The organism is Pseudomonas sp. DWP3-1-3b3, from assembly GCF_049896305.1.
GTDB classification, from domain to species: Bacteria; Pseudomonadota; Gammaproteobacteria; order Pseudomonadales; family Pseudomonadaceae; genus Aquipseudomonas; species Aquipseudomonas azotoformans_A.
In genome coordinates this window covers 282,599-337,375 of record NZ_JAFCUA010000002.1, presented here as the reverse complement: position 1 = coordinate 337,375, position 54,777 = coordinate 282,599, and the positions used below count along the sequence as shown (strand labels likewise).

Annotated in this window: 55 protein-coding genes (2 of these 55 only partly in view); 40 read left to right on the top strand and 15 right to left on the bottom strand. The window is 61.3% G+C overall.

The window, feature by feature from the left end:
- From ACP7BX_RS07930 to ACP7BX_RS07900, 7 genes are all read left to right on the top strand, one after another.
- Window positions 1-266, top strand: partial view of a peroxiredoxin gene (locus ACP7BX_RS07930; protein ID WP_426127202.1) — the 3' portion only. The gene continues 373 nt to the left of window position 1, outside the view; only the last 266 of its 639 coding nucleotides appear in the window; its start codon lies beyond the left edge, outside the window; its stop codon occupies window positions 264-266.
- 196 nt (window positions 267-462) lie between these two features.
- Window positions 463-1,056 (top strand): NADPH-dependent FMN reductase, encoded by a 594-nt coding sequence (ssuE, locus tag ACP7BX_RS07925; protein WP_015886424.1) that lies wholly within the window; start codon window positions 463-465, stop codon window positions 1,054-1,056.
- A 95-nt stretch (window positions 1,057-1,151) separates the two neighbouring features.
- Entirely contained in the window at window positions 1,152-2,120 is a 969-nt protein-coding gene (locus tag ACP7BX_RS07920) for a sulfonate ABC transporter substrate-binding protein (RefSeq protein ID WP_016978990.1), read from the top strand.
- A gap of 25 nt (window positions 2,121-2,145) precedes the next feature.
- Window positions 2,146-3,294 (top strand): FMNH2-dependent alkanesulfonate monooxygenase, encoded by a 1,149-nt coding sequence (gene ssuD / locus ACP7BX_RS07915; RefSeq protein WP_133075504.1) that lies wholly within the window; start codon window positions 2,146-2,148, stop codon window positions 3,292-3,294.
- 8 nt (window positions 3,295-3,302) lie between these two features.
- A complete protein-coding gene (ssuC, locus tag ACP7BX_RS07910) occupies window positions 3,303-4,091 on the top strand; it encodes an aliphatic sulfonate ABC transporter permease SsuC (RefSeq protein ID WP_016978992.1) in 789 nt (262 codons plus the stop codon).
- Window positions 4,088-4,894 carry an aliphatic sulfonates ABC transporter ATP-binding protein gene (gene ssuB / locus ACP7BX_RS07905; protein ID WP_016978995.1) on the top strand — a complete coding sequence of 269 codons (807 nt, stop codon included), beginning with the start codon at window positions 4,088-4,090 and terminating at the stop codon, window positions 4,892-4,894. Before ssuC ends, ssuB begins: the two co-directional genes overlap by 4 nt.
- 28 nt (window positions 4,895-4,922) lie before the next feature.
- Window positions 4,923-5,138: a TOBE domain-containing protein gene (locus tag ACP7BX_RS07900; protein WP_003213899.1), complete on the top strand. Its 216-nt coding sequence runs from the start codon at window positions 4,923-4,925 to the stop codon at window positions 5,136-5,138.
- 110 nt (window positions 5,139-5,248) lie between these two features.
- Here the strand turns inward: ACP7BX_RS07900 and ACP7BX_RS07895 are convergent, their stop codons facing one another.
- The gene (locus ACP7BX_RS07895; RefSeq protein ID WP_314529597.1) at window positions 5,249-5,878 is read right to left on the bottom strand and encodes a TetR/AcrR family transcriptional regulator; all 630 of its coding nucleotides are present in this window, start codon (window positions 5,876-5,878) and stop codon (window positions 5,249-5,251) included.
- Window positions 5,879-5,976: 98 nt separating this feature from the next.
- A complete protein-coding gene (locus ACP7BX_RS07890) occupies window positions 5,977-7,353 on the bottom strand; it encodes a glutamine synthetase family protein (RefSeq protein ID WP_003213894.1) in 1,377 nt (458 codons plus the stop codon).
- Between the two features lie 278 nt (window positions 7,354-7,631).
- Here ACP7BX_RS07890 and ACP7BX_RS07885 point away from each other — a divergent pair, with 278 nt between their 5' ends.
- From ACP7BX_RS07885 to ACP7BX_RS07850, 8 genes are all read left to right on the top strand, one after another.
- On the top strand, window positions 7,632-7,871 hold the full coding sequence (locus ACP7BX_RS07885; RefSeq protein WP_033897563.1) for a hypothetical protein: 240 nt from the start codon (window positions 7,632-7,634) through the stop codon (window positions 7,869-7,871).
- A gap of 79 nt (window positions 7,872-7,950) precedes the next feature.
- The gene (locus ACP7BX_RS07880; RefSeq protein WP_028618371.1) at window positions 7,951-9,309 is read left to right on the top strand and encodes a glutamine synthetase family protein; all 1,359 of its coding nucleotides are present in this window, start codon (window positions 7,951-7,953) and stop codon (window positions 9,307-9,309) included.
- 58 nt (window positions 9,310-9,367) lie between these two features.
- Complete coding sequence (locus ACP7BX_RS07875; protein WP_426127206.1) at window positions 9,368-10,732, top strand: aspartate aminotransferase family protein; 1,365 nt, start codon at window positions 9,368-9,370, stop codon at window positions 10,730-10,732.
- A gap of 197 nt (window positions 10,733-10,929) precedes the next feature.
- Window positions 10,930-12,024 carry a polyamine ABC transporter substrate-binding protein gene (locus tag ACP7BX_RS07870; RefSeq protein WP_033897598.1) on the top strand — a complete coding sequence of 365 codons (1,095 nt, stop codon included), beginning with the start codon at window positions 10,930-10,932 and terminating at the stop codon, window positions 12,022-12,024.
- 153 nt (window positions 12,025-12,177) lie between these two features.
- Complete coding sequence (locus ACP7BX_RS07865) at window positions 12,178-13,272, top strand: polyamine ABC transporter substrate-binding protein (RefSeq protein WP_010207338.1); 1,095 nt, start codon at window positions 12,178-12,180, stop codon at window positions 13,270-13,272.
- A gap of 71 nt (window positions 13,273-13,343) precedes the next feature.
- Window positions 13,344-14,486 (top strand): ABC transporter ATP-binding protein, encoded by a 1,143-nt coding sequence (locus ACP7BX_RS07860; RefSeq protein ID WP_033897564.1) that lies wholly within the window; start codon window positions 13,344-13,346, stop codon window positions 14,484-14,486.
- A complete protein-coding gene (locus ACP7BX_RS07855; RefSeq protein ID WP_016979002.1) occupies window positions 14,483-15,403 on the top strand; it encodes an ABC transporter permease subunit in 921 nt (306 codons plus the stop codon). The genes ACP7BX_RS07860 and ACP7BX_RS07855 overlap by 4 nt, the downstream gene beginning before the upstream one ends.
- Window positions 15,400-16,284 (top strand): ABC transporter permease subunit, encoded by an 885-nt coding sequence (locus ACP7BX_RS07850; RefSeq protein ID WP_003195236.1) that lies wholly within the window; start codon window positions 15,400-15,402, stop codon window positions 16,282-16,284. The genes ACP7BX_RS07855 and ACP7BX_RS07850 overlap by 4 nt, the downstream gene beginning before the upstream one ends.
- A 141-nt stretch (window positions 16,285-16,425) precedes the next feature.
- Here ACP7BX_RS07850 and ACP7BX_RS07845 read toward each other — a convergent pair whose 3' ends face one another.
- Entirely contained in the window at window positions 16,426-17,067 is a 642-nt protein-coding gene (locus ACP7BX_RS07845; protein WP_058426491.1) for an HD domain-containing protein, read from the bottom strand.
- A gap of 197 nt (window positions 17,068-17,264) precedes the next feature.
- Here ACP7BX_RS07845 and ACP7BX_RS07840 point away from each other — a divergent pair, with 197 nt between their 5' ends.
- Window positions 17,265-18,230, top strand: a complete 966-nt coding sequence (locus tag ACP7BX_RS07840) for a GlxA family transcriptional regulator (protein WP_426127209.1) — start codon at window positions 17,265-17,267, stop codon at window positions 18,228-18,230.
- Here ACP7BX_RS07840 and ACP7BX_RS07835 read toward each other — a convergent pair.
- Window positions 18,208-18,561, bottom strand: coding sequence for a carboxymuconolactone decarboxylase family protein (locus tag ACP7BX_RS07835; RefSeq protein ID WP_016973032.1), 354 nt, complete (start codon window positions 18,559-18,561; stop codon window positions 18,208-18,210). The two genes, ACP7BX_RS07840 and ACP7BX_RS07835, sit on opposite strands and share 23 nt — an antisense overlap.
- Before the next feature lie 103 nt (window positions 18,562-18,664).
- On the opposite strand from ACP7BX_RS07835, the gene ACP7BX_RS07830 reads away from it, so the two are divergent.
- Window positions 18,665-19,573: an AraC family transcriptional regulator gene (locus ACP7BX_RS07830; RefSeq protein ID WP_426127212.1), complete on the top strand. Its 909-nt coding sequence runs from the start codon at window positions 18,665-18,667 to the stop codon at window positions 19,571-19,573.
- Here ACP7BX_RS07830 and ACP7BX_RS07825 read toward each other — a convergent pair.
- Together ACP7BX_RS07825 and ACP7BX_RS07820 are read right to left on the bottom strand one after the other, a co-directional pair.
- Window positions 19,559-21,913 carry a penicillin acylase family protein gene (locus tag ACP7BX_RS07825; protein ID WP_426127214.1) on the bottom strand — a complete coding sequence of 785 codons (2,355 nt, stop codon included), beginning with the start codon at window positions 21,911-21,913 and terminating at the stop codon, window positions 19,559-19,561. The genes ACP7BX_RS07830 and ACP7BX_RS07825 overlap by 15 nt on opposite strands.
- 31 nt (window positions 21,914-21,944) lie before the next feature.
- Window positions 21,945-22,520 carry a DUF6436 domain-containing protein gene (locus ACP7BX_RS07820; protein WP_426127216.1) on the bottom strand — a complete coding sequence of 192 codons (576 nt, stop codon included), beginning with the start codon at window positions 22,518-22,520 and terminating at the stop codon, window positions 21,945-21,947.
- Between the two features lie 99 nt (window positions 22,521-22,619).
- Between ACP7BX_RS07820 and ACP7BX_RS07815 the strand changes: the two genes are divergently transcribed.
- A complete protein-coding gene (locus ACP7BX_RS07815; protein WP_426127218.1) occupies window positions 22,620-23,540 on the top strand; it encodes an alpha/beta hydrolase in 921 nt (306 codons plus the stop codon).
- Between the two features lie 6 nt (window positions 23,541-23,546).
- Here the strand turns inward: ACP7BX_RS07815 and ACP7BX_RS07810 are convergent, their stop codons facing one another.
- Window positions 23,547-24,299 carry a DUF2059 domain-containing protein gene (locus ACP7BX_RS07810; RefSeq protein WP_177074319.1) on the bottom strand — a complete coding sequence of 251 codons (753 nt, stop codon included), beginning with the start codon at window positions 24,297-24,299 and terminating at the stop codon, window positions 23,547-23,549.
- A 131-nt stretch (window positions 24,300-24,430) separates the two neighbouring features.
- Between ACP7BX_RS07810 and ACP7BX_RS07805 the strand changes: the two genes are divergently transcribed.
- Window positions 24,431-25,063 (top strand): 2OG-Fe(II) oxygenase, encoded by a 633-nt coding sequence (locus ACP7BX_RS07805; protein WP_033897573.1) that lies wholly within the window; start codon window positions 24,431-24,433, stop codon window positions 25,061-25,063.
- 2 nt (window positions 25,064-25,065) lie between these two features.
- Window positions 25,066-25,560, top strand: a complete 495-nt coding sequence (locus ACP7BX_RS07800; protein ID WP_426127220.1) for a DUF523 domain-containing protein — start codon at window positions 25,066-25,068, stop codon at window positions 25,558-25,560.
- Window positions 25,561-25,662: 102 nt separating this feature from the next.
- Here the strand turns inward: ACP7BX_RS07800 and ACP7BX_RS07795 are convergent, their stop codons facing one another.
- A complete protein-coding gene (locus tag ACP7BX_RS07795; protein ID WP_426127222.1) occupies window positions 25,663-26,157 on the bottom strand; it encodes a transporter substrate-binding domain-containing protein in 495 nt (164 codons plus the stop codon).
- 134 nt (window positions 26,158-26,291) lie between these two features.
- On the opposite strand from ACP7BX_RS07795, the gene ACP7BX_RS07790 reads away from it, so the two are divergent.
- Complete coding sequence (locus tag ACP7BX_RS07790; protein WP_426127224.1) at window positions 26,292-26,732, top strand: DUF4399 domain-containing protein; 441 nt, start codon at window positions 26,292-26,294, stop codon at window positions 26,730-26,732.
- 63 nt (window positions 26,733-26,795) lie between these two features.
- Here ACP7BX_RS07790 and serA read toward each other — a convergent pair whose 3' ends face one another.
- Window positions 26,796-28,025 carry a phosphoglycerate dehydrogenase gene (gene serA, locus ACP7BX_RS07785; RefSeq protein WP_003195214.1) on the bottom strand — a complete coding sequence of 410 codons (1,230 nt, stop codon included), beginning with the start codon at window positions 28,023-28,025 and terminating at the stop codon, window positions 26,796-26,798.
- A 204-nt stretch (window positions 28,026-28,229) separates the two neighbouring features.
- Here serA and ACP7BX_RS07780 point away from each other — a divergent pair, with 204 nt between their 5' ends.
- From ACP7BX_RS07780 to ACP7BX_RS07765, 4 genes are all read left to right on the top strand, one after another.
- Complete coding sequence (locus ACP7BX_RS07780) at window positions 28,230-29,624, top strand: FAD-binding oxidoreductase (protein ID WP_426127226.1); 1,395 nt, start codon at window positions 28,230-28,232, stop codon at window positions 29,622-29,624.
- 21 nt (window positions 29,625-29,645) lie between these two features.
- Complete coding sequence (locus ACP7BX_RS07775) at window positions 29,646-30,311, top strand: fumarylacetoacetate hydrolase family protein (protein ID WP_061434528.1); 666 nt, start codon at window positions 29,646-29,648, stop codon at window positions 30,309-30,311.
- A gap of 138 nt (window positions 30,312-30,449) precedes the next feature.
- Window positions 30,450-31,376, top strand: coding sequence for an SdiA-regulated domain-containing protein (locus ACP7BX_RS07770; protein ID WP_033897578.1), 927 nt, complete (start codon window positions 30,450-30,452; stop codon window positions 31,374-31,376).
- 120 nt (window positions 31,377-31,496) lie between these two features.
- Complete coding sequence (locus ACP7BX_RS07765; protein ID WP_133075492.1) at window positions 31,497-32,405, top strand: SdiA-regulated domain-containing protein; 909 nt, start codon at window positions 31,497-31,499, stop codon at window positions 32,403-32,405.
- Here ACP7BX_RS07765 and rpiA read toward each other — a convergent pair.
- A complete protein-coding gene (gene rpiA / locus ACP7BX_RS07760) occupies window positions 32,392-33,066 on the bottom strand; it encodes a ribose-5-phosphate isomerase RpiA (RefSeq protein WP_133075491.1) in 675 nt (224 codons plus the stop codon). The genes ACP7BX_RS07765 and rpiA overlap by 14 nt on opposite strands.
- Before the next feature lie 138 nt (window positions 33,067-33,204).
- Between rpiA and ilvA the strand changes: the two genes are divergently transcribed.
- The 3 genes from ilvA to ACP7BX_RS07745 are packed head-to-tail and all read left to right on the top strand — an operon-like array spanning window position 33,205 to window position 35,642.
- Entirely contained in the window at window positions 33,205-34,719 is a 1,515-nt protein-coding gene (gene ilvA, locus ACP7BX_RS07755; RefSeq protein ID WP_033897581.1) for a threonine ammonia-lyase, biosynthetic, read from the top strand.
- Between the two features lie 41 nt (window positions 34,720-34,760).
- Entirely contained in the window at window positions 34,761-35,174 is a 414-nt protein-coding gene (locus ACP7BX_RS07750) for a DUF2269 family protein (protein ID WP_016979021.1), read from the top strand.
- Window positions 35,175-35,642, top strand: coding sequence for a DUF2269 domain-containing protein (locus ACP7BX_RS07745; protein WP_314529556.1), 468 nt, complete (start codon window positions 35,175-35,177; stop codon window positions 35,640-35,642).
- A gap of 20 nt (window positions 35,643-35,662) precedes the next feature.
- Here the strand turns inward: ACP7BX_RS07745 and ACP7BX_RS07740 are convergent, their stop codons facing one another.
- Window positions 35,663-36,319, bottom strand: a complete 657-nt coding sequence (locus ACP7BX_RS07740) for an HAD family hydrolase (RefSeq protein WP_038850671.1) — start codon at window positions 36,317-36,319, stop codon at window positions 35,663-35,665.
- Between the two features lie 143 nt (window positions 36,320-36,462).
- Here ACP7BX_RS07740 and ACP7BX_RS07735 point away from each other — a divergent pair, with 143 nt between their 5' ends.
- Together ACP7BX_RS07735 and ptsP are read left to right on the top strand one after the other, a co-directional pair.
- On the top strand, window positions 36,463-36,942 hold the full coding sequence (locus ACP7BX_RS07735) for an RNA pyrophosphohydrolase (protein WP_003176750.1): 480 nt from the start codon (window positions 36,463-36,465) through the stop codon (window positions 36,940-36,942).
- Between the two features lie 22 nt (window positions 36,943-36,964).
- Window positions 36,965-39,244 carry a phosphoenolpyruvate--protein phosphotransferase gene (ptsP, locus tag ACP7BX_RS07730; RefSeq protein WP_010207299.1) on the top strand — a complete coding sequence of 760 codons (2,280 nt, stop codon included), beginning with the start codon at window positions 36,965-36,967 and terminating at the stop codon, window positions 39,242-39,244.
- Window positions 39,245-39,344: 100 nt separating this feature from the next.
- Here the strand turns inward: ptsP and ACP7BX_RS07725 are convergent, their stop codons facing one another.
- Window positions 39,345-40,091, bottom strand: a complete 747-nt coding sequence (locus tag ACP7BX_RS07725) for an NRDE family protein (RefSeq protein WP_426127231.1) — start codon at window positions 40,089-40,091, stop codon at window positions 39,345-39,347.
- A gap of 120 nt (window positions 40,092-40,211) precedes the next feature.
- On the opposite strand from ACP7BX_RS07725, the gene ACP7BX_RS07720 reads away from it, so the two are divergent.
- The 3 genes from ACP7BX_RS07720 (at window position 40,212) to ACP7BX_RS07710 (ending at window position 42,772) form a co-directional block, all read left to right on the top strand.
- Window positions 40,212-40,994, top strand: coding sequence for a sulfite exporter TauE/SafE family protein (locus tag ACP7BX_RS07720; RefSeq protein WP_038850667.1), 783 nt, complete (start codon window positions 40,212-40,214; stop codon window positions 40,992-40,994).
- 77 nt (window positions 40,995-41,071) lie between these two features.
- On the top strand, window positions 41,072-41,884 hold the full coding sequence (lgt, locus tag ACP7BX_RS07715) for a prolipoprotein diacylglyceryl transferase (protein WP_061434519.1): 813 nt from the start codon (window positions 41,072-41,074) through the stop codon (window positions 41,882-41,884).
- A 54-nt stretch (window positions 41,885-41,938) separates the two neighbouring features.
- Window positions 41,939-42,772: a thymidylate synthase gene (locus tag ACP7BX_RS07710; RefSeq protein WP_025999960.1), complete on the top strand. Its 834-nt coding sequence runs from the start codon at window positions 41,939-41,941 to the stop codon at window positions 42,770-42,772.
- Here the strand turns inward: ACP7BX_RS07710 and cadR are convergent, their stop codons facing one another.
- The gene (cadR, locus tag ACP7BX_RS07705) at window positions 42,773-43,213 is read right to left on the bottom strand and encodes a Cd(II)/Pb(II)-responsive transcriptional regulator (protein ID WP_016979028.1); all 441 of its coding nucleotides are present in this window, start codon (window positions 43,211-43,213) and stop codon (window positions 42,773-42,775) included. It abuts the gene before it with no gap.
- Between the two features lie 85 nt (window positions 43,214-43,298).
- Between cadR and ACP7BX_RS07700 the strand changes: the two genes are divergently transcribed.
- From ACP7BX_RS07700 to ACP7BX_RS07670, 7 genes are all read left to right on the top strand, one after another.
- Window positions 43,299-45,557: a heavy metal translocating P-type ATPase gene (locus ACP7BX_RS07700; protein ID WP_426127234.1), complete on the top strand. Its 2,259-nt coding sequence runs from the start codon at window positions 43,299-43,301 to the stop codon at window positions 45,555-45,557.
- A gap of 15 nt (window positions 45,558-45,572) precedes the next feature.
- Window positions 45,573-46,436 (top strand): LysR family transcriptional regulator, encoded by an 864-nt coding sequence (locus ACP7BX_RS07695; protein WP_426127236.1) that lies wholly within the window; start codon window positions 45,573-45,575, stop codon window positions 46,434-46,436.
- Between the two features lie 104 nt (window positions 46,437-46,540).
- The gene (locus ACP7BX_RS07690) at window positions 46,541-47,605 is read left to right on the top strand and encodes a putative 2-aminoethylphosphonate ABC transporter ATP-binding protein (protein ID WP_033897017.1); all 1,065 of its coding nucleotides are present in this window, start codon (window positions 46,541-46,543) and stop codon (window positions 47,603-47,605) included.
- A 1-nt stretch (window position 47,606) separates the two neighbouring features.
- The gene (locus ACP7BX_RS07685; RefSeq protein WP_426127238.1) at window positions 47,607-49,313 is read left to right on the top strand and encodes a putative 2-aminoethylphosphonate ABC transporter permease subunit; all 1,707 of its coding nucleotides are present in this window, start codon (window positions 47,607-47,609) and stop codon (window positions 49,311-49,313) included.
- A 22-nt stretch (window positions 49,314-49,335) separates the two neighbouring features.
- Window positions 49,336-50,358: a putative 2-aminoethylphosphonate ABC transporter substrate-binding protein gene (locus ACP7BX_RS07680; protein WP_177052663.1), complete on the top strand. Its 1,023-nt coding sequence runs from the start codon at window positions 49,336-49,338 to the stop codon at window positions 50,356-50,358.
- A 125-nt stretch (window positions 50,359-50,483) separates the two neighbouring features.
- Complete coding sequence (locus ACP7BX_RS07675; RefSeq protein WP_426127240.1) at window positions 50,484-51,617, top strand: TIGR03364 family FAD-dependent oxidoreductase; 1,134 nt, start codon at window positions 50,484-50,486, stop codon at window positions 51,615-51,617.
- On the top strand, window positions 51,617-52,171 hold the full coding sequence (locus tag ACP7BX_RS07670) for a phosphonate degradation HD-domain oxygenase (RefSeq protein ID WP_426127242.1): 555 nt from the start codon (window positions 51,617-51,619) through the stop codon (window positions 52,169-52,171). Before ACP7BX_RS07675 ends, ACP7BX_RS07670 begins: the two co-directional genes overlap by 1 nt.
- Here the strand turns inward: ACP7BX_RS07670 and ACP7BX_RS07665 are convergent.
- Window positions 52,168-53,535 carry a DUF3482 domain-containing protein gene (locus ACP7BX_RS07665; RefSeq protein WP_426127244.1) on the bottom strand — a complete coding sequence of 456 codons (1,368 nt, stop codon included), beginning with the start codon at window positions 53,533-53,535 and terminating at the stop codon, window positions 52,168-52,170. The genes ACP7BX_RS07670 and ACP7BX_RS07665 overlap by 4 nt on opposite strands.
- Window positions 53,528-54,777, bottom strand: partial view of a DUF2868 domain-containing protein gene (locus ACP7BX_RS07660; RefSeq protein ID WP_426127246.1) — the 3' portion only. The gene runs 121 nt beyond the window's last position; only the last 1,250 of its 1,371 coding nucleotides appear in the window; the start codon falls outside the window, past its right edge; it ends in the stop codon at window positions 53,528-53,530. Before ACP7BX_RS07660 ends, ACP7BX_RS07665 begins: the two co-directional genes overlap by 8 nt.

The following is a 54,777-nucleotide window of genomic DNA, read 5'->3' as shown; positions in this document are numbered from 1 at the left end:
TCGTGATCGACCCGAACAAGAAGATCCGCCTGACCATCACCTACCCGGCCAGCACCGGGCGCAATTTCCACGAAATCCTGCGGGTCATCCACTCGTTGCAGTTGACCGACAACCACAAGGTCGCCACGCCCGCCAACTGGCAGGACGGCGATGAAGTGGTGATCGTGCCGTCGCTCAAGGATGAGGAGGAGATCAAGAAACGCTTTCCGAAGGGGTATCGCGCGGTGAAGCCGTACCTGCGCCTCACGCCACAACCGAATCGCTGATCACATAGCAGGGGTTTTGAGGCCGTTTCGACGGCCTTTTTTTTCGCCTGCGATTTCATATCTCGTATATGCATTTAAAGAATAAACACATGAAAAAATAAGATTTAAAGATATATGAATCTGCTGATAAGGTCTGTTCCATCTTGGCGATATCGTCACACAGCGAACCGCCGACACCTGCTCAAGGAATTCCTGCATGTTGGTCGTAACACTTGGAGGCAGTCCCAGCCAGCGTTCCCGCTCCGGGGTGTTGCTGGATAAAACCCGTCAGTGGTTGCAAGACAAAGGCGTAGAAGTGGTGAGTTACCAGATACGGGACTTCCCGGCTGAAGACCTGCTGCATGCACGCTTCGACAGCCCCAAGGTCATCGACCTGTTGCAGCAAGTGGCTAACGCTGATGGCCTGGTGATCGCCACGCCGGTCTACAAGGCTTCGTTTTCCGGTGCGCTGAAAACCGTGCTGGACCTGCTGCCCGAGCGCGCCCTGGCCCACAAGATCGTGTTGCCGATGGCTACCGGTGGCAGCATCGCCCACATGCTGGCGGTGGACTACGCCCTGAAGCCAGTACTGTCGGCGTTGAAGGCCCAGGAGTTGCTCCACGGCATCTTTGCCGAAGACAGCCAGATCGCCTACGGCGAAGGCAGCGCCCAGGCGCAACTGGTGCCGGTACTTGAACACCGTTTGCACGAAGCCCTGGAAACGCTCTACGGCGCCATGGCCCGTCGCCCGAAACCGCTGGACCCCCATGTGTTGAATGAACGTTTGTTGAGTGCTCGCTGGAGCATTTAAGCCACACCGAAATGTAAAAAAACTCACCTTACTCAGCCGCCAACGGCCAAGCAGGTGCAGCCAACCCCCTGAACGCACTATTTGGAGAGAGCGCCATGCGCACTGTCATCTTGCGTCGTGGTCTGGTCGCACTGTTTGCTGCGGCTGTGTCCTTCGGCGCCATTGTTCAAGCCCAAGCCGCCGAGACCCTGCGGATCGGTTATCAGAAATACGGCACGCTGGTGCTGCTCAAGGCCAAGGGCACCTTGGAAAAACGCCTGGCTGCCCAAGGCGTGAACGTGCAGTGGACCGAGTTCCCTGGCGGCCCGCAATTGCTCGAAGGCCTGAACGTCGGCTCCATCGATTTTGGCGTGACTGGCGAAACCCCGCCCGTCTTCGCACAGGCCGCCGGTGCCGACTTGCTCTACGTCGCCTATGAACCACCCGCACCGACCAGCGAAGCGATCCTGGTGCCGAAAGATTCGCCGATCAAATCCGTGGCCGAACTCAAGGGCAAGAAAATCGTCCTGAACAAAGGCTCCAACGTGCACTACCTGCTGGTACGTGCCCTGGAAGACGCCGGCCTGAAATACACCGATGTGCAGACCGTGTTCCTGCCGCCCGCCGATGCGCGTGCGGCCTTCGAGCGCGGTAGCGTGGACGCCTGGGTGATCTGGGACCCGTACCAGGCCGCCGCCGAGAAACAACTGCAAGCCCGCACTCTGCGTGACGGCACCGGTATCGCGGACAACCACCAGTTTTACCTGGCGACCAAGCCCTACGCTGAAAAACACCCTGAAGTGGTCAAGGCGCTGATCGAAGAAGTGCGCGCCGTGGGCGAATGGTCCAAGGCCAACCCGCAGGAAGTGACTGAACAAGTCGCACCTCTGCTCGGCCTGCCAGCCGACATCACCCTGACCTCGGTGAAACGCCAAGGCTATGGCGCGCTGTTCCTGACGCCGGAAGTGGTGGCCGCCCAGCAGAAAATCGCCGACAGCTTCTACCAGCTCAAATTGATCCCCAAGCCCTTGAACATCAAGGACGTGATCTGGACACCACCCGCCGCCGTGGCCAAAGCGCCGTAATTCGACTTCTTCAGGAGACAACTCCATGAGCCTCAATATTTTCTGGTTCCTGCCTACCCACGGCGACGGCCATTACCTTGGCACCGCCGAAGGCGCCCGCGCCGTTGACCACGGTTACCTGCAGCAAGTGGCCCAGGCCGCTGACCGTCTGGGTTTCGGCGGGGTGCTGATCCCTACCGGCCGCTCCTGCGAAGACTCGTGGTTGGTGGCGGCCTCGCTGATCCCGGTGACCCAGCGTCTGAAGTTCTTGGTCGCCCTGCGCCCCGGGATCATTTCCCCGACGGTGGCCGCGCGTCAGGCCGCGACCCTGGACCGGCTGTCCGGCGGGCGTGCCTTGTTCAATCTGGTCACCGGCGGTGACCCGGAAGAATTGGCCGGCGACGGCTTGTTCCTCAGCCACGAAGAGCGCTATCAGGCCTCGGTGGAATTCACGCGCATCTGGCGCCGTGTGCTGGAAGGCGAAACCGTGGATTACGACGGTGAGCACATCAGCGTCAAAGGCGCCAAGTTGCTGTATCCGCCGATCCAGCAGCCGCGTCCGCCGCTGTATTTCGGTGGTTCTTCCGAGGCGGCCCAGGACCTGGCGGCCGAGCAAGTGGAAATGGTGTTGACCTGGGGCGAGCCGCCTGCCGCGGTTGCGGAAAAGATCGCACAGGTGCGGGCCAAGGCCGAGAACCTCGGCCGTACCCTGCGCTTCGGCATTCGCTTGCATGTGATCGTTCGTGAAACCAACGAAGAGGCGTGGAAAGCCGCCGACAAATTGATCTCCCATGTGGATGACGACACCATCGCCCGCGCCCAGGCCTCGTTGTCGCGCTTTGACTCGGTAGGCCAGCAACGCATGGCCGCGTTGCACGGCGGCAGCCGCGACAACCTGGAAGTCAGTCCCAACCTGTGGGCCGGCGTCGGCCTGGTGCGTGGCGGTGCAGGCACCGCGCTGGTGGGTGATGGCCCAACCGTGGCGGCGCGTGTGAATGAATACGCCGCGCTGGGCATCGACACGTTTATCTTCTCCGGCTATCCACACCTGGAAGAGTCCTATCGCGTCGCGGAGCTGCTGTTCCCGCACCTGGATATCGAACGTCCCGAATTGCCGAAAAGCGCCGGCTACGTCAGCCCGTTCGGTGAAATGGTCGCCAACGACATCCTTCCCAAAGCTGCGTCGGCGAGCTGAGGCAGCCCATGAACTATGAAAAATTGAGTCATCGCGTGGCGCCTTGGGTGCTGCCGATTTTGTTACTCGCGGTGTGGCAGTTGTCGGTGTCGGCGGGTTGGTTGTCGACCCGCATTCTGCCGGCGCCCAGTGCCGTGATCGCCGCCGGTGTCCACTTGGTCGCCAGCGGTGAAATCTGGACTCACCTGGCCATCAGTGGCTGGCGCGCGGGCCTGGGTTTCGTGATCGGCGGCAGCATCGGCCTGGCCCTGGGCTTTATCACGGGTCTGTCGAAGTGGGGCGAACGCCTGCTGGACAGTTCGGTGCAGATGATCCGCAACGTGCCGCATTTGGCGCTGATTCCGCTGGTGATCCTGTGGTTTGGCATTGATGAGACGGCGAAGATTTTCCTGGTCGCCCTCGGCACGCTGTTCCCGATTTACCTCAACACCTACCACGGCATCCGCAACGTCGACCCGGCGCTGGTGGAAATGTCGCGTAGCTACGGCTTGTCCGGGTTCAGCCTGTTCCGCCAGGTGATCCTGCCGGGCGCGCTGCCATCGATTTTGGTGGGCGTGCGCTTTGCCCTGGGTTTCATGTGGCTGACGCTGATCGTGGCGGAAACCATCTCCGCCAGTTCCGGTATCGGTTACCTGGCGATGAACGCCCGCGAATTCCTGCAAACCGACGTGGTGGTACTGGCCATTGTCATGTACGCGATCCTCGGCAAGCTGGCCGATCTGGCGGCGCGCGGTCTGGAGCGTGTATGGCTGCGCTGGCATCCGGCGTATCAAGTAAATAAAGGAGGTGCGGCATGACAGCTCAACAACCCCCGCGCCTGCTCAAGGGCATTCCCCTCGCGGTCCGCAAGCTGCGCAAGGCCTTTGGTGCGCGCGAAGTGCTCAAGGACATCGACCTGCACATCCCGGCCGGGCAATTCGTGGCTGTGGTCGGGCGCAGTGGTTGCGGCAAAAGTACTTTGCTGCGCCTGCTGGCTGGCCTGGATAAGGCCAGCGGCGGCGAACTGCTGGCCGGTTCCGCGCCCTTGAGCGAAGCGATTGAAGACACGCGGTTGATGTTCCAGGAGGCGCGCCTGCTGCCCTGGAAAAAGATCATCGACAACGTCGGCCTGGGCCTTAAAGGCAATTGGCGCCCCAAAGCGTTGGAAGCCCTGGAAGCGGTCGGCCTGGCCGAGCGCGCCAATGAATGGCCGGCGGCGCTGTCCGGCGGGCAGAAGCAACGCGTTGCCCTGGCCCGTGCGCTGATCCACCAGCCGCGCTTGCTGCTGCTGGATGAGCCGTTGGGTGCGCTGGATGCTTTGACCCGTATCGAGATGCAGCAACTGATCGAAAACCTCTGGCAGAAGCACGGCTTCACCGTGTTGCTGGTGACCCACGACGTCAGCGAAGCCGTGGCGATTGCCGACCGGGTGATCCTGATCGAAGACGGCGAAATCGGTTTGGACCTGATCGTCGACCTGCCACGCCCACGCGCCCGCGGCTCACATCGCCTGGCCGCACTGGAAGCTGAAGTGCTCAACCGTGTGTTGTCCCTGCCGGGCTCACCGCCGGAACCTGAACCTGTTTCACCGCTGCCTACGCAATTGCGCTGGGCTCAATAACTCACTTGTCCTACGAAGAGAGAACGACATGACTATTAAAGCGATCAACGTGCGTAACCAGTTCAAAGGCACCATCAAGGAAATCGTCGAAGGCGACGTGCTCTCGGAAATCGACGTGCAGACTGCGTCCGGTATCGTGACATCCGTGATCACTACCCGCTCGGTCAAAGAGCTGGAACTGGTGATCGGCAGTGAGGTGATTGCGTTTGTGAAATCGACTGAGGTGTCGATCGCTAAGTTGTGATCACAGGGCCGCCATCGCGGGCAAGCCCGCTCCCACATTTTGATGTGTGAATACAGTCAAATGTGGGAGCTGGCTTGCCTGCGATGAGGCCAGTCCAGCCACCAAAAAACTCAGCGCTTGGGTAGGTAAGCCGGCAAATACAGCCCCACATACGCATCAAACACCCGCATCCCTTCCTCCGCCATGCGCGGCGTGATCAACCCATGCTGATGCACCGAGCGTGCATACACGCGGTCGCTCAGCTCCAGGGCCAACGCAAACACGTCCACATCATTCGGTAGCGTCGGCACTTCAAAGTGACGGTTGAACACCGTGAGCATCAAATCGCCCAATTCCAGATCGTGCTGACGATCCGCCTGGGTCACTTCCGTCAGCCCATGCTGGGCCAGGATCAACTGGCGAGCGGCGGCATCCTGATCGTAGACCGTGAGCATGCGCTGCTCGACGATGCAGGACAGGTCGCGCCAATGCTTGAGTGAGTCATGGTCGATGGGTGCCTGGATAGCGGCCCGGAATGCGCCGTGAACGTCAGCGGTCAAGGCTTCCAACAACGCCGGCACACTGGCGAAAAAGTGATACACCGACGACGGCGGGATCTGCGCCCGCTCGGCCACGCTATAGATCGACAAACTCGCCACGCCTTCGGCGGCCAGCAAAGTGCGGGCGGCGTCGAGGATCGCGTCGATCCGGGCCTGGCTGCGGGCGCGGGGTTTGCGAGGGGCGGCGGGGCGGGTGGTCATGGAAGTCTCCTACAAGGCAGCGGGCATTGTATTAGAGAACACCACAAAAAATGCCGCAGGCCATTCAGCCTGCGGCATTCTTTTATTGCAGCCGCCGTTTAGACGGTATGCAGGTACCAGTTGTACTCAAGGTCGGAGATGGAGTGTTCGAACTCCTCCAGCTCACTTTCCTTACAGGCGACGAAGATATCGATGTATTTAGGATCGATGTACTTGGCCATCACCTCGCTGTCATCCAACTCGCGCAGGGCATCGCGCAGGTTGTTTGGCAGGCTTTGCTCGTTTTGCTCGTAGCTGTTGCCTTCCACCGGTGCGCCAGGCTCGATCTTGTTGGTCAGGCCGTGGTGCACGCCTGCCAGGACCGAAGCCATCAGCAGGTAAGGGTTGGCGTCGGCGCCGGCGACACGGTGTTCGATACGTACGGCGTCGGACGAGCCGGTCGGTACGCGAATCGCCACGGTGCGGTTATCCAGGCCCCAGCACGGCGAGTTCGGCACGTAGAACTGTGCGCCGAAACGACGGTAGGAGTTGACGTTGGGGCACAGGAACGCCATTTGGGCGGGCAGGGTCTCGAGCACACCGCCGATCGCGTGACGCAATGCGGCGTTCTGCTCGGGATCCTCGCTGGCAAAGATGTTCTTGCCGTCCTTGTCCAGAATGGAGATGTGTACGTGCAAACCGTTGCCTGCCTGGCCTGGGTAAGGCTTGGCCATGAAGGTGGTGTCCATCTCATGGTCGTAGGCGATGTTCTTGATCAGGCGCTTGAGCAGTACCGCGTAGTCGCACGCCTTGATCGGGTCGGCGACGTGGTGCAGGTTCACTTCGAACTGCGCCGGGGCACTTTCCTTGACGATGGCGTCGGCCGGGATGCCTTGCTCTTTGGCACCTTCCAGGATGTCCTGGAGGCAGTCGACGTATTCGTCGAGGTCGTCGATCAGGTAGACCTGTGTCGAGTGCGGGCGTTTGCCGGAGATCGGCGAGCGGGGCGGTTGTGGTCGGCCGTTCACGTTCTCCTGGTCGATCAGGTAGAACTCAAGCTCGAAGGCGGCGCAGATGGTCAGACCGAGGTCGTCAAATTTGCTTACAACTTGGCGGAGCACTTCGCGCGGATCGGCGAAGAAAGGTTCACCTTCAAGTTCGTGCATGGTCATCAGCAGTTGCGCGGTAGGGCGCTTTTGCCACGGCTCATTGCACAGGGTGTCGGGGATCGGATAACAGATTCGGTCAGCATCACCGATGTCCAGGCCCAGACCGGTGCTTTCCACCGTAGAGCCGTTGATATCCAGGGCAAATAAAGAGGCAGGCAGGTTAATGCCCTTCTCGTAAACCTTGTGGAGGCTGGTGCGTTCGATGCGCTTGCCGCGCACCACACCATTCATATCCGCAATTAGAAGGTCTACGTACAGAACCTCAGGATGATCCTTAAGGAACGCGTTCGCTTCGTTAAGCTGAACGGCACGCGGGGGTACCGACATGATGCAACACCTTTGTTGTTAAAAATATCAATCATTGATCTTTTCTGGTTTCAGTCAACCCGAACGGCATGCCGAAGTCAAGCGAGGCCTTTTTTGCCCTAAAAAAGCGCTGCGATGGCTTTTTTGGGGCTTTTTGGGGCGGTTTTTCGGGTTTGAGGGACTTGGGACTAGCAGGCTTGAGCGGCCCGTGTTGTATTTTTTACGGGGGTGTTGTGTAAAAAAATGAACAAGGCTAAGCTCGATTCAAACCCATAACAGCAATAATACCGGGGTGCTTCATGTTTCACCTGCCGCCCAACGGCGTCTTGGCCTGCTTCAGCCAGGCTGTGTCATCCGTACTTTCCTCCCGCGTGAATGCCCGCGCACCGGCCAATATTCTTGACGCCCGGGCCGACCTCTTTTTTGCCTCCTCATTTGCCACCGAACGGCCTGCGCCTCGCATGCTGCTCAAGATTGCGCACAACTTTGGCGTGAGGAATGCAACGCTGCAGCAAATGGCAGGTAAGCTCCTACCCTGAATGAAAAAACGACGCGGATGCTGCGTCAACCAACGCCTGGCCTTTAATGGACGCCAGGAAACCCAGCCCAGAGGCATTTATGAGTAACAACCTCGACCAGCTCACCGATTGGTTGAAAGACCACAAGATCACAGAAGTCGAATGCATGATTGGCGACCTCACCGGCATCACCCGGGGCAAGATCTCGCCGACCAACAAGTTCATCGCCGAAAAAGGCATGCGCCTGCCCGAGAGCGTTCTGTTGCAGACCGTGACCGGCGACTATGTCGAAGACGACATCTACTACGAATTGCTCGACCCGGCCGACATCGACATGATCTGCCGCCCCGACCAGAACGCGGTGTACCTGGTGCCCTGGGCCATCGAGCCTACCGCCCAGGTGATCCACGACACCTACGACAAGCAAGGCAACCCGATCGAGCTGTCGCCGCGCAACGTGCTCAAGAAAGTCCTCAAGCTCTATGCCGACCGCGGCTGGCAGCCCATCGTGGCGCCGGAGATGGAGTTCTACCTGACCAAACGCTGCGAAGACCCGGACTTCCCGCTGCAACCGCCGATTGGCCGTTCCGGTCGCCCGGAGACTGGTCGCCAGTCCTTCTCTATAGAAGCCGCCAACGAATTCGACCCGTTGTTCGAAGACGTCTATGACTGGTGCGAACTGCAGGAGCTGGACCTCGACACCCTGATCCACGAAGACGGCACCGCGCAGATGGAAATCAACTTCCGTCACGGCGATGCGCTGTCCCTGGCCGACCAGATCCTGGTGTTCAAGCGCACCATGCGTGAGGCCGCGCTCAAGCACAACGTGGCCGCCACCTTCATGGCCAAGCCTATGACCGGCGAGCCCGGCAGCGCGATGCACCTGCACCAGAGCATCATCGACATCGCCACCGGCAAGAACGTCTTTTCCAATGAAGACGGGACCATGAGCCAGCTGTTCCTCAACCACATTGGTGGCCTGCAGAAATTCATCCCTGAATTGCTGCCGCTGTTTGCCCCCAACGTGAACTCGTTCCGCCGCTTCCTGCCCGACACCTCGGCGCCGGTCAACGTGGAATGGGGCGAAGAAAACCGCACCGTCGGATTGCGTGTTCCGGATGCCGGCCCGCAGAACCGCCGTGTGGAAAACCGCCTGCCGGGCGCCGACGCCAACCCATACCTGGCGATTGCCGCCAGCTTGTTGTGCGGCTACATCGGCATGGTCGAAGGCCATAACCCGAGCGCGCCAGTGGTGGGTCGTGGTTACGAGCGACGCAACCTGCGCCTGCCGTTGACCATCGAAGACGCCCTGGAACGCATGGAAAACAGCAAGACCATCGAGAAATACCTGGGTCAAAAATTCATCACAGGCTACGTCGCGGTCAAGCGGGCCGAGCATGAAAACTTCAAGCGCGTGATCAGTTCGTGGGAGCGGGAATTCCTGCTCTTCGCCGTCTGATGCGCCGGGCGCGCCCTTTAAACGGCGCGCCCTTCACTGAAAAGTCTAGGAGATTGGTATGTCCAGCAACAACCCGCAAACCCGTGAATGGCAAGCCTTGAGCAGTGAGCACCACCTGGCGCCGTTCAGCGACTTCAAGCAATTGAAAGAGAAAGGCCCACGGATCATCACCAAAGCCCACGGCGTCTACCTGTGGGACAGCGAAGGCGACAAGATCCTCGACGGCATGGCCGGCCTGTGGTGCGTGGCGATCGGTTACGGTCGCGATGAACTGGCTGACGCCGCCGCCAAGCAGATGAAAGAACTGCCTTACTACAACCTGTTCTTCCAGACCGCTCACCCGCCGGTGCTGGAACTGGCCAAGGCCATTTCCGACATTGCGCCCGCCGGCATGAACCACGTGTTCTTCACCGGTTCCGGCTCCGAAGGCAACGACACCATGTTGCGCATGGTCCGCCACTACTGGGCGATCAAGGGCCAGCCGAACAAGAAAACCATCATCAGCCGCAAGAATGGCTACCACGGCTCCACAGTAGCCGGCGCCAGCTTGGGCGGCATGACGTATATGCATGAACAGGGCGACTTGCCGATCCCTGGCATCACCCACATCGCCCAGCCTTACTGGTTTGGCGAAGGCGGCGACATGAGCCCCGAAGAGTTCGGCGTGTGGGCCGCCAACCAGTTGGAAGAAAAGATCCTGGAACTGGGCGTGGACAACGTCGGTGCCTTTATTGCCGAGCCGATCCAGGGCGCCGGTGGCGTGATCGTACCGCCGGCCACCTACTGGCCGCGCATCAAGGAAATCCTCGCCAAGTACGACATCCTGTTCATCGCCGACGAAGTGATCTGCGGTTTCGGCCGTACCGGTGAGTGGTTCGGTAGCGACTTCTACGACCTCAAGCCGCACATGATGACCATCGCCAAGGGCCTGACCTCGGGATACATCCCCATGGGCGGCCTGATCGTGCGCGATGAGGTGGTGGACGTCCTTAATGAAGGCGGTGATTTCAACCACGGTTTCACCTATTCCGGTCACCCGGTTGCCGCCGCGGTGGCGCTGGAAAACATCCGCATCATGCGCGATGAAAAAATCGTTAACCGTGTCCACGACGAAACGGCACCGTATTTGCAGAAACGTCTGAGGGAATTGGCGGATCATCCGCTGGTGGGCGAAGTGCGTGGCGTGGGTATGCTCGGTGCCATTGAACTGGTGCAGGACAAAGCCACCCGCAAGCGTTACGAAGGCAAGGGCGTCGGCATGATCTGCCGTACGTTCTGCTTCGAAAATGGCCTGATCATGCGCGCCGTGGGCGACACCATGATCATTTCGCCACCGCTGGTGATCAGCAAGGCAGAAATCGACGAGCTGGTGACCAAGGCTCGCCACTGCCTGGACCTGACTTTGGCGGCATTGCAGGGCTAAGTGCTAGGCTCAGAACGCAGCGGCTTCGGGCGCTGCGTCTGAGTGGTTATAAAAATGGGGGCATTGGTTGAAAGCCGGCCCTCGAACTTGCCAGACTGTCGCCCTGTTTTGTTGCCCTTTGGCTGGGCCTCGAAACATATGAAGCTTGTGGCCCAAAAAAGAAAAAATTGGAGCATCACCAAATGAAGGCATTAGGTTTGAAGAACGCTGGCAAGACCCTCCTCGCCTTGTCCCTGATGGGCGCAATGGCGGGCGCGGCCCAGGCTGACGATAAAGTGCTGCACGTCTACAACTGGTCCGACTACATTGCACCGGACACCATCGCCAACTTTGAAAAAGAGTCCGGCATCAAGGTGGTGTACGACGTTTTCGACAGCAACGAAACCCTGGAAGCCAAGTTGCTGGCAGGCAAGTCCGGTTACGACATCGTCGTACCGTCGAACAACTTCCTCGCCAAGCAGATCAAGGCCGGTGTCTACCAGGAACTGGACAAGTCCAAGCTGTCCAACTATGACAACCTGAACAAATCCCTGCTTAAAGCCGTGTCGGTCAGCGACCCGGACAACAAGCACGCCTTCCCGTACATGTGGGGCTCGATCGGCATCGGCTACAACCCGGAGAAGGTCAAGGCCGCGCTGGGCGTGGACAAGATCGATTCGTGGGACGTGCTGCTCAAGCCAGAGAACATCGCCAAGCTGAAAAGCTGCGGCGTGAGCTTCCTCGATTCGCCAACCGAAATGCTGCCGGTGGCGCTGCATTACCTGGGCCTGCCGACCGACACCCAGAAGAAGGCCGACCTGAAGCAGGCTGAAGACCTGTTCCTGAAAATCCGTCCTTCGATCGGCTACTTCCACTCGTCCAAGTACATCTCCGACCTGGCCAACGGCAACATCTGCGTGGCCGTGGGTTACTCGGGTGACATCGAACAGGCCAAGTCCCGCGCGGCTGAAGCCGGTGGCAAGGTCAAGGTGGCCTACGACATTCCGAAAGAAGGCGCTGGCAGCTTCTTCGACATGGTCGCCATCCCTAAAGATGCCGAGAACGTCGACGCCGCGTACAAGTTCATGAACTACCTGCTCAAACCGGAAGTCATGGCGGCGATCACCAACAGCGTGCACTTCCCGAACGGTAACGAGAAGGCCACCGCACTGGTCGACAAAGAAATCACCAGCGACCCGGGCATCTACCCGCCAGCGGACGTACAGGCCAAGCTCTATGCCATTGCTGACCTGCCGGCTGCCACCCAGCGTGAAATGACACGCAGCTGGACCAAGATCAAGTCCGGGAAATAACCGGTCTTTGTTAACCACCGTGCATGGCGCGGTGGTTATCGAAACAATTAAATGACAGAAAGTTTTGCCGGATCGGTTTATCGAGGGTAAGTTGCGCGCCGGTTTTGTTGCCGGGCAACAACTTTGGGCCCAACTATTTAAGAGGACCTCCACTTGCCAATTTCTTTATTTCGCAAAGCCATGCTGGTGGGTGCAGGTATCACGCTGACGTTGAGCGTGCAGGCCGCACCGACAGTGCATATTTATAACTGGTCGGATTACATCGGCACCGACACCCTGGCCAACTTTGAAAAGGCCAGCGGCATCAAGCCCGTGTATGACGTGTTTGATTCCAACGAAACCCTGGAAGGCAAGCTGCTGGCCGGGCGTACCGGCTACGACGTGGTGGTGCCGTCCAACCACTTCCTGGGCAAGCAGATCAAGGCCGGGGCGTTCCAGAAGCTCGACAAGTCATTGCTGACCAATTACGCCAACCTCGACCCGGCGCTGCTCAAGCGCCTGGAAAAGAATGACCCCGGCAACCAGTACGCCGTGCCGTACCTGTGGGGCACCAATGGCATCGGCTACAACGTCGATAAGGTGAAGGAAGTGCTGGGCGTCGACCATATCGATTCCTGGGCGGTGCTGTTCGAGCCGGAGAACATGAAGAAGCTGGCGACCTGCGGCGTGTCGTTCATGGACTCGGCGGATGAAATGCTGCCGGCGGTGCTCAACTACATGGGCCTGAACCCCAACAGTACGAACCCGGATGACTACAAGAAGGCCGAAGAGAAGCTGCTGAAAGTGCGGCCGTACGTGACCTACTTCCATTCTTCCAAATACATCTCGGACCTGGCCAACGGCAACATCTGCGTGGCGGCGGGTTTCTCCGGTGATGTGTTCCAGGCCAAGGCCCGTGCGGCCGAGGCTGGCAAGGGCGTGAACATCGCCTACACGATTCCCAAAGAAGGCGGCAACCTGTGGTTCGACGTGCTGGCCATCCCCAAGGATGCCACCAACGTCAAAGAGGCCCATGCCTTCATCAACTATTTGCTGCAACCTGAGGTGATCGCCCAGGTCAGTGATTACGTCGGTTATGCCAACCCTAACCCAGGGGCGGACAAACTGATGGAGCAATCGATACGCACGGACGAAGCGGTTTACCCACCGCAGGCGGTACTCGACAGGACCTTTGTCAACTTCGAGCTACCCCCGAAAGTGCAACGTTTGATGACCCGTAGCTGGACCAAGGTCAAGACGGGCAAATAAAGCTTTAACGCTCAAACTATCCTGGGTTCGCCTGCATCGGGCGAACAGCAATTTTGTTGGGAGTTTCGTAAATGGCAGTTGCCTCCGGCGCCTATAAGAAAGCCCTCGAAGGGGACCAGACACCGAAGAAGGTGCTGGTCAAAATCGACCGGGTCACGAAGAAGTTCGACGAGACGATTGCCGTGGACGATGTGTCCCTGGAAATCAAGAAAGGCGAGATCTTCGCCTTGCTCGGCGGTTCGGGTTCGGGCAAGTCCACCTTGCTGCGCATGCTCGCAGGTTTCGAGCGTCCGACTGAAGGGCGTATCTACCTCGACGGCGAAGACATCACTGACATGCCGCCCTACGAGCGGCCGATCAACATGATGTTCCAGTCCTACGCCTTGTTCCCGCACATGACCGTGGCGCAGAACATCGCCTTCGGCCTGCAACAGGACAAGATCCCCAAGGCTGAGGTCGACGCCCGCGTGGCCGAGATGCTCAAGCTGGTGCAGATGAGCCAGTACGCCAAACGCAAACCGCACCAGTTGTCCGGTGGTCAGCGTCAGCGTGTGGCCTTGGCCCGTTCCCTGGCCAAGCGCCCGAAACTGCTGCTGCTCGATGAGCCCATGGGCGCCCTCGACAAGAAACTGCGTTCGCAGATGCAGCTGGAACTGGTGGAAATCATCGAGCGCGTCGGCGTGACCTGCGTGATGGTGACCCACGACCAGGAAGAGGCCATGACCATGGCCGAGCGCATCGCGATCATGCACCTGGGCTGGATCGCCCAGATCGGCAGCCCGATCGACATCTACGAAACGCCTACCAGCCGCCTGGTGTGCGAGTTCATCGGCAACGTCAACATCTTCGATACCCAGGTGGTAGACGATGCCGAAGGCCATGCGGTGCTCAAGTGCGCCGACCTGGACCGCGACATCTACGTGGGCTACGGCATCGCCACGTCGGTGGAAGACAAGTCGGTGACCTACGCGATTCGCCCGGAAAAACTGCTGGTCACCACCGAAATGCCGACCTGCGAACACAACTGGTCCAGCGGCAAGGTGCACGACATCGCCTACCTGGGCGGCCACTCGGTGTTCTACGTGGAGCTGCCGAGCGGCAAGCTGGTGCAGTCCTTCGTCGCCAACGCCGAACGCCGTGGCCAGCGGCCAACCTGGGGTGACCAGGTCTACGTGTGGTGGGAAGACGACAGCGGCGTGGTACTTCGCTCATGAACATGAAGAAGCTCAAGCGCCGCCTGCAACGAATAACGCCCAGTGGCCGTCATGCGGTCATTGGCATTCCCTTCCTGTGGCTGTTCCTGTTCTTCATGCTGCCGTTCTTCATCGTCCTGAAGATCAGTTTTGCCGAAGCCGACGTTGCGATCCCGCCGTACACCGAGATCTACACCTTCGTTGAGCAGAAACTGCAGTTGGTGCTCAACCTGGGCAACTACGCGATGCTCGGCGACGACGAGTTGTACATCGCCGCGTACCTGGGCTCGCTGAAAATGGCGTTCTTCAGCACGCTGTTGTGCCTGCTGATCGGCTATCCGATGGCCTACGCCATCGCCAGCGCGCGCAAAGAGATGCAGACCGTGCTGGTGCTGCTGATCATGATGCCGACCTGGACTGCGATCCTGATCCGCGTGTATGCGTGGATGGGCATTCTCAGCAACAACGGCTTGCTCAACGGCTTCCTGATGTCCATCGGGTTGATCAACGAGCCGCTGCAGATCCTCAACACCAACATCGCGGTGTATATCGGCGTGGTCTATTCGTACCTGCCATTCATGATCCTGCCGCTGTACGCCAACCTGGTGAAACACGACCAGAGCCTGCTGGAAGCCGCATCCGACCTGGGTTCGAGCACCTTCAACAGCTTCTGGAAGATCACTGTACCGCTGTCCAAGAACGGCATCATCGCCGGCTGCATGCTGGTGTTCATCCCCGTGGTGGGCGAGTTCGTGATCCCGGAACTGCTGGGCGGCCCGGAAACCCTGATGATCGGTAAAGTGTTGTGGCAAGAATTCTTCAACAACCGTGACTGGCCGGTGGCGTCTGCCCTGGCGGTGGTGATGCTGGCGATCCTGATCGTGCCGATCATCCTGTTCAACCGCAGCCAAGCCAAAGAGATGGAGGGCAAGATATGAAGCGCTTCAGATTCTCCAGCTTTATGCTGGTGGCGGGGTTGTTGTTCATCTACCTGCCGATGTTGATCCTGGTGATCTACTCGTTCAACGAATCCAAACTGGTGACGGTATGGGGCGGTTGGTCGATCAAGTGGTACGTGGGCCTGCTGGACAACACCCAGTTGATGGGCTCGGTGGCACGCTCCCTGGAAATCGCCTGCTACACGGCGGTGGCCGCGGTGGCGTTGGGTACGCTCGCGGCCTTCGTGCTGACGCGCATCAGCCAGTTCAAGGGTCGCACGCTGTTCGGCGGCCTGGTGACTGCGCCGTTGGTGATGCCGGAAGTGATCACCGGTCTGTCGCTGTTGCTGCTGTTTGTGGCCATGGCGCAGATGATCGGCTGGCCCCAGGAGCGTGGCATCGTCACCATCTGGATCGCCCACACCACGTTCTGTGCGGCGTACGTGGCGGTGGTGGTGTCGGCGCGCTTGCGTGAGCTGGACCTGTCGATCGAAGAAGCGGCAATGGATTTGGGTGCGCGGCCGTGGAAGGTGTTCTTCCTGATCACCATCCCGATGATCGCGCCGTCGTTGGCGGCGGGCGGCATGATGTCGTTCGCGCTGTCGCTGGATGACCTGGTATTGGCCAGCTTCGTGTCGGGGCCGGGTTCCACCACCTTGCCGATGGAAGTGTTCTCGGCAGTGCGCCTTGGGGTTAAACCCGAGATCAACGCCGTGGCCAGCCTGATCCTGTTGGCGGTGTCGCTGGTGACCTTCCTGGTGTGGTTCTTCAGCCGTCGAGCTGAAGAGCACCGCAAGAAAGCTATCCAGCAAGCCATCGAAGAAGCGGCGGCGGATGGTTGGCAGCAGCCGGACAAGCGTCGCGCGCCTGCACCGGTCTAACGGGCGCAACGCGGTAAAAAATGTGGGAGCTGGCTTGCCTGCGATAGCGGTGTATCAGTCGACAGATGAGTCGACTGACACGGCCTCATCGCAGGCAAGCCAGCTCCCACAGTGGTTTTGTGGTGTTTATAGGGTTGTGTTTCAGGCAACCCAAGGGGATTTACGAATCACCTCCACAAAATTCATCGGCTTGAACCCCGGCTCCTGATCCACCAACACATCCGTCTTCACGTTGCCAAACGTGGTCTGCGGACGATGGCGCAAGCCGTCGGCAAACGCGCAGATAATGCACTCCTTGAACCCTTCGCCGCGTGGATGCGCATGCACCACGGCTTCGCGCTGCACGCTGGAAAACGCGGCGTAGTCCATGCCCAGCACGTCCATTTCTACACCGGCCGTCACCAGCGCCACGGTCGGACGCAGATGCTGCGGCACGCCCGGTGTGGTGTGCAGGGCGATGGACAGCCACACTTGTTCGATGTCGTCATCGCTCAGCCCGTAAGGCTTGAGGAAGGCCGCCGCCGCGTTGGCGCCGTCGACTTCGAAACGCTCGTTGTCACTGCGGTGGCCTTCCACCAGGCCCAGGTCATGGAACATCGCGCCGACGTAGAGCAGCTCCGGGTTGTAGGCGAGCTGCTTGCGTTCGCCGCTCAACGCGCCGAACAGGAAGACCCGGCGGGAGTGGTGGTAGAGCAGGTCGGATTCGACGTCGCGGATGTATTCGGTGGTGGCCTTGGCCAAGGCGCTGTCCGGGATCTGGATGCCGGCGATGGTGGTGCTCATGGTCGTTCTCCTCAACAAAGCGCCGGGGGTGGCGCCGATGAGACCAGTCTGGTCGCGTGCCCGCGAAGGGGCTATGGCGGCGAGGATGCGATCCCGGCCAATGTGCCGCTACATCGTGCCAAGTGGCATGTTGGTGGGTGATTCGCTAGGGTGAAGCGGTCGTCTACCGTCGATTCATCACAAGGTTATTTCCGACCATGGGCAAAACCGTCGCCATCCTGATCTTCCCCGGCGTCCAATCACTGGACGTGACCGGCCCCATGGACGTGTTCTGCGAAGCCAACCGCTTTCTACCGTCGCAAGACCATTACCAACTGGACGTGATCGGCTTCGGCCACGGCAGCATGGCCGCCTCCAACGGCCTCGCGTTGCAGGCCCACCGGCATTACAGCGAAGCGCTTGAGCCCTACGACCTGCTGCTGGTCGCTGGCGGCCCGCAGTTACCCTTCGAAGACTTCGGCGCCGAGTTCGATGACTGGCTGCGCGGCGCCACTGCCCGTGCGCAACGCTTCGGCTCGATCTGTAATGGCGCCTTCATGCTGGCGCGCGCCGGGCTGTTGGATGGAAAAACCGTCACCACCCACTGGAATGACGCAGCGGACCTGGCGCGCTTGTGCCCCACGGCTCAGGTCGACGCTGACCGCCTCTACGTACAGGACGGCAACCTCTACACCTCGGCCGGGGTCACGGCGGGCATCGATCTATCGCTGTATTTGCTGGCCCAGGATCACGGCCCGGAAGTCGCGTTGAGTGTGGCCAAGCGCCTGGTCGTGTTCACCCAGCGCTCGGGCGGGCAATCGCAGTTCAGCCCGTTCCTGACACCTCATGCCGAAACCACCTCGGCGGTGGCGCTGGTGCAGTTGTACGTGTTGGCGAACCTGACGGGGGATTTGACCATTGCCGACCTGGCCAAGGCGGCCAATATGAGCGCGCGCAATTTCTCCCGGGTGTTCGCCCGCGAGGCGCGGATCACACCCGCGGAGTTTGTCGAGCGGGCGCGCGTAGACGCGGCGCGGGTCATGCTTGAAAGCAGCCCCGCACCGCTCAAGACGGTCGCCTATCAATGCGGCTTTCGCGACGCCCAGCACATGCGCAGTGTGTTCAACCGCCGGCTGGGCGTGACGCCGCAACAATTCCGGCTTAACTTTGCGGCGCCGGTTTGAGGGTGTCGTAGGCTTCCAGCGCGCGCAGCGAGTAGATGTACGCCGCGCCCGCATTCAGTGAGATGGCGGTGGCCAGGGTTGCCGCGACTTCTTCGCGGGTGGCGCCGGCCTTGATCGCCGCGTCGGCATGCACGCCGATGCAGCCATCGCAGCGCGTGGTGATGGCCACGGCGATGGAGATCAGTTCACGGGTCTTGGCGTCGAGCACGTTGTTTTCTTCGGCGGCTTCGCCCAGCGCCATGTAGGCTTTGACCATCTTCGGGTTGCTCTTGCCCAGCGCGCCAAAGGCTTTCTTCACGGTAGGCAGCAAGTCGGACCAGTTATTGAACATTGCGGTAACTCCTGAACAGGTGTGGTGGGTGTGAAGCCAGTCTCTTCCGTTCGGGGGTGGCGTTATTGTTCAATCCGCTCATCTTTTTGACCGATGCTCGCAAATGAATTCGATCGACACGCTCATCGCGCTGGCCAACCTGCGCGGCAGTCTGGATCTACGCTGTCAATTCCAGGGGGACTGGGCCCTGGACCACGCGCCGGAGAGCCTCGGCGTGGCGCCTTACCACATCGTGCTCAGCGGCAACTGCCGTGCCGAGTTGTCGGGCGGGCAGCAGGTGACGCTGGAGGAGGGCGATATTCTGCTGATGCCCGGCGGCGCTACCCATTTATTACGCAGCCAGGGCGCGCGCATCCGGCCGATGCAGCCCACGGTGATCGAGGGTGGCCTGCTCCCGGTGCATCGCCTGGGCGGCGACCGGCCGGAGCTCGACATGCTTTGCGGCAGCTTCCACTACAACCGCCAGTCGTTGCTGCTCGGCGCGTTGCCGGAGTACCTGGTGGTGTCCAGTCGCGAGTGGCAGGGCGACGGCCAACTGGCAGCGTTGATTGCTCTGCTGCGCAGTGAAGCGGACAGCCAGCAACTGGGCGCGCGCTCCTTTATCGATGCGTTGTCGTCGGCGCTGTTCACCCTGATCCTGCGCACCTGGCTGGCGCGCCAGGCGCCCGTGGCCGGTACCTTCGCGCTGCTTGCCGATAAGCGCCTGAGCAAGGCCTGGCAGGCGATGCTGGCCGATCCGGGGCATGAGTGGACCATCGACAGCCTGGCGGCGACTGCGATGATGTCACGCGCCACCTTCATGCGTGCGTTCGTGAAAGTCGCGGGCGTTTCGCCGTGGGTGCTGCTGACCCAGTTGCGCATGGAGCTGGCCTTCAACCTGTTGCGCCAGTCGCACCTGAGCCTGCTGGATATCGCCGCCCAGGTGGGTTACCAGTCCCAGGCGGCATTCAGCAAGAAGTTCAAGGAAACCTATGGCGAGGCGCCGGGGCGCCTGCGGTCATCGGGCGGGTAGCAGCTTGAGGGTGCCACGGGTGTTGGCGGTGACTTCCTCGTCGGTGAAGTGCGCCTGTTCGTAGCCGCCTTCGATGTAGGTTTCTGCCTGGTCGCCGTAATGCCGGTCAAACGGCACCCCGCTTTGGCCGACCGGGTTGATGGTCAGCGCGTGAGCCGCGTCGGCGAAATCGATCAGACGGCGGGTCGAAGGCCCGTAGGTCACGGGCCAGGGTGCCGGGCCGATGTTGGCTGACTGGTTGTTCGGCACTTCGTGGGTGCCCGGCGCCGGGAACGGGCCGACATTGACGATCAGGTCCAAGGGTTTCTGCGAGCCCAGCGGGTGACCGTGGGTCAGGGTATGGGCCTTGCCCCATTGCCATTGGCTTGGGTCATCGCCGAAGGTGGCCTTGAGGTGTGCGAGGCTGTTGTCCCAGGCGAGCTTGACGATGTCGGCGCGCTTGCCGTCCCACCACGGCGAATCCGGCGCGGCGGCCAGGCGTGGCAGGGCGGCGTCGATCACGCGGGTGCCGAGCAGGGTCTTGAACATGCCGTCGCCGAGTTTCGGATGGAAGGCGGCGTCGGCCAGGTTGAACAGGAACTGGTTGAACAGCGTGGCGCTGGTCGAGTCCAGCGGATAGTCACCCTTCCAGCTTGCAAGCTGCTCCACCAGTTTCAACTGCGCCGGGTCCTTGACCACCTCACGCAGCACCGGCAACAGCGGCGCCAGCAGGCGCGGGCCGAAGGCGGTGGTGGTGCCGAGCTGCAAGGCCTGGCTGTTGTTCACATCCCACTTCACGCTCTTGTCGCTCAACTGCGCGTTCAACTGTTGGCCGCGATCGGCCAGGTTGTAGTAACCGGGAATCTCCATGCCGGTCGGCGAGACCGGCTGGGCATTGGCTGACACCACGTAGCCGCGCGCCGGGTTTTCTTCCTGGGGGTTGGCGCTGAAGGGATAAAAGCCCAGCTTGTCGGCCTGGGCGGTACTGCCGTCAAGGATAAACCCGGCGTTGACCCCGGCTGGCCGGATTGGCAACTGCGCCGCCGCCCACCAGCCGATATCGCCCTTGGCATTCGCCCATACAATGTTCAGCCCCGGCGCCGACACCTTGGCCGCCGCCGCACGGGCCTTCACCAGCGTGTCGGCGCGGTTGAGCTGGTAGAAGCCCTCAAGGATCGGGTTCTGGGTATCGAGGAAGGCCCACCACATGGCAATCGGCGTCTTGCCGGCGTTTTCGCCCAGCACATCATTGATGATCGGGCCGTGGGGCGATTGGCGCAGGGTCAGCGTCACCGGCGCCTGGCCCTTCACTGCGATCTGTTGCTCGGTGCTGCTCATGTCGACCCACTGGTCGTGATACCAGACCTGGTTGGGGTTGTCCGGGTTGACCTTCTCGGCGATGAGGTCGAGGTCATCGTTCTGGAACATGGTCAGGCTCCAGCCGAAATCCAGGTTGTGCCCCAGGAACGCCACCGGCACCAGTGCATTGTGATAGCCATACAGCTCGAAACCCGGCGCCGACAACTGCGCCTCGTACCACACCGACGGCACTGAGAAACGGATGTGCGGGTCGCCGGCCAGTAACGGTTTGCCGCTTTTGGTGCGGTTGCCGCTGATGGCCCAGGCGTTGCTGCCTTCGAACTGCGGCAGGCCGTTGTCGGCCAGGGCCTGTTCGCTCAGGGAGGCGAGGGCGCCGAGGGCCTGCCAATCGCTGGTGGCGAGGTTGAGGGCGCCTTTGGGTTGCCAGTCCAGGTCAAAGACTTTCAGGTAGTCGCTGCCCAGTTGGTCGCGGATGTAGGTCAGCACGGGCTCGGTACGAAACGCGGCGGCAAAGCTGTAGGCCATGTACCCGGCGACGCTGATGGTGTCCTCGGCGGTAAACGGCCGCTTGGGGATGCCCAGCACGTCGAACTCCATCGGGCTGGCGTGGCTGTCCTGATACTGGTTGATTCCGTCCAGGTAGGCTTGCAGCGCCTTCCAGTGCGCCGACTCGTGGTCGAGTTGCGCCACATAGGTGGCCGCACGGTCGCGAATGCGCAGGCTGCGGAACAGCTTGTCGGTCTCCAGCACCTTGGGCCCCAGCACCTCGGCCAGTTCGCCTCGGGCCAGGCGCCGCATGATCTCCATCTGGAACAGGCGGTCCTGGGCGTGCACGTAGCCCAGGGCGCGGTACAGGTCGGTTTCGTTCTCGGCTTGGATGTGCGGCACGCCACGGTCGTCGTAACGCACCGTGACCGTGCCTTGCAGGTTGGCCAGTGTGACCGTGCCCTGACGGGTGGGCTGCTTGCTGTACAGGTACCAACCGGCGCCGAGGGCGACCAGCACGACAAGAACCGCGAAAACCCGCAAGACGCGCTTCATGAACATTCCTTACCAAGAGTGGGGTGGCGAGCTACGAGCCTTTTGGCCACGAACAATAGCAGCCCACCGCCAGGGTGTGCGTGGCATTTACCTCACGTCCTGTTTCAAGGGCCTTCAAGATCGGCTCAATAAAACTGTTGCTGGAATTGCACGTGAGGCCTTCGCTGTAGGGCCCGAAGTACGCGAGCTTGCCGCTGCGATCCCAGATACCCACGGCCGGGCTGGCCGGCACCTGCTCGGCGCCGGGCAGGGCAGTGAGGGTTTTCATGCTGCGCAGGTTGTCGGGCAGTTGGCCGTGGCTGCCGGTTTTTTGCAGCGCGTAGAACTCGACGCCTTGGGGCGCGTACTGCTCGATCAATTCGCCCAGGTGCTGCTGGTTGCCGACGTTGCACGGGCAGGCCGGGTCCCAGAAATGCACCAGGCGGATCGGGCCGGGGCCGGCGAGGTCGGCAGGCAGCTTCAACGGGTCGCCGGAAAACACCGCCGTGTGCTCGCTGAAGGCGCGCAGGTAGCGGCCCTGGAACCAGTCATACGCCGCCCACAGCACGCCAGCGCAGATCACCAGGATCAGGCTCGCGAACAAGGCGGTGCGGTAGGGCTGTCGCATTCAGATGTATCCTCGAAGGTCGCGTAGCTTGCCATGCTTGTCCTGACAGATGAATATCGCAGCTCGATATTCATCTTTGCCGCAAGTCTGGAAGCCTTTATGCCCGTTACCTTTGACCCTGATCATCTGCGCGAAAGCTTGCGGCCCCTGGTGGACGCGCAACCGCTTTCAGCCGAGGCGCGGGTCTACCAGCGTTTCTACGGGCTGGACCAGGCCGCGAGTCGCCTGGGGCGTTTCGAGGTGGAGGGGTTTGAGGTGGTGGCCCAGGTGTGGTGGCCGCAATCGCCGGTGGCGACGATGTTCATGTTCCACGGCTTCTACGACCACATGGGGCTGTACCGTCATGTGGTGAAGTGGGCGCTGGAGCAGGGCTTCGTGGTGATCGCCTGCGATTTGCCGGGGCATGGCCTGTCCAGCGGTGCGCGCGCCAGCATCGATGATTTTGCGGTGTATCAACAGGTGGTGAAGGCGCTGTTTGCCCAGGCGCAAGCACTGCAACTGCCGCAACCCTGGCACCTGTTCGGGCAAAGCACCGGCGGCGCGGTGGTGGTGGATCACCTGCTCAATCATGGCGACGACAGCCCGGCCCAGGGCAAGACTTTTCTGTTGTCACCGCTGGTGCGGCCGCGTGCCTGGGGATGGTCGCAGGTCAGCTACTACCTGCTGCGCCCGTTCGTCAAAGGCATCGCACGGCGATTCAGCGAAAACACCCACGACCCGGCATTCAAGCCGTTCCTGGAAGCCGACCCGCTGCAACCGCGCCAACTGCCGACTGCCTGGGTGGGCGCTTTGGCGCGCTGGATCAAACGCATCGAAGCCGCACCGCGCAGCACCCGGCGGCCGGTGATCGTTCAAGGCGAGGAAGACATGACGGTGGACTGGCAGCACAACCTGCAGGTGTTGCGCGGCAAGTTCGACCAGCCCGAGGTGTTGATGCTGCCGCGTGGCAGGCATCATCTGGCCAATGAGATTCCGGAGATTCGCGAGGTGTATTTCAAGTACCTCACCGACCGTGTGTGATGGCGATCAGGGCGCCAGGCTGGAGGTGCTCTGGCCGACTGCCAGTCCGGCGCGAATGGCAGCGAGAGCCGCCTGGTAATACGCCTTACCCTCCGGTGACTCGGCAAACGTCGCGAATTCTTCCAGCTCCGGGTCGGACAAATCCCGATAGACGTACAGCAGCGTGTTGTTCAGATCCTTGTCGATCTGCTGCATCAACCGCTCACGCTGGCCGTTCAACATGCCTTGGGCCTGCCCACCGCCCAGCAGGCCGGGAATCATCTGGCTCAAGCTATCGGCCGCGACTCCGGCAATCGCCAGGCTGACTTCCGCACCGGCTTCTCGGGCCGGCAGGGCCTGGGCCAGGTGGCCGATGATCAGGCTGCGAGTCGCGTCGGCGTCGATTTTCGGCAGGCCCTGGGCGTTTTTCGCCAGTTGATCACGGCGCGTGGCGAGCAACTCGGCGGCGACAATCTTGCGGCCCAGGGGCGATTGGAAAAACGCCAGGGCCGGTTTGGGATCCGCCAGGTTCTTGCGCAATTGCGCTTCGGCACGCTGGTCCACAGCCTGGGCGGCGAAGCGTTTATTGCTGTTGTCCACCAGCGCCTGGTACACCGCCGGTGGCAAGCTGTTGCGGTAACGCTGCTGGGCGGCACTGAGGGCATCATTGAAATGCGCACGTTGTTCGGCCCAGCCGGCGACCTTGTACAACTGGTCATGGCCGTCTGCCCAGGCGGGCAAAACGCAGAACATCAGCAAGGAAAAAAACAAACGACGCATATGGACTCCTGTCAGTCGGCCACTATTGTCCGTGTCGGGCGTAGGATTTGTCGAGAAGTCCTATCAGTCACCTGACTAAAGTGCAGTCAGACGCTCGGCGGCTCTGTCGGATTCACAGGCGTATGGATACTATGCGCGCCATGCAAATACCCCTCGATCACCCCTTGCTGCAACGTATTGTCGACGACCTGGCCGAAAAGGGCTGGTCCCGGCAGGACGGCTTCCTGCCCCAGGCTCTGACCCTGGAACTGGCGGCTGAGTGCCGTAAACGTGCGGCCGAGGGTGAACTGGCCCCGGCGGCGGTGGGGCGCGGCCCGGCCCAGGAGATTCGCGAAGGCATTCGCGGTGACCATATCCAGTGGTTGGAGGACGGCGACGCGGCGGTCTGCGACACCTACATGGCGCTGATGGACAGCCTGCGTTTGGCGATGAACCGTGGTCTGTTCCTCGGCCTGGAAGATTTCGAAAGCCATTTCGCGATGTACCCACCGGGAGCGTTCTACCTCAAGCACCTGGACCGTTTCCGCGACGATGACCGGCGCATGGTCTCGGCGGTGATCTACTTGAACGATGCCTGGCTGCCCGAGCATGGCGGTCAGTTGCGCATGTACCTCAAGGACGACGTCGAATACGATGTGGTACCCACCGGCGGTTGCCTGGTGGTGTTCCTGTCGGGCGAAGTGCCCCACGAAGTCATGCCCGCCACGCGCGAACGCCTGTCCCTCACCGGCTGGTTTCGTCGGCGGGGCAACGAGCCGTTCTGAATATGGAAAAAATACTGATCAGCCGCTGCCTGCTGGGGCACAAGGTGCGCTATGACGGTGGGGCGAGCGGGCCGTTTGACCAACTGGCGGTGTGGCAAGCCGAAGGGCGTGTGGTTGCCATCTGCCCGGAAGTGTCGGGTGGTTTGCCCACGCCACGACCCGCTGCCGAAATTCCAGGCGGGCAAGGCGTGGATGTCTGGGAGGGCCGCGCCCAGGTGCTCACCGCCGAGGGCGAAGACTTCAGCGCGGCGTTCCTTGAGGGCGCGCGCCAGGCCCTGGCGCTGGTGCAGCGCCACAACATCCGCATCGCCGTACTCAAGGCCAATAGCCCGTCGTGCGGCAACCTGCTCACCTATGACGGCACGTTTTCGGGTGTGAAAGTGAGTGGCGAAGGTGTGACGGCGGCGCTGCTGAGGCAGCATGGCGTTCAGGTGTTCAGTGAGCTGGAGTTGCCCGAGGCGACGCAAGCCCTGGCCAAGTTCTCAGATCTGACTTAGATCAAAGTGTGGGAGCGGGCTTGCTCGCGAATGCAGGGGGTCAGTTACTGCATGGGGTTCTGACCCACCGCCTTCGCGAGCAAGCCCGCTCCCACATTTGTTTTACTGTGCCTGTGCTACCGGCGTTTCACCTTCCAACCACTTCTGCGCCAACGCCTTCAACCGGCCATCCGCCTTCACGCGCTGCAAGGCCTTGTCCAGGCTCGCCTTGAACGCTGGATTTCCTTTCTGAAAGGGAATCGCCAGCGCTGGCTTCTCGCTGTAAAGCTCACTGAAATCGAACCGATCCTGCAGCGCGGCAGTCATAGCGATATGGTTGATGGCCACGTCGTATTTGCCGGTTTCCACGCCTGGGAGCAGGTCGGCGTCATCGGTGGTGATGAACGAGGGGCGCACGTCCATTTCCTTGGCCAGTTGCTCGCCCAGTTCCACTTCGAAGCCGGTGAGTTTTTCGCCTTCCTTGAAGTTGTACGGTGGGGTGTTGGCTTCAAGGGCGATGCGCAGTTCGCCACGGTCGAACACATCATCAACCAGTTCGGCATGAGCCAAAGGGCTCAGAAGGGGCAGCAACAGTAACAGGCCAGGCGAAAAGCGCATGGTCACTCCTAGAGATTTTTAATGTGCGAGGCGCCGTTCAGCATCGCTTTGCTATGGTGTTGAGTGCCTTGGACAGCAATTTGTCGCGAAGTTGTCATAACCCTACAGATTTCACAGAAAAACTGGAGAAGCGAATGAAAGCCCTTTTGTCCCGTGCAAGCCTTGCCAGCCTGTTGCTGGGTGCCTCGATGTTGGCGAATGCCGCTGATGTGCCTCGTACGCCTGCTCCCAAAGGCGCCGAGGTGTTTATCGTCTCGCCCAAAGACGGCGCAACCGTCGACAAAACCTTCACCGTCAAATTCGGCGTCAAGGGCCTGGACCTGGAACCGATCGACAAGCAAGTACCGGGCGCCGGCCATCACCACCTGCTGGTCGACCAGGACGTGACGTCGCTCAAGGCCGACGAAGCCATTCCAGCCACCGCCACGTCGATTCACTTCGGCAAGGCGCAAACCGAGACCGAGCTGACCCTCGCACCTGGCAAGCACACCTTGCAGCTGGTGGCGGGCGATAACGTGCACCGCCAGTTCGAGCCCACTGTAGTCTCGAAAGTGATCACGGTTAACGTTAAGTAAGATTTGTTCAGATGCAAAAAAGGGAGCCCCGAGGGGCTCCCTTTTTCATGTTGCGGCGAAACCTTAGAACAACACGCGGCTACGAATCGTGCCGTTGATGTGCTGCAGCTTCTCTTGCGCCAGGTCCGAGTACTCGGCGTCGACGTCGATCACCACGTAGCCGACCTTCTCGTTGGTCTGCAGGAACTGACCGGAGATGTTGATGCCGTTTTCTGCGAAGACCTTGTTGATCTCCATCATCACGCCAGGGATGTTCTGGTGGATGTGCAGCAGACGGTGCTTGCCAGGGTGGGCCGGCAGGGCCACTTCCGGGAAGTTCACGGACGACACCGACGTACCGTTGTCGCTGTACTTGACCAGCTTCTCCGACACTTCCAGGCCGATGTTGGCTTGGGCTTCGGCAGTGGAGCCGCCGATGTGCGGGGTCAGGATCACGTTGTCCAGGCCACGCAGCGGGCTCTCGAAGATGTCGTCGTTGGAGCGTGGCTCCACCGGGAACACGTCGATGGCAGCGCCGATCAGGTGCTTGTCCTTGATCGCGTCGGCCAGGGCGTCCAACTCGACCACGGTGCCACGGGCAGCGTTGATCAGGATGCCGCCTTTCTTGATGGCGCGGATTTCCTTCTCGCCGATCATCCACTGGGTCTCAGCGGTTTCCGGAACGTGCAGGGTCACGATGTCGGACATGCCCAACAGCTCGGTCAGGCTGGCCACTTGCGTGGCGTTGCCCAATGGCAGCTTGGTCAGGGTGTCGTAGAAGAACACCTGCATGCCGAGGCCTTCGGCCAGGACCGACAACTGAGTACCGATCGAGCCGTAACCGACGATACCCAGCTTCTTGCCACGGATTTCGAAGGAGTTGGCTGCGCTCTTGATCCAGCCGCCACGGTGGCAGGACGCGTTCTTCTCAGGAATGCCGCGCAACAACAGGATGGCCTCGGCCAGCACCAGCTCCGCAACGGAACGGGTGTTGGAGTACGGTGCGTTGAACACCGCGATGCCGCGCTCGCGCGCTGCGTTGAGGTCGACCTGGTTGGTGCCGATGCAGAAACAGCCGACCGCCACGAGTTTCTTGGCGTGATCGAAGATCTCTTCGGTCAGCTGAGTGCGGGAGCGAATGCCGATGAAGTGCGCGTCGGCGATCTTTTCCTTGAGTTGGGCTTCCGGCAGAGAACTGGTGATGTACTCAATGCTGGTGTACCCGGCGGCTTTCAGAACGTCGACAGCCGATGGGTGGACGCCTTCCAGAAGAAGGAACTTGATCTTGCTCTTATCGAGAGAAGTCTTGCTCATCTGCGTAAACCTGTATCCCGGAGAAAAATGGCAGGGAATCGGATCACGTAAGCTGACCCGGACGGCAGGAAAGCCGTCACCGCAGAAACGCCCTTGGGCTCTGTCCTGCGGGGGCGGTATGCTAGCATACGCGCCCCGCAAACACTCATTCCTGCGACGTGAAGCGTTCTCAGGATGACCATGAATTGTTCGAGAGTTCTGTCGATGACCCATCCTGCCCTGATTGATGAGCTAAAGACCCTGGTTGAGCCCGGCAAAGTGCTGACCGATGCAGACTCCCTGGAGGCTTACGGCAAGGATTGGACCAAGCACTTCGCACCCGCGCCGACCGCCATTGTCTTCCCCAAGACCACTGAGCAGGTCCAGGCCATTGTGCGTTGGGCCAATACCCACAAGGTGGCGCTGGTGCCATCGGGCGGGCGTACCGGCTTGTCCGCCGCTGCCGTGGCGGCAAATGGCGAAGTGGTCGTGTCGTTCGACTATATGAACCAGATCCTCGACGTGAACCTCACCGACCGCACCGCCGTGTGCCAGCCGGGCGTGGTCACCAAGCAATTGCAGAACGTCGCTGAAGAAAAAGGCCTGTACTACCCGGTGGACTTCGCATCGTCCGGTTCCAGCCAGATTGGCGGCAATATCGGCACCAATGCCGGCGGGATCAAGGTGATTCGCTACGGCATGACCCGCAACTGGGTGGCCGGCATGAAGGTCGTCACCGGCAAGGGTGACGTACTGGAGCTGAACCGCGACCTGATCAAGAACGCCACCGGCTACGACATGCGCCAGCTGTTCATCGGCGCTGAAGGCACCCTCGGCTTTGTGGTCGAAGCCACTATGCGCCTGGACCGTGCGCCGAAAAACCTCACCGCCATGGTGCTCGGTACGACCGACTTCGACTCGATCATGCCGGTCTTGCACGCGTTCCAGAGCAAGCTGGACCTGACTGCCTTCGAATTTTTCTCCGACAAGGCCCTGGCCAAGGTCATGGGCCGTGGCGACGTGCCGGCGCCGTTCGAAACCGAGTGCCCGTTCTACGCGCTGCTGGAATTCGAAGCCACCACCGAAGAAGTCGCCAACCATGCGCTGGAAACCTTCGAGCATTGCGTGGAGCAGGGCTGGGTGCTGGACGGCGTGATGAGCCAGAGCGAAACCCAACTGCATAACCTGTGGAAACTGCGCGAGTACATCTCCGAGACCATTTCCCACTGGACCCCGTACAAGAACGATATCTCGGTGACTGTCTCCAAAGTGCCGGCGTTCTTGAAGGAAATCGACGCGATCGTCGGCGAACACTACCCCGACTTCGAAATCGTCTGGTTCGGTCACATCGGCGACGGCAACCTGCACCTGAACATCCTCAAGCCGGAAAACCTGAGCAAGGACGAGTTCTTCGCCAAGTGCGCCACCGTGAACAAGTGGGTGTTTGAAACCGTCGAGAAGTACAACGGTTCGATCTCCGCCGAACACGGCGTGGGCATGACCAAGCATGACTACCTGACTTACAGCCGCTCGCCGGTTGAAATCGAATACATGAAGGCCGTCAAAGCCGTGTTCGACCCGAACGGGATCATGAACCCTGGCAAGATCTTCGCTGTTTAATCGCCCTGAAGGAGTCGTTCCATGAGCTACCAGCACAAGTATGTCGACGGCACCAACATCCACTTTCCGGTCGGTAAAGTGGTGTGTATCGGGCGTAACTACGCCGAACACGCCAAGGAACTGGACAACCCGGTGCCGACCGAGCCGCTGCTGTTCATCAAGCCGGGCAGTTGTGTAGTGCCGCTGGAAGGCGGTTTCAGCATCCCGACCGAGCGCGGTTCGGTGCACTACGAGGCGGAAATCGCGGTATTGATCGGAAAACCCTTGTCGACCAAGCCCAGCCGTGAAGAAGTGTTGGATGCGATTTCCGGCTTCGCCCCGGCCCTGGACCTGACCCTGCGTGACAAACAGGCCGAGCTGAAAGCCAAGGGCCTGCCGTGGGAAATCGCCAAGTCTTTCGACGGTGCGGCGGTGATCGCGCCGTTCGTGGTGGGCAGCACCTTCCCGGACGTGACCGACATCGGCATCCGCCTGAGCATCAATGGCGAAGTGCGTCAGGATGGCAACAGCGCGCAGATGCTCAACCCGATCATCCCGATGATCCAGCACATGGCCGGCTGCTTCTCGCTGCAAGCGGGCGATGTGATCCTCACCGGCACCCCGGCTGGCGTGGGCCCGCTGAATGTGGGCGATGAGCTGGTGTTGGAACTGTCGGGTGTGAACCGCTTCGAAAGCAGCGTTCGCTAAAGCCCTGCCCCTGCAAAGGCCGGTGACCCGGCTTTTGCATTTTTTTCACACGCCATCCGGATAATCCCCAGCCTCTTGCGCGCGGGCCTGTCATTCCTGTGCTATCACCTAACGCTGACTTTCCGGAAAAAGCGCCCAATGGCCGTGTCCTTGCCCTCCGCTACACCCAAGCCGCGTTCTCGCTTTGCCTTGCGCTGGTATTCCTGGCTGTTGCTGGTGGGGGTGATCTCCTATGGCGTTGCCTGGGCCATGCACTGGGATGATCGCGGCGTGCTGTGGGTGCTGGAGCGTTTTGAAACGCCGGCCGAACGCCAGGAAAGCGTCTGGCTGCCGGACTACCAGGCTGTGATCGACGGTAAGCCTCTACCGGGCATGGAGAAGGACGAAGCGTCCGACGTCTCCTACAACCCTCAGACCAAAACCCTGTTTTCCGTGATGGGCAAGAACCCGTTCCTCGCTGAGTTGAGCCTGCAAGGCGACGTGCTGCGCAAGATGCCGCTCAACGGCTGGGATAACCCGGAAGGCGTGACGGTGATGGAAAACGGCTTGATCGCCGTGGTCGATGAGCGCCAGCACACACTGACCATCGTCAAGGTCGATGCCACCACCGTGGCGTTGAACAAGGCCGATTTCCCGAGTTATGACCTAGGCCCGTCCAAAGACCAGAACAAAGCCTTTGAAGCCATCACCTGGGACAAGCGCAACCAGCAGTTGGTACTGGGCGAGGAGCGCCCGCCGGCGTTGTTCACCTGGAAAAGCGACGGCGGTCCGACCCTGTCTGGCGATAAGCAGAAACTGGCCAGCAAAGAATTGGACATGCGTAACCTCTCGGCCCTGGCCGTCGACCCGCGTACCGGGCATTTGCTGGTGCTGTCGGCCGACTCCCACCTGCTGCTTGAGCTGGACGAGAAGGGCGAGCAAGTTAGCTTCATGACCCTGCTCGGCGGCTTCAATGGTCTCAAACACACCATTCCTCGGGCGGAAGGCGTGACCATGGACGAGAACGGCACGCTGTACATCGTCAGTGAACCCAATCTGTTCTATCGTTTCGAAAAACAGAAATAGCGGACAGTTTACGTCGGATATTTCTCTATCAGCGGCATTCGCCAGACACCGGGGCGCGTTTAAGTTTAAATTCAGACAGGCGTGATATTCATTCGCCACTTTTGAATTTGAGCCCCTCTGATGCGACGACTAGCCCGCCCCAAACCGATGCTCTTTATGCTTGCGCTGATCGTCCTGATCGGCGCCGGGGTCGTTGCGCAGCACTTTCGGCTGTTCGAGCGCGCCTGGTTCAACTGGCAAGTGTGGCGCCAGCCGGCGGACGAACGCTCCATCGGTCTGGCGGATTATCAGGTCGCCGTGGAAGCCCGGGTGATCGACGGTCTCAATGACGATGTCTCAGCCCTCACCTACGACCCCATCCGCAAAAGCCTGTTTACCGTCACCAATCAAAACGCCGAACTGATCGAGCTGTCCCTGGAGGGCAAGATCCTGCGGCGCATTCCTTTGGTCGGGTTTGGCGACGCCGAGGCCGTGGAGTACATCAGCGAGAACATCTACGTCATCAGCGATGAGCGTCAGCAGCGCTTGATCAAGGTGCATGTGGACGACGACACCCAATTCCTCGACGCCGCCGATGCGGAGCAGATGACCCTGGGCCTGCACGTGGGGGGCAACAAGGGCTTTGAGGGCCTGGCCTATGACTCGGTGGGCAAGCGCCTGTTCGTGGCCAAGGAGCGCGACCCGATGCTGATCTACGAGATCCATGGCTTTCCCCACTTCAAGCCGGAAAAAACCTACTCGGTGCACGTGGTCAACAACCCCAAGCGGGATGCCGGATTGTTTGTGCGTGACCTGTCGAGCCTGCAATACGACGAGCGCAGCGGCCATCTGCTGGCGCTGTCGGATGAGTCCTTCCTGGTGCTGGAACTGGATATCGACGGTCGCCCGCTGAGCAGTCTGTCACTGCTGAACGGGCGCCATGGCCTGAAAAAGCGGGTGCCTCAGGCGGAAGGGATCGCGATGGACGATGACGGTAACCTCTACCTCACCAGCGAGCCGAACCTGTTTTACGTGTTCAAGAAGCCTTGAGGGTTTTCACGCCTTCGGCGGTGCCCAGCAGCAGCACATCCGCCGGCCGTGCGGCGAACAAGCCGTTGGTGACCACGCCGACGATCGCGTTGATCTGAGTTTCCAGCTCCACCGGATGAGTGATCTGCATGTTGAACACGTCGAGGATGATGTTGCCGTTGTCGGTCAACACGCCTTCGCGGTACACCGGGTCGCCGCCCAGTTTCACCAGCTCGCGGGCCACGTGGCTGCGGGCCATCGGGATCACTTCCACCGGCAGCGGGAACGCGCCGAGTACCGGCACCAGCTTGCTGGCGTCGGCGATGCAGATAAAGGTCTTGGCCACGGCCGCGACGATTTTCTCGCGGGTCAGGGCTGCGCCGCCGCCTTTGATCAGGTTCAGGTGTTCGTCGCTTTCATCGGCGCCGTCGACGTAGAACTCCAGGTCGCTCACGGTGTTGAGCTCGTACACCGGGATGCCATGGCCTTTCAGGCGCGCGGCGGTGGCTTCGGAGCTGGCCACGGCGCCGTCGAACGCGCCCTTGTGCTGGGCCAGTGCGTCGATGAAGCAGTTGGCAGTGGAGCCGGTGCCGACACCGACGATGCTCTTGTCGTCGAGTTTAGGAAGGATTAAATCGACGGCGGCCTGGGCCACTGCCTGTTTGAGTTGATCCTGGGTCATGCGGGCTCCGGAACGGGCGGGGAGTTAACGAGGGGCGCGAGTATAACCCAACAAAACCTCTGGATTCGTGTGGTCGCCCGGCCAAAAGCCGGGTTAGACTCCTTGGCCCTGCCAAACCGTGAAAGTAGATGCCCGCCAATGCTTGAACAGTACGTCAAAAAGATCCTTACCTCGCGCGTTTACGACGTTGCCGTAGAAACCCCGTTGCAGACCGCCCGCCAGCTCTCCGAGCGGCTGGGCAACCAGGTCTGGCTCAAGCGTGAAGACTTGCAGCCGGTGTTCTCGTTCAAGATTCGCGGCGCCTATAACAAGTTGACCCAGCTGACGGCTGAGGAGCGCGCACGCGGCGTGGTCACGGCGTCTGCGGGCAACCATGCCCAGGGCCTGGCCCTGGCGGCCAAGGTGCTGGGGGTCAAGGCCACTATCGTGATGCCCAAGACCACCCCGGAGATCAAGGTCGAGGGTGTGCGCTCCCGTGGCGGCAAAGTGGTGCTGCATGGTGATTCCTTCCCGGAAGCCCTGGCCTACTCGCTGAAACTGGTCGACGAAAAAGGCTACGTCTACATTCACCCCTACGATGATCCGCACACCATTGCCGGGCAGGGCACCGTGGCGATGGAGATCCTGCGCCAGCATCCGGGGCCGCTGGACGCGATTTTCGTTCCGGTGGGCGGCGGCGGGCTGATTGCCGGGATTGCGGCGTACGTGAAGTACCTGCGTCCGGACATCAAGATCATCGGCGTCGAGCCGGACGACTCCAATTGCCTGCAAGCCGCGCTGGCGGCGGGCGAGCGCGTGGTGTTGCCGACTGTCGGTATCTTTGCCGATGGCGTGGCGGTAGCGCAGATCGGCCAGCACACGTTTGATATCTGCAAAGACTATGTCGACGAAGTGATCACTGTGAGCACCGATGAAATCTGTGCGGCGATCAAGGACATCTACGACGACACCCGTTCCATCACCGAGCCGGCAGGGGCATTGGGTGTGGCGGGGATCAAGAAGTATGTGGAGACCCGTGGCGTCACCGGGCAAACCCTGGTGGCGATCGACTCTGGCGCCAACGTCAACTTCGACCGCCTGCGCCATGTGGCCGAGCGCGCCGAGTTGGGTGAGGGCCGCGAAGCCATCATCGCTGTGACCATCCCCGAGAAACCTGGCAGCTTCAAGGCGTTCTGCGAGGCCGTGGGCAAGCGCCAGATCACTGAATTCAACTACCGCTTCCACTCCGGCAGCGAGGCGCACATCTTTGTCGGCGTGCAGACCCACCCGGAAAACGACCCGCGAAGCGCGCTGATCGCCAGTCTCACCAGTCAGGGTTTCCCGGTGCTGGACCTGACCGAGAACGAACTGGCCAAGCTGCACATCCGCCATATGGTCGGTGGCCATGCGGCCCACGTCAGCAATGAAGTGGTGTTTCGCTTCGAATTCCCGGAGCGTCCGGGGGCCTTGTTCAACTTTCTTAACAAATTGGGCGGGCGCTGGAACATCTCGATGTTCCACTATCGCAACCACGGCGCGGCCGACGGCCGTGTGGTCGCCGGCCTGCAAGTGCCGGCGGACGAGCGTCACCTGGTACCGGCGGCCCTGGAAGCCATTGGCTACCCGTACTGGGATGAAAGCGATAACCCGGCCTACAAACTGTTCCTCGGTTGAGCGACTACGCTGATGGGGGCGGCCTTTGAGAGATAAGAGACATGGAAACCCTGATCACCCTGAAAGTTATCCACATCGCGGCCACGGTATTGCTGCTGCTTAGCGGCCTGGGCCTGGCGATACTGGCCTGGCGCAAACGCAGCGCGGGCCCCGCGGTGACCGTGCAGCGCCCCTGGGCGTTCGTCTGGTTGTTGATGGGCGTGTGTGTGGTGAGCATGCCGTTTACCGGCTGGTGGCTGGTGCACCTGATCGGCTGGCCGCTGGGGCAGACCTGGATCCTGGGTTCCAGCCTCCTCTACACCGTGGCGGCGCTGGCCTGGTTCTGGCTGGTGGCGCGCCTCAATCGCCTGCGCAAGGGCGAGGGCGGTAGCCTGAACTTCACGCTGGTGCTGGCGGTGGTCAGCCTGGTGGGGTTCGTCGCGATTGCCGGGTTGATGGGTGCCAAGCCCGTCTAGATGAGCGCTTACCTGCTACTGAAAACCCTGCATATCCTGTCGTCGACCGTCCTGTTCGGGCTGGGCGCGGGCTCGGCTTACTATGCGCTGCGCGCCTGGCGCACGGGCAATGTGGAAGTGATCGCCGCGACCTTCAAGCACCTGGTGTTCGCCGACTGGGCGTTTACCGCGACCACGGCGGTGTTCCAGCCGTTGAGCGGGATTGGCTTGATGCATCTGGCGGGCTGGTCGCTGCAGCAGAGTTGGTTGCAGTGGACGTTCGGCTTGTATGTGTTGGCGGGGATCTGCTGGCTGCCGGTGGTGTGGCTGCAGATTCGTGTGCACAGGATGGCAGAGCAGGCGCTGCGGGACGGCACGGCGATGCCGATCAAGGCCGCGACCTATATGCGCTGGTGGTTTGGCCTGGGGTGGCCGGCGTTTTTGGCGTTCATGGTGATTTTTTATTTGATGGTGGCCAAGCCGATGTAAGGCTTGACCACCACTGATCATCAGCTTCGCAGTGTGATCACCGGCCAGCCACGCTTCTCGGCTTCAGCCCGTAGATTCGGATCCGGATCCACCGCCACCGGATGAGTCACCTGCTCCAGCAACGGCAGGTCATTCATCGAGTCACTGTAGAAGTAGCTGTCTTCCAGACTGTACCCGGTCTCTTCCAGCCAACGGTTCAAGCGCGTCACCTTGCCTTCGCGAAAGCACGGCACGTCAGTGCTGCGCCCGGTGTAGCGGCCGTTTTCCATCTCGCACTCGGTGGCGATCAAGGTTTCCACGCCCAGGCGTGCGGCAATCGGCGCGGTGACGAAGCGGTTGGTGGCGGTGATGATCACCAGCTTGTCACCGGCGGCGCGGTGTTTGGCCAGCAGTTCGGCGGCCAGGGGCAGCATCAGCGCGTCGATGCAGTCGCGCATGAAGTCGTTGTGCCACTCGTCTAACTGAGCCATCTCGGTACGGCCGAGGATTTCCAGGCTGAAGTTCAGGTAGGCGGCGTTGTCGAGCTTGCCGGCCAGGTAATCCTGGTAGAACTCGTCGTTGCGGGCCTTGTAGGCGATCGGGTCGAGAATCCCGCGTTCACAGAGGTAATCGCCCCAGGCGTGATCGCTGTCACCGCCGAGGAGGGTGTTGTCCAAGTCGAATAAAGCCAGGCGCATTGCAGTTACTCGCTGAAATGTCTGTAAAAAGGCGTCCAGAATACGGTCTTTTCACAAGAGTGCACATAAGGTAAGAAGCCTCGTTGCCGCTTCATCAACCTTTGTGGAACAATGCGGCGACATGCGTTTGCGAGGTTGTTGCCGTGATCGACCCCGATGGTTTCCGTCCTAATGTCGGGATTATTCTTACGAATGATGCCGGACAGGTGCTATGGGCTCGCCGAATCAACCAAGATGCCTGGCAGTTTCCTCAAGGCGGAATCAACCCCGACGAAACCCCTGAAGACGCCTTGTACCGTGAGTTGAATGAAGAAGTCGGCCTTGAGCGCGAAGATGTACAGATTCTGGCCTGTACCCGTGGCTGGTTGCGCTATCGTTTGCCGCAACGCCTGGTGCGTACCCACAGCCAACCGCTGTGCATCGGCCAGAAGCAGAAATGGTTTCTCCTGCGCCTGATCTCCAACGAGCAGCGGGTGCGGATGGATTTGACCGGTAAACCGGAGTTCGATGGTTGGCGCTGGGTCAGCTATTGGTATCCGTTGGGCCAGGTGGTGACATTCAAGCGCGAGGTTTATCGTCGCGCTCTCAAAGAGCTTGCCCCGCGCCTTTTAGCGCGCGACTGACGACGGAGTTCGACCCCGAGCCATGCTCAATACGCTGCGCAAGATCGTCCAGGAAGTTAACTCCGCCAAGGATCTCAAGGCGGCGTTGGGGATTATTGTGTTGCGCGTCAAGGAAGCCATGGGCAGCCAGGTCTGCTCGGTTTACCTGCTGGACCCCGAGACCAACCGTTTTGTGCTGATGGCCACCGAGGGCTTGAACAAGCGCTCGATCGGCAAGGTCAGCATGGCGCCCAATGAAGGTCTGGTGGGCCTGGTGGGGACGCGTGAAGAACCCCTGAACCTTGAAAACGCGGCCGATCACCCGCGTTATCGCTACTTTGCCGAAACCGGCGAAGAGCGTTACGCCTCGTTCCTCGGCGCACCGATCATTCACCACCGCCGCGTTGTCGGCGTGTTGGTCATCCAGCAAAAAGAACGCCGCCAGTTCGACGAAGGTGAAGAAGCCTTCCTCGTGACCATGAGCGCGCAGCTCGCAGGCGTAATCGCCCACGCTGAAGCCACCGGCTCGATTCGCGGCCTGGGGCGTGAAGGCAAGGGCATCCAGGAAGCCAAGTTCGTCGGCGTGCCGGGTTCACCGGGTGCTGCGGTCGGTACGGCGGTGGTCATGTTGCCGCCGGCGGACCTGGATGTGGTGCCGGACAAGACCGTCAGCGACATTGACGCTGAAATCAAACTGTTCAAGACCGCCCTCGAAGGCGTGCGCGCCGACATGCGCAACCTGTCGAACAAGCTGGCCACTCAGTTGCGCCCCGAAGAGCGCGCACTGTTCGACGTGTACCAGATGATGCTCGATGACGCGTCGCTGGGTAACGAAGTCAAGACCGTGATCAAGACCGGCCAGTGGGCCCAGGGTGCGCTGCGCCAGGTGGTCACCGATCACGTCAACCGTTTTGAAATGATGGACGACGACTACCTGCGCGAGCGGGCCTCGGATGTGCGCGACCTCGGTCGCCGCCTGCTGGCCAAGCTGCAGGAAGACCGCACCACCAATCTCGTTTACCCCGACAACACCATCCTGGTCAGTGAAGAACTGACCGCCACCATGCTCGGCGAAGTGCCAGAGGGCAAGTTGGTGGGCCTGGTCTCGGTACTGGGTTCGGGCAACTCCCACGTCGCGATCCTGGCGCGTGCCATGGGCATCCCGACGGTGATGGGCTTGGTCGACCTGCCGTATGCCAAGGTCGACGGTATCGGCATGATCGTCGATGGCCATCGTGGTGAAGTGTTCACCAACCCCAGCGAAGTGTTGCGCAAGCAATACGCCGAGGTGGTTGAAGAAGAGAAACAACTGGCGCTGGGCCTCGACTCCTTGCGTGAGTTGCCATGCGTGACCACCGATGGTCACCGCGTGCCGTTGCTGGTCAACACCGGCCTGCTGGCCGACGTGGCCAGGGCGCAACAGCGCGGCGCCGAAGGGGTGGGACTGTACCGCACCGAAGTGCCGTTCATGATCAACCAGCGTTTCCCGAGCGAGAAGGAGCAGCTGGCGATTTATCGCGAGCAACTGCAGGCCTTCCACCCGTTGCCGGTGACCATGCGCAGCCTCGACATCGGCGGCGACAAGTCACTGTCGTATTTCCCGATCAAAGAGGACAACCCGTTCCTCGGCTGGCGCGGTATCCGTGTCACCCTCGACCACCCTGAAATTTTCCTCGTACAGACCCGCGCCATGCTCAAGGCCAGCGAAGGCCTGAATAACCTGCGCATCCTGCTGCCGATGATTTCCGGCACCCATGAGCTGGAAGAGGCGCTGCACCTGATCCACCGCGCCTGGGGCGAAGTGCGCGATGAAGGCGCTGACGTACCGATGCCGCCGATTGGCGTGATGATCGAAATCCCGGCGGCGGTGTACCAGGCCAAGGAACTGGCGCGACAGGTTGACTTCCTCTCGGTGGGTTCCAACGACCTGACCCAATACCTACTGGCCGTGGACCGTAACAACCCACGGGTGGCCGACCTCTACGACTACCTGCACCCGGCGGTGCTGCAAGCCCTGCAACACGTGGTGCGCGACGCCCATGCCGAAGGCAAGCCGGTGAGCATCTGCGGTGAGATGGCCGGCGACCCGGCGGCGGCAGTGCTGTTGATGGCGATGGGTTTTGACAGCCTGTCGATGAACGCCACCAACTTGCCGAAAGTGAAGTGGATGTTGCGCCAGGTTGAGTTGAGCATGGCCAAGGATCTGCTGGCGGAGTTGATGACCATCGACAACCCGCAAGTTATCCACAGCTCGTTGCAGTTGGCGCTGAAGAATCTGGGGCTGACCCGGATGATCAACCCAGCCTCGGCGAAAACCCTCTAGACCGAGTCGCCTTCATCGCGGGCAAGCCCGGCTCCCACATTGGAATGCATTTCAAATGTGGGAGCCGGGCTTGCCCGCGATAGCGGTAGCCCAAGCACCGCTAAATTCTGAGCTCTACCTCGCCAAGTCGCCCACCATGCGGCCCAAAACTGCGCTCCACCATCCGCCGTGTCCCGTCGGCATTCACAATCAATGCCGTACTCGCCCTCGTCCCATAACTGGGGCTGGCAATAAACACGCTCGATAACAAACTCTCCGTCGCCAACCCCACGCCGGTATCCGGCAGGTCTGCAAACGGCGCCGTCTTCGGGTCGCTCAATATCTTCAGCAACGCCTCCGGCTGCGGATCATCCAGCACCGCACTCAACGCCGCCTTGGCCTTGAGCAGCTTGGGCCACGGCGTATCCAACCCGGCGTTGGACAACCCATACACCCCAGCCTCCAATCGCGTCGGCTCAGTGTGGTTGGCGTTGTAATGCCATAGCTCATCGCGCGTGCCCACCAGCAGGTTAAATCCGGCATATTCAATCGAACGGCCGTTAACATCGGCCAAATACTCGTCTATCGGCAGGGAACCGTTGAGAAATCGCGCCACCAACTCGCCACGGGACTTACGGGCCGGCGGCTGGTGCGGGTCACGGATATTGGTCAGGGCGGCAAAGCGCCCATCGGCATTCACTCCCAACCACGTGCCGCCTGCCTCCTGATCGCGGCCGGCGTAGACCTCGGGCGCATCCAGCCACTGGGCCAGCGGCAGGCTGGGGCGGGCGTAGAACTCATCGCGGTTGGCCGCGACGATCAGCGGCTGGGCGTGGCCCGGCCGCCAGGCGAAAACAATCAGGCACATCAGGCGATCCCTTTTGTGTTTTTAGCCACTCTACCCACTCAAGCCGAGGCGTTCCATCGTATCCAGTTGGGTCGCATGCCTTCCATCCGTTAACATGCCGGACTTGGTTCGGGGGCTCCCATGGAATTTCTGCTGTATTTGCTGCTCGGCGCCTGTGCGGGTGTACTCGCCGGGCTGTTTGGCGTGGGCGGCGGGATCATCATCGTGCCGGTGCTGGTGTTCAGCTTCACCTTGCAGGGCTTCGATCCGCAGGTGCTGACCCACCTGGCCGTGGGCACTTCGCTTGCGACCATCATCTTTACCTCGGTGAATGCCGTGCGCGAGCACCACCGGCGGGGCGCGGTGCGTTGGCCGATCTTTGTGTGGATGACCGTGGGCATCCTGATCGGCGCAGGCTTTGGCGCGCTGACCGCCGAGGCGATTTCCGGCCCGCACCTGCAAAAGATCATCGGCGTATTCGCCTTGCTGGTGGCCGTGCAACTGGCACTGGACGTCAAGCCCAAGGCCAGCCGAACGGTGCCGGGCAAGTTTGGCTTGACCGTCGCCGGTACGTTTATCGGCTGGGCCTCGGCGATTTTCGGGATTGGCGGCGGCTCGCTGACCGTGCCGTTTTTGACCTGGCGCAGCGTACCGATGCAGCAAGCGGTGGCCACTTCATCGGCCTGCGGCCTGCCGATTGCGCTGGCCAGTGCATTAAGTTTCATGATTCTGGGCTGGCATGACCCGCTGTTGCCCGCTCATAGTCTAGGGTTCGTGTATTTGCCGGCGCTGCTGGGCATTGCCCTGACCAGCATGGTGTTTGCCCGCTTTGGTGCGCGCTTGGCGCACAAGCTGTCGCCGCGTTTGCTGAAACGGCTATTCGCCGGACTGCTGTTCTGTGTCGGCTTAAACTTTTTGCTTTAAAGAATTTGAATAATGCAGGCTTAATCGCGGCCCGGCATGGTCCGGGCGCTATAACGAATGATTAACGAGGAGTCGCAATGCTGCCTTACCCGCAGATCGACCCGGTGGCCCTGGCCATCGGTCCGCTGAAAATCCACTGGTACGGGTTGATGTACCTGATCGGCATCGGCGGTGCCTGGTTCCTGGCTTCCCGCCGCCTGAACCGGTTCGACCCGACCTGGACCAAGGAGAAGCTCTCCGACCTGATTTTCTGGCTGTCGATGGGGGTGATTGTCGGCGGACGCCTGGGTTATGTGCTGTTCTATGACCTCTCCGCGTACATCGCTAACCCGACGCTGATCTTCGAGGTGTGGAAGGGCGGCATGGCGTTTCACGGCGGCTTTATCGGCGTGATGATCGCCGCCTGGTGGTTCGGCCGTCGCAACGGCAAATCGTTCTTCCAGTTGATGGACTTCGTTGCGCCGATGGTACCGATCGGCTTGGGCGCCGGGCGTATCGGCAACTTTATCAACGCCGAACTGTGGGGCAAGCCGACCGACGTGCCGTGGGCCATGGTGTTCCCGCCGTTCAGCGACCCGGCGCAACTGCCGCGCCACCCGTCGCAGCTTTATCAGTTCGCGTTGGAAGGTGTGGCGCTGTTCCTTATCCTGTACATCTTCTCGCGCAAACCGCGCCCGACCATGGCGGTTTCCGGCATGTTCGCGCTGTTCTACGGGATCTTCCGCTTCGTCGTCGAGTTCGTGCGCGTGCCGGATGCACAGTTGGGCTACTTGGCGTTCGGTTGGGTGACCATGGGTCAGATCCTCAGCCTGCCGATGATCCTCGGTGGCCTGGGCTTGCTGTGGTGGGCGTACAATCGCCCGCAACCTTTGAAGAACACCGCGCTTTAAATTCGAATGCCGAGGCGGTTGCGCAGCCTCGGCTTCAACGATACGGGTAAAAAAATGAAGCAATATCTCGAGCTACTGAACGACGTCGTGACCAATGGATTGACCAAGGGCGATCGCACCGGCACCGGCACCAAGGCCGTGTTTGCCCGTCAGTATCGGCATAACTTGGCCGACGGCTTCCCGCTGCTGACCACCAAGAAGCTTCACTTCAAAAGCATCGCCAACGAGCTGATCTGGATGTTGAGCGGCAACACCAACATCAAGTGGCTCAACGAAAACGGCGTAAAGATCTGGGACGAATGGGCCACCGAAGACGGTGACCTGGGCCCGGTGTACGGCGAACAATGGACCGCCTGGCCGACCAAGGACGGCGGCACGATCAACCAGATCGACTACATGGTCCACACGCTGAAGACCAACCCCAACAGCCGCCGCATCCTGTTCCACGGCTGGAACGTCGAGTACCTGCCTGACGAAACCCAGAGCCCGCAGGAAAACGCGCGCAACGGCAAGCAAGCGCTACCGCCTTGCCACCTGCTGTACCAGGCGTTTGTGCACGACGGTCACCTGTCGATGCAGTTGTATATCCGCAGCTCCGACGTGTTCCTCGGCCTGCCGTACAACACCGCCGCGCTGGCCTTGCTCACCCATATGCTGGCCCAGCAGTGCGACCTGATTCCTCACGAGATCATCGTCACCACCGGCGACACCCATGCCTACAGCAACCATATGGAACAGATCCGCACCCAGCTGGCGCGCACGCCGAAGAAGCTGCCGGAGCTGGTGATCAAGCGCAAACCGGCGTCGATCTACGACTACAAGTTCGAAGACTTCGAAATCGTCGGTTACGACGCCGACCCAAGCATCAAGGCCGACGTGGCGATCTGATCAATGCCCATGGCTGCGCCCTACATGTGAGGGCTCAGCCTCGCTGGCTGCCACACTCCCGCTGACTTCCAGCCGCTGCAAAATCCCACACTCCGGTCCGCCACCACAACGTTGGCGCAGGTCCAGCAATTGCTCCTGCAGCGCCAACAGCCCATCGATCCGCGCTTTCACATGGTGGATATGCTCGTCGATCAACGCATTCACGTTTTCGCACTGGTCCTGGGGGCTGTCGCGCAAGCCCAGCAGGCTGCGAATTTCTTCCAGGGTCATGTCCAGGCTGCGACAGTTACGGATAAACACCAGTCGCTCGGTGTGCGCCTGGGTGTACACGCGGTAGTTGGCGTCGGTGCGCGCCGGGGGCGGCAGCAGGCCTTCCTTCTCGTAGTAACGGATGGTTTCCACCGGGCAGTCGGTCAGTTTGGCCAGTTCGCCGATCTTCATCGCAGCAATCTCCAAATGGGTGCTTGACCCTATAGTGGCTACAGGGTCTTTACTTGGCAACAGGCACCTTTACGGACGCGACAGAATGAGCGATTCCATCCACACCCCGTATAAACACGAGCATGATCACGACCACGATCATGGCCCGAAAAAACTCACGCCTGTGCATGACCACGGCCACGGCGGTTCCTGCTGTTCCGGAGCGCCGGCCCCGGCGTTGGTGCAACTGAGCGAGGCGCCTACCGCCGGCTCGCGGTTGAGCACGTTTCGCATCGAAGCCATGGACTGCCCCACCGAGCAGACGCTGATCCAGAACAAACTGGGCAAGCTGGCCGGTGTGCAGCAGCTGGAATTCAATTTGATCAACCGTATCCTCGGCGTCACTCACGACTTGCCGAGCACTGCGCCGATCATCGACGCCATCAAAGCCCTGGGGATGCAGGCTGATCCCATCGAAGAAGGCACCCCAGCCGCTGAGCCGCCGGCCAAGAAACACTGGTGGCCACTGGCGTTGTCCGGCGTGGGAGCATTGGGGGCCGAAGTGCTGCACTTCAGCGGCGTCGCGCCCACCTGGGTGATCGCGCTGGTGGCGCTGGTGTCGATCCTCAGCGGCGGCCTTACCACGTATAAAAAGGGCTGGATTGCCCTGAAAAACCTCAACCTGAACATCAATGCCTTGATGAGCATCGCCGTGACCGGTGCGATCCTGATCGGGCAATGGCCGGAAGCCGCCATGGTGATGTTCCTGTTCACCGTGGCCGAGTTGATCGAAGCCAAGTCTCTGGACCGTGCGCGTAATGCCATCAGCGGCTTGATGCAGATGACGCCGGAGCAGGCCACGGTACAGCAGGCCGATGGTTCATGGGCTGAACAGGAGGTCAAAAGCATTGAGTTGGGTGCAATCGTGCGGGTAAAGCCCGGCGAGCGCATCGGCCTGGACGGTGAAGTCACCGCCGGCCAATCCACCATCGACCAGGCACCGATCACCGGTGAAAGCCTGCCGATTGAGAAAACCGTGGGCGATAAAGTCTTCGCCGGCACCATCAACCAGGCCGGCTCCCTGGAATACAAAGTCACCGCCGCGGCCAACAACTCCACCCTGGCGCGCATCATTCACGCGGTGGAACAGGCCCAAGGCGCCCGCGCGCCGACCCAGCGCTTTGTCGACAGCTTCTCGAAAATCTATACCCCGGCGGTGTTTCTGTTTGCCCTCGGCGTGGCGCTGATTCCGCCGCTGTTCATGGCGGGCGCCTGGTTTGACTGGATCTACCGCGCCCTGGTGCTGTTGGTGGTGGCGTGCCCATGTGCGCTGGTGATTTCCACCCCGGTGACGATCGTCAGCGGCCTCGCGGCGGCGGCGCGCAAAGGCATCTTGATCAAGGGTGGCGTGTACCTGGAGGGTGGTTACAAGCTCGACTACCTGGCCCTCGACAAGACCGGCACCATCACTCACGGCAAGCCGGTGCAAACTGATTACCTGGCGCTGTTCCCCAATGTTGCAGGCAGCGCGCCAGCCTTGGCCGCCAGTCTGGCTGGACGTTCCGATCACCCGGTGTCGTTGGCGATTGCTAACGCGGCTGTGGATAAGAACCTGCCCACCCATGTTGTGGATAACTTCGAGGCCCTGGCCGGTCGAGGCGTGCGTGGCGACATCAACGGCGAAACCTACCACCTGGGCAATCACCGCTTGGTGGAAGACCTGGGCCTGTGCTCGCCGGAGCTTGAAGAAAAACTCTTCGCCCTGGAAAAACAGGGCAAATCGGTGGTGCTGTTGCTCGACAAGTCCGGTCCGCTGGCACTGTTCGCCGTGGCCGACACGGTCAAGGACAGCAGCCGCGAAGCCATCCAGCAACTGCACGCGCTGGGCATCAAGACCCTGATGCTCACCGGCGACAACACCCACACCGCCCAGGCGATTGCCGCCCAGGTGGGTATCGACCAAGCCCAGGGCGACCTGTTGCCGACCGACAAACTGCAAGCCATCGAAACCCTCTATGGCCAAGGCCATCGCGTGGGTATGGTCGGTGACGGCATCAATGACGCCCCGGCGTTGGCCCGTGCCGAGATCGGTTTTGCCATGGCCGCAGCGGGCACCGACACTGCCATCGAGACCGCCGACGTGGCGCTGATGGACGATGATTTGCGCAAGATTCCGGCATTCATTCGTCTGTCGCGGCAAACGTCGAGTATCCTCAAGCAGAACATCGCCCTGGCGTTGGTGATCAAGGCGATTTTCCTGGCGGTCACCTTCCTGGGCTTGGCCACCATGTGGATGGCGGTGTTCGCCGACATGGGCGTGAGCCTGCTGGTAGTGTTCAATGGCCTGCGCCTGTTGCGCAAATAGAGATGAGAGGGTGGTGTGCTGAGTGCCGAGCTGAAGGCTTTTTTCATGGTCGCCCGCCTGGGCAGCATCACCCAGGCGGCGAAAAAACTCGGCCTGAGCCAACCCACGGTCACCACCCAGATCCGTAACCTCGAAAGCCAGTACGGCGTCGAGTTGTTCTACCGCGGCGGTCGCCGCCTCACCGTCAGCGACGAGGGCGCGCGGCTGCTGCCGATGGTCAAGGCGCTGTTGCAGCAGGAAGCGGACATCGATTTTTTCCTGCGCAACAATGGCCAGGTCCAGGGCGCATTGAGGATTGCCGCCACGGCGCCTTACTACATCCTCGACCTGGTCAAAGCCTTTCGCGAACGCCTGCCGCAAGTGGAGGTGTCGGTGGAAATCGGCAACTCCCAGCAGGTGCTCGAAGCCTTGGACGATTATCGCGTCGATGTCGCCGCCTCCTCGCAACTGCTGGAAGACCCGCGCCTGATTCGTCGTGTGCTGGGCACCGACCCGCTGGTGCTGGCGGTGCATCGCAACCATCCCCTGGCCAAACTGGATCACGTGCCGCTGAGCGCTTTGGCCGGGCACACCTTGCTGATGCGTGAAGCGGGCTCAACCACGCGACGCCTCACCGAAGAACTCCTGCAAAGCGCCAACGTGAGCTACGGCCCGTTGCTGGAAATCGGCAGCCGCGAGTCGATCCGCGAGGCGGTGTTGCGCAACATCGGCATCAGCATCATTGCGCGTCAGGAAGTGCCCCATGATCCGCAACTGCGGGTGCTGACTTTCGAGAATGCGCCGCAGATTCCGGAGTATCTCTACTGCCTCAAGGAACGCAAAGGCGCACGGTTGCCGGCGGCGTTCCTGGGGTTGGCGCAGGAAATGTCGCCGCTTTAACCCAAATCCACCAATACCACTATCACTCCCTTTTGCCTTTCTGCCACATGAGGGACGCATTGCCCGCCTAGCATGGGCTTCATCAGTTCGATGAGGTGCCTTGCATGAACACAGCCCTGACCCAACCCGGCGCGCCGATGAAAGTGCGCGGTATCCAGAAACGCTTCGGCGCTTTTACTGCGCTGGACAACGTCTCCCTGGACGTCGCCGCCGGCGAGCTGGTGTGCCTGCTGGGCCCGTCCGGTTGCGGCAAGACCACTTTGCTGCGCTGCATCGCTGGCCTGGAGCGCCAGGACAGCGGCGAACTGTACTTGGGCAGCCGTGATGTTTCCCTGCTGCCGCCCCAGGCGCGGGACTACGGCATTCTGTTCCAGTCCTACGCGTTGTTCCCCAATCTGACTGTCGAAGCGAATATCGGCTACGGCCTTACTGGCAGCGGTCGCGATGAAGTGCGCAAGCGCGTCGGGCAGATGCTGGAATTGGTCGGCCTGGTCGGCAGTGAAAAGAAATACCCCGGCCAACTCTCCGGCGGCCAGCAACAACGTGTCGCCCTGGCCCGTGCTTTGGCGCCTGCACCTTCGTTGTTGTTGCTGGATGAACCGATGTCGGCCCTCGATGCCCGCGTCCGTGAGCATCTGTGCACCGAGCTGCGCCAACTGCAACGCCGCCTGGGCATCACCACGCTGATGGTCACCCACAACCAGGACGAAGCCATGCTGATGGCCGACCGCATCGCCGTGATGAACAACGGCAAGGTCGAGCAATACGCCACGCCCCAGGAAATCTACGACCGCCCGGCCACGCCGTTTGTGGCGGAGTTTGTCGGCCAGGGCAACTGGCTGCCGTTCAGCCGCAACAGTGCCAGCCACGCCCAGGTCGGTGGGATGAACATGCGCCTGGCCGACGATGCTGGCGTAGCCAAGTCCGGCCGCTTGTTCTGTCGCCCGGAGGCGATCAGCGTCAACCCGCCGGTGCATGAAGAAAACCTGTTCCCGGCCAAGGTCCGCGAGATCACTTTCCTCGGCAATCGCTGCCGCATGAGTTTCGAGCTGGAGCAATTGCCCGGCCATGCGCTGCTGGCCGAGTTGGCCCCGGAAGCGATGCCGCGCCTGGGCGCCCAGGACATCTGGGTGGCTTTGCCGCCGCGCAGCCTGCAGGTGTTTGCCTGAGATGGCCGCTGTCATGACGCTGCCACGACCGGTGTCCCGCGCCGAAACCGGTGACCGAATTTTCGTCGTCGGCGGCAAACTGCTGTGGCTGTTGCTGCTGGGCCTCGCCGTATTGATGCCGTTGCTGGCGATCTTCTGGCGCGGTTTCAGCAGTGAAGCCGGGCAGGGCGGTGGCCTGGTGGCTGCACAGGAACTGATCACCAGCGCCAACTTCCATTGGTTGCTGGGCAATAGCCTGAAAGTTTCCCTCAGCGTGGCGGCTATCGTCGTACCGCTGGCCTACCTGTTTGCCTACGCCCTGCAACGCACGTTGATCCCCGGCAAGGCGATCTGGCGCGGCATGTCGTTGCTGCCGTTGATGGCGCCGTCGATGTTGCCGGGCATTGCGCTGGTCTACCTGTTCGGTAACCAGGGCATGCTGCGCGGGTTGCTCTCGGACAATATCTACGGCTTCTGGGGCATTGTGCTGGGTGAGGTGATCTACACCTTCCCACATGCCTTGATGATTTTGCTGTCGGCGCTGTCCCTGGCGGATGCGCGCCTGTTCGATGCGGCCTCCAGCATGGGCGCCAGCCCGGCGCGGGCGTTTCGCAGCATTACCTGGCCGGCCACGCGCCAGGCGGTGTTCGCTGCGTTCTGCCTGGTGTTCACCCTGACCATCACCGATTTCGGCGTGCCCGTGGTGGTCGGAGGCGATTATCAGGTGCTGGCGCTGGAAGCCTACAAGGCAGTGGTCGGCCAGCAACAGTTCGGCCGCGGCGCGTTGATCGGCATGGTGTTGCTGCTGCCAGCGCTGTTCAGCTTTGGGGTGGATGCCTGGCTGCGCCGCCGTCATGGCGATTCCATGAGCGGCCGTGCCCAAGTGTTCCAACCGGCGCCATCGCGCATGAGGGACGGCTGCTACCTGGCCATCGTGCTGCTGATCTGCGCCGTGTTGCTGCTGGTGTTCGGCATGGCGGTGTACTCGTCGCTGGTGAAGTTCTGGCCGTACAACCTGTCGCTGTCGCTCAACCACTACCAGTTCGAAGACACGGCTGGCGGCGGCTGGCTGGCCTATCGCAACAGCCTGACCATGGCGCTGTGCACCGCATTGATCGGCAGTGTGATGATCTTCACCGGCGCCTACCTGATGGAAAAAACCAAGGGCCAGAAGGGGCTGAACCTGGCCCTGCGCATGCTCAGCTTTGTGCCGATGGCGGTACCGGGCTTAGTGCTGGGCTTGGGCTACGTGTTCTTTTTCAACCTCAACGGCAACCCGCTGCATGTGTTCTACGGGACCATGACGTTGCTGGTGGTGTGCACCATCGCTCACTATCTGACCACCGCGCAGATGACCGCCACCACGGCGCTGCGTCAACTGGACGCCGAGTTCGAAGCCGCTGCTTTGTCCCTCAAGGCGCCGCTGTACCGCCATTACCTGAAAGTCACGGTGCCGATTTGCCTGCCGGCATTGCTGGACATCGTGCGCTACCTGTTTGTGTCGGCGATGACCACTGTGTCCGCCGCGATCTTCCTCTACAGCCCCGACACCATCCTCGCCGCCGTCGCTGTGTTGAACATGGACGACGCCGGCAACGTGGGCGGCGCGGCGGCCATGTCGACCTTGATTCTGTTCACTTCGGCCGGCGTCTCGCTGCTGCTGGCGTGGGCCTCACGTGGCGCGTTGCGCCGCTCCCAAGCCTGGCGCCAGAGCGCACCCGGCCAATAAATATCCCTGAAGGAGGTGCTCCATGTTCAAGCCCCTGGCGCTGGTCGCTGCCGTACTGACTGCATTCAGCCTGAATGCCTTCGCCAAGACCGAGTTGACCGTGTACACGGCCCTCGAAGCCGAGCAGTTGAAGACCTACAAAAAGGCCTTTGAACAGGCCAACCCTGATATCGAAATCAAATGGGTGCGCGACTCCACCGGCATCATCACCGCCAAGCTGCTGGCCGAGAAAGACCGCCCGCAAGCCGACGCCGTCTGGGGCCTGGCCGCTTCCAGCCTGGCGATCCTCGACCAGCAGGGCATGCTGGACAACTACGCGCCGAAGGATCTGGACAAGATCGGCAAAAACTACCGCGACGCCGCCAACCCGCCAGCCTGGGTCGGCATGGACGTATGGGCCGCGACCATCTGCTTCAACACCGTCGAAGCCGAAAAGCAGGGCCTGACCAAACCGGTGAGCTGGCAGGACCTGACCAAGCCTGAGTACAAGGGCAAGATCGTCATGCCCAACCCGGCCTCGTCCGGCACCGGTTTCCTGGACGTCAGTGCCTGGCTGCAGACCTACGGCGAGAAGCAGGGCTGGCAGTACATGGATGACCTGCACCAGAACATCGGCCAGTACGTTCACTCCGGCTCCAAGCCATGCAAGCTGGCGGCTTCGGGTGAGTTCCCGATCGGCATTTCCTTCGAATACCCGGCCGTGCAGTTGAAACGCCAGGGCGCGCCGCTGGACATCATCCTGCCGAAAGAAGGCCTGGGCTGGGACATCGAAGCCACTGCCGTCATGAAAGGCACCCACAACGCCGACGCTGCGAAAAAGCTCGCTGATTTCTCCGCCAGCCCCGCTGCCATGGACCTGTACAAGGACAACTTCGCCGTCCTCGCCCAGCCTGGCATTGCCAAGCCGCAGACCGAATTGCCGGCCGACTATGAACAGCGCCTGATCAAGAACGACTTCGCCTGGGCCTCGAAAAACCGCGACAGCATCCTGACCGAATGGCGCAAACGCTATGACGGCAAGTCGGAAAAGGTAGCGGGTCAATAAGGTTTTCGTTAGGGCTGATGGCCTCTTCGCAGGCAAGCCAGCTCCCACATTTGAAGGTGTTCGCAATTCAAAATGTGGGAGCTGGCTTGCCTGCGAAGGCGGCTTCGAATACAGGACATCACTTCATGACACACCACAGCGATCTGCTGATCGTGGGCGCCGGCATCCTCGGCCTGTCCCACGCCTTCGCCGCCGCCAAGCGCGGCCTCAAGGTCAAGGTGTTCGAGCGCAGCGCCACGCCACTGGGCGCCTCGGTACGCAACTTCGGCCAAGCCTTGGTCACCGGCCAACCGCCGGGGCCGATGCTCGACCTCGCGCGGGAAAGCCGTGAAATCTGGGGCCATTGGGCGCAGGTCGCCGGGCTGCAACTCAAGCGTAACGGCGCGTACCTGTTCGCCCGCACCGAAGCGGAAGAACACTTGCTGGAAGCCTTCTGTGAGGGGCGTGCAAAAGAGCACGGCTACAACGTCGAATTGCTGCAAGGCGCGGCGATGAAGGACTTGTATGGCGGCCAGTTCCGTCATCACCGCGCTGCGCTGCACGGCAAGGACGACCAGCAACTGTATTCCCGTGAAGCGATCCCGGCGCTGATCAACTACCTGGCGCAAGAACTGAAGGTGGAGTTTTACTTCTCCACGTTGGTGCGCGACGTCGAGCCGGATCAGTTGCACAGCACGGCGGGAAGCTTCCGCGGTGAGCAAATCATCGTGTGCTCAGGTCACGACTATCAAACCCTGCTGGCCGAAGCGATGGCTGAACTCAACCCGAGCATCTGCCGCCTGCAAATGCTGCGCGCGCGGCCAGCGGTCAACCTGAACCTGCAACACGCGTTGCTCACCGGCTTGAGCTGCGTGCATTACGGCGCTTTCGCCGACTTACCGGAAGCGGCGCCGGTGCAGGCGCAGATCCTGCGTGATGCACCGCACCTGCACGAACACGGCATTCACCTGCTGATCAGCCCGACGCCCCATGGCGAACTGATCATCGGTGATTCCCATGACTACGGCAGCGACGCCTCGCCCTTCAATACCGAGCAAGTGGATGACTGGATGATCGAACTGGCGGAACAGACCCTGGGCTGCAAAATCCAGGTGGTCGAGCGTTGGCAGGGTGTGTATGGCTCGCGGGGGCCGGGACCGTTTTCATTCCTGCGTGCGGCGCCGGGAGTGAGCGCCGCGTTGATGCACACCGGCGTCGGCATGAGCGTGGGGCCGGCGATGGCCGAGCGCAATATCAGTACCTTGTGGGGAGCGGCGTGATGAACCCGGAACAGACCATCGCCGACGTCTTCGGCTTGTATGAACAGCACGGCACCGCGGATTACATCGGCGAGCCGGTGTCGCAGATCGAGCACATGTCCCAGGCTGCGCAGTTGGCCATGGCCGAAGGCTTTGATGACGAGGTGGTGTTGGCGGCGTTTTTCCACGACATCGGGCACATCTGCGGCCAAGGCGGGGAAAACATGGGCGGTTATGGCGTGGTCAGCCATGAACGGCTGGGCGCGGATTATCTGCGTCGTGCAGGGTTCAGTGAGCGCATGGCCAAGTTGGTGGAGTATCACGTGCAGGCCAAGCGCTACCTGACCTTCAGCCAGCCGGACTATTACGCGCGCCTGAGCGAAGCCAGCCGCCGCACCCTGGCGTATCAAGGTGGCGTGATGAGCGCCGAGGAGGCCCAGGCGTTTGAACAGGACCCGTTGTACACGGTGAGTTTGCGCATGCGCCATTGGGATGAGCAGGCTAAGGAGATGCACGTGCCGGTGCTTGACCTAGATGTGCTCAAGGCCAAGGCCCGGCAGATGTTGGCAGCTTAGGTTTCGTCCAGGCGTTGGGCCAGGGCTTCGACCTGCTCTTGGCGTTCGGCCTGGCTCAGCTTGGCGTGCGGATTAAGGGACGACCACTGCGGGTGGGCGCGAGCCTTGTGCAGGGCCTCCGGTAACTTGCCTTCGCGCCAGGTCTTGTCCTGGGGCGTGTCGACCTTGATGCTGTGCATCGCCGCATGACCGCGCAGGTTCAGGGCCTTGAGCAACTGGCGCTGACGCAGGGCGAGCAGGCGCAACACACTGTCGTCGACGGTCAGCTCGCGTTGGCCTTTGATTTTGCCCAGCAACCGGCTGCCATAGCTGCGCGCGGTTTGCAGTGCGCCACCGGCAATTGCACCGGCCAGGGCGGCGGCGCCCAGCGTTAATCCACCGACCAACAAATCCACGCCCGCACCGGCCGCCGCCCCTGCGGCGATCCCGCCGCCGACGCGCACGCCCAGTTGCTTGAGGGTTTCCGGGTTGAACAGGTCATCGCCCCAGCGCCCGTCGAGCAGGGGCAAGTCGCTGGCGGCGGCGTCCTGCGGTCGGAAGCCGAACAGCTTGAGCAGGGCTTCCACGCATTTCTGTTCACGTTGGCGCACGGCTTTGCGTAGGTCGCTGATGGCTTGTTGCTCATCTTCGGTAACCACACTGCGGCGACAGGCGGCGCAGTCGATCAGCAATTCTGCGATCAATCGAGCAGCACTTTGCTGGCGGGCCTGGCGCTGGGCCTCCTGATCAAGAATCAAGCGTTCCAACTGTGGCCGTGCGCTTTCCAGCAACAGCGCGAGGCTTTCATACAGCCGACGTTCACCGTCTTCCGGTGGCGCCACACTGTCGAATCGCACCAGCGCATGCAGGCCCAGGCGAGCCAGGGCTTCGCGCCAGTCCGGCTCGCGGTGGTCGCTGCTGCTGACGAAATTAAGCACCGGCAGCAACGGCTTGCCGCAACTGGCCAGCACTTGCAGTTCGTCGCGGTACTTGGCCAGCACCGGTTCGCGGGCGTCGATCACATACAGGCCGGCGTCGGAGGCCAGCAGTTGGCGCAGCACCTTGGCTTCCTGTTCGAAACGCTGGCGTGCTTCGCTGCCATCGAGGAAGCGCGCCAGGCGGGCTGGGCCGTCAAGGCGTTCACCGGGGCGATCCAGGCGCTCCAGATAATCGAGCAGAGCGATGGCATCTTCCAGGCCGGGTGTGTCGTACAACTCCAATAAAGCCTCACCATCCACCGACAAGCGCGCGCCTTCGACATGCCGGGTGGTGCTGGGGCGATGGGAGACTTCGCCGAAGCCCACGTCTCGGGTCAACGTGCGCAGCAATGAGGTCTTGCCGACATTGGTGTGGCCGACCACGGCGAGTTTCAGCGGCTTAGTCATGACCCGTCTCCAGCCAGTTCAACGGCGCGCAATCGGCGAACGGCAGCTCAAGTTGCTGCAACGCGGCGTGCCAGTCGCCCAGGCGTTCGGCGTCCAGCGCCTGGCCGGGCGGGGCTTGCAGCAACCAGACGCGGGTGGCGGTGGCGCTGCGCGCGAGTTCGCCGATCAGCGCGAGGCTCCCACGATCCGGCGACCGGCGTGGGTCGCAGGCGATGGCCAGGCGGGCGGGCGGGAAGCGCGTGAGTTGTTCCAGCAGCTTGTGGCGTGACTCGCGGCTGTCGAGGATGCCGGCGCTCTTCACGCTGGGGGGCAGCTTGGGTGGCCAGGGATGTTGGTCGTCCAGTTCGATGGCGACCAGCAGGGCGCCGTCGCTTTCCAACTCACTGACGCCGCCACTGATGGGGTGCAGTTGCTCGGGCGCGGCATCGTTGACCCCAAGGCGCTCGCTGCTCGGCATCAGACGCTCGCGCAATTGGCTGTAGCCGGGCAGGTTGAGGTCCAGGCGCAGGGCGGCGCGCCCGCGTTTCCAGCGCCACAGGCACAGTAAGGCGAGGATCAGGCGGGGCAGCAGGCCATAGACCAGCAGCACACCGACCAACCAGGCGGCCCAGGCTTGGCGGGCACTTTCGATATTCAGGGCAGAGTCGCCGCTGGCGCGGATCATCTCGACGGTTGGCACGTTGAAACCCAGCAACGCGGGCAGGGTGCCGAGGGCCTGTGTGACGGCGACAAAGGTGTCGGCACCGAGAATGGTGGTTTCCCACACAAAGCCGTAGCGGCGGGTAGCGAGTAGCGTCAGAAGAATCATCATGGCGCTGAGCAAGGCCAGCAACCACAGGCTGTTGACCAGCACGCCCACGGCCCAGCGATTGAGTTTTTGCCGTTGCAGCAACAGTAAAAGTGCTGGCGCCAACTGTGCAGCCTTGGCATCACGGGCGAGCTTTTCGCTGAGCCACAACCACAGTCGCCCCAGGCTGGCGCTGTGTTCGCCAGCAAACAGCAGGCCCAGGGCCCAACTGATCAACAGGATGAGATTCAACCCGAGCAAGCTGCCGAGCGCCCAGAACACGTTGACCGGCGTCAGGCCGTTGCCCAATGCGGCAGACGCCAGCCCAGCGCCGCTGATCACGGCGACTATCGCTAGCAGCACCAACGCCAGACGTGCACCTTGCAACCAGCGGGTGAGGGCATTCGTGAGCCCGTCGCGCTCGGCCAGGTGCAAGGCGCGTTGCTGGATGCGCG

What these genes read in the sequence shown, in the direction of transcription:
- ACP7BX_RS07885 (WP_033897563.1), top strand. Translation starts at nt 7,632, where the DNA reads ATGTTTCACCTGCCGCCCAACGGCGTCTTGGCCTGCTTCAGCCAGGCT.
- ACP7BX_RS07875 (WP_426127206.1), top strand. Translation starts at nt 9,368, where the DNA reads ATGTCCAGCAACAACCCGCAAACCCGTGAATGGCAAGCCTTGAGCAGT.
- ACP7BX_RS07680 (WP_177052663.1), top strand. Translation starts at nt 49,336, where the DNA reads ATGTTCAAGCCCCTGGCGCTGGTCGCTGCCGTACTGACTGCATTCAGC.
- ACP7BX_RS07800 (WP_426127220.1), top strand. Translation starts at nt 25,066, where the DNA reads ATGGAAAAAATACTGATCAGCCGCTGCCTGCTGGGGCACAAGGTGCGC.
- ACP7BX_RS07710 (WP_025999960.1), top strand. Translation starts at nt 41,939, where the DNA reads ATGAAGCAATATCTCGAGCTACTGAACGACGTCGTGACCAATGGATTG.
- ACP7BX_RS07830 (WP_426127212.1), top strand. Translation starts at nt 18,665, where the DNA reads ATGAATTCGATCGACACGCTCATCGCGCTGGCCAACCTGCGCGGCAGT.
- ACP7BX_RS07895 (WP_314529597.1), bottom strand. Translation starts at nt 5,878, where the DNA reads ATGACCACCCGCCCCGCCGCCCCTCGCAAACCCCGCGCCCGCAGCCAG.
- cadR (WP_016979028.1), bottom strand. Translation starts at nt 43,213, where the DNA reads ATGAAGATCGGCGAACTGGCCAAACTGACCGACTGCCCGGTGGAAACC.
- ACP7BX_RS07855 (WP_016979002.1), top strand. Translation starts at nt 14,483, where the DNA reads ATGAACATGAAGAAGCTCAAGCGCCGCCTGCAACGAATAACGCCCAGT.
- rpiA (WP_133075491.1), bottom strand. Translation starts at nt 33,066, where the DNA reads ATGACCCAGGATCAACTCAAACAGGCAGTGGCCCAGGCCGCCGTCGAT.
- ACP7BX_RS07775 (WP_061434528.1), top strand. Translation starts at nt 29,646, where the DNA reads ATGAGCTACCAGCACAAGTATGTCGACGGCACCAACATCCACTTTCCG.
- ACP7BX_RS07850 (WP_003195236.1), top strand. Translation starts at nt 15,400, where the DNA reads ATGAAGCGCTTCAGATTCTCCAGCTTTATGCTGGTGGCGGGGTTGTTG.
- ACP7BX_RS07765 (WP_133075492.1), top strand. Translation starts at nt 31,497, where the DNA reads ATGCGACGACTAGCCCGCCCCAAACCGATGCTCTTTATGCTTGCGCTG.
- ACP7BX_RS07845 (WP_058426491.1), bottom strand. Translation starts at nt 17,067, where the DNA reads ATGAGCACCACCATCGCCGGCATCCAGATCCCGGACAGCGCCTTGGCC.
- ACP7BX_RS07840 (WP_426127209.1), top strand. Translation starts at nt 17,265, where the DNA reads ATGGGCAAAACCGTCGCCATCCTGATCTTCCCCGGCGTCCAATCACTG.
- ACP7BX_RS07820 (WP_426127216.1), bottom strand. Translation starts at nt 22,520, where the DNA reads ATGCGACAGCCCTACCGCACCGCCTTGTTCGCGAGCCTGATCCTGGTG.
- ACP7BX_RS07860 (WP_033897564.1), top strand. Translation starts at nt 13,344, where the DNA reads ATGGCAGTTGCCTCCGGCGCCTATAAGAAAGCCCTCGAAGGGGACCAG.
- ACP7BX_RS07740 (WP_038850671.1), bottom strand. Translation starts at nt 36,319, where the DNA reads ATGCGCCTGGCTTTATTCGACTTGGACAACACCCTCCTCGGCGGTGAC.
- ACP7BX_RS07810 (WP_177074319.1), bottom strand. Translation starts at nt 24,299, where the DNA reads ATGCGTCGTTTGTTTTTTTCCTTGCTGATGTTCTGCGTTTTGCCCGCC.
- ACP7BX_RS07835 (WP_016973032.1), bottom strand. Translation starts at nt 18,561, where the DNA reads ATGTTCAATAACTGGTCCGACTTGCTGCCTACCGTGAAGAAAGCCTTT.
- ACP7BX_RS07770 (WP_033897578.1), top strand. Translation starts at nt 30,450, where the DNA reads ATGGCCGTGTCCTTGCCCTCCGCTACACCCAAGCCGCGTTCTCGCTTT.
- ACP7BX_RS07675 (WP_426127240.1), top strand. Translation starts at nt 50,484, where the DNA reads ATGACACACCACAGCGATCTGCTGATCGTGGGCGCCGGCATCCTCGGC.
- ACP7BX_RS07920 (WP_016978990.1), top strand. Translation starts at nt 1,152, where the DNA reads ATGCGCACTGTCATCTTGCGTCGTGGTCTGGTCGCACTGTTTGCTGCG.
- ssuD (WP_133075504.1), top strand. Translation starts at nt 2,146, where the DNA reads ATGAGCCTCAATATTTTCTGGTTCCTGCCTACCCACGGCGACGGCCAT.
- ACP7BX_RS07700 (WP_426127234.1), top strand. Translation starts at nt 43,299, where the DNA reads ATGAGCGATTCCATCCACACCCCGTATAAACACGAGCATGATCACGAC.
- ptsP (WP_010207299.1), top strand. Translation starts at nt 36,965, where the DNA reads ATGCTCAATACGCTGCGCAAGATCGTCCAGGAAGTTAACTCCGCCAAG.
- ACP7BX_RS07725 (WP_426127231.1), bottom strand. Translation starts at nt 40,091, where the DNA reads ATGTGCCTGATTGTTTTCGCCTGGCGGCCGGGCCACGCCCAGCCGCTG.
- ACP7BX_RS07815 (WP_426127218.1), top strand. Translation starts at nt 22,620, where the DNA reads ATGCCCGTTACCTTTGACCCTGATCATCTGCGCGAAAGCTTGCGGCCC.
- ilvA (WP_033897581.1), top strand. Translation starts at nt 33,205, where the DNA reads ATGCTTGAACAGTACGTCAAAAAGATCCTTACCTCGCGCGTTTACGAC.
- ACP7BX_RS07685 (WP_426127238.1), top strand. Translation starts at nt 47,607, where the DNA reads ATGGCCGCTGTCATGACGCTGCCACGACCGGTGTCCCGCGCCGAAACC.
- ACP7BX_RS07750 (WP_016979021.1), top strand. Translation starts at nt 34,761, where the DNA reads ATGGAAACCCTGATCACCCTGAAAGTTATCCACATCGCGGCCACGGTA.
- ACP7BX_RS07795 (WP_426127222.1), bottom strand. Translation starts at nt 26,157, where the DNA reads ATGCGCTTTTCGCCTGGCCTGTTACTGTTGCTGCCCCTTCTGAGCCCT.
- ACP7BX_RS07745 (WP_314529556.1), top strand. Translation starts at nt 35,175, where the DNA reads ATGAGCGCTTACCTGCTACTGAAAACCCTGCATATCCTGTCGTCGACC.
- ssuC (WP_016978992.1), top strand. Translation starts at nt 3,303, where the DNA reads ATGAACTATGAAAAATTGAGTCATCGCGTGGCGCCTTGGGTGCTGCCG.
- serA (WP_003195214.1), bottom strand. Translation starts at nt 28,025, where the DNA reads ATGAGCAAGACTTCTCTCGATAAGAGCAAGATCAAGTTCCTTCTTCTG.
- ACP7BX_RS07790 (WP_426127224.1), top strand. Translation starts at nt 26,292, where the DNA reads ATGAAAGCCCTTTTGTCCCGTGCAAGCCTTGCCAGCCTGTTGCTGGGT.
- ACP7BX_RS07665 (WP_426127244.1), bottom strand. Translation starts at nt 53,535, where the DNA reads ATGACTAAGCCGCTGAAACTCGCCGTGGTCGGCCACACCAATGTCGGC.
- ACP7BX_RS07880 (WP_028618371.1), top strand. Translation starts at nt 7,951, where the DNA reads ATGAGTAACAACCTCGACCAGCTCACCGATTGGTTGAAAGACCACAAG.
- ACP7BX_RS07890 (WP_003213894.1), bottom strand. Translation starts at nt 7,353, where the DNA reads ATGTCGGTACCCCCGCGTGCCGTTCAGCTTAACGAAGCGAACGCGTTC.
- ssuE (WP_015886424.1), top strand. Translation starts at nt 463, where the DNA reads ATGTTGGTCGTAACACTTGGAGGCAGTCCCAGCCAGCGTTCCCGCTCC.
- ACP7BX_RS07670 (WP_426127242.1), top strand. Translation starts at nt 51,617, where the DNA reads ATGAACCCGGAACAGACCATCGCCGACGTCTTCGGCTTGTATGAACAG.
- lgt (WP_061434519.1), top strand. Translation starts at nt 41,072, where the DNA reads ATGCTGCCTTACCCGCAGATCGACCCGGTGGCCCTGGCCATCGGTCCG.
- ACP7BX_RS07900 (WP_003213899.1), top strand. Translation starts at nt 4,923, where the DNA reads ATGACTATTAAAGCGATCAACGTGCGTAACCAGTTCAAAGGCACCATC.
- ACP7BX_RS07825 (WP_426127214.1), bottom strand. Translation starts at nt 21,913, where the DNA reads ATGAAGCGCGTCTTGCGGGTTTTCGCGGTTCTTGTCGTGCTGGTCGCC.
- ACP7BX_RS07780 (WP_426127226.1), top strand. Translation starts at nt 28,230, where the DNA reads ATGACCCATCCTGCCCTGATTGATGAGCTAAAGACCCTGGTTGAGCCC.
- ACP7BX_RS07720 (WP_038850667.1), top strand. Translation starts at nt 40,212, where the DNA reads ATGGAATTTCTGCTGTATTTGCTGCTCGGCGCCTGTGCGGGTGTACTC.
- ACP7BX_RS07805 (WP_033897573.1), top strand. Translation starts at nt 24,431, where the DNA reads ATGCGCGCCATGCAAATACCCCTCGATCACCCCTTGCTGCAACGTATT.
- ACP7BX_RS07690 (WP_033897017.1), top strand. Translation starts at nt 46,541, where the DNA reads ATGAACACAGCCCTGACCCAACCCGGCGCGCCGATGAAAGTGCGCGGT.
- ssuB (WP_016978995.1), top strand. Translation starts at nt 4,088, where the DNA reads ATGACAGCTCAACAACCCCCGCGCCTGCTCAAGGGCATTCCCCTCGCG.